Raw genomic sequence first — 57,671 nt, 5'->3', positions numbered from 1 at the left:
CTTTATTTCCACACGCTTAATACCCCCCAAGGCGAGGACAAACTGGTTTTTGGCGGCTCTGTGACACCCCGCCGTTATATTGGAGGATACCTCACCGAAGATGAACGATTCCTAATCATTACCGCGGCGAATACCACGAGTGGTGGAGAACTGTATATCCAGGACTTATCTAAACCGGGAAGTCCGATTTTGACTGTCGTCGATAATTTTGAGAAAAACCATGCCGTAATCGACAATGAGGGGGAGCGGCTGTTTATTTATACTAATCTAAATGCACCCAATGGGAAGATCGTAACCGTGGACGCGAGCAATCCCAAGCCCGAAAATTGGGTAGACCTGATTCCGGAGACCGAAAATGTACTCAATCCCGGCACGGGGGGCGGCAAAATATTTGCCAACTACCTCAAAGATGCGACCTCGATGGTGCAACAGTACGACCGCAACGGTAGGCTGGAACGTGCCATCGAGCTGCCCGATGTGGGATCAGCGGCGGGCTTTAGTGCCAAAATGGACGATAAAGAGCTGTACTACTCCTTCACATCCTACGTTTATCCCCCTACAATATTTAAATACAACATTGCATCGGGTACCTCGGAGCTATACAAAGCTTCGGGGGTTGATTTCGATCCAATGAAGTATGAATCCAAACAGGTGTTTTATACATCGAAGGACGGTACGAAGATACCGATGATCATCACCCATAAAAAAGGCTTGGAGCTTGATGGTCATAACCCTACCTTGTTGTATGGCTATGGCGGCTTTGATATCAGCCTTACGCCTTCATTCAGTACATCCAACATTATCCTGCTCGAACAGGGCGGCGTGTATGCGGTTGCGAATTTGAGGGGTGGCGGAGAATACGGTGAAAAATGGCATCTGGCAGGCACGAAGCTGCAGAAGCAGCATGTATTCGACGATTTCATCGCTGCCGCGGAGTACCTCATTAGTGAACGTTATACATCACCCGAAAAACTAGGCATTGCGGGCGGGTCCAACGGAGGCCTATTAGTAGGTGCAACCATGACGCAACGCCCGGAGCTGTTCAAAGTGGCGTTACCGGCTGTGGGGGTGTTGGATATGTTGCGTTACCATAAATTTACGGCAGGCGCCGGCTGGGCGTACGATTACGGCACTGCCGACGATAATGAGGAGATGTTTAATTACCTGTACGCCTATTCCCCTTACCATGCACTCAAACCGGGAACGGTATACCCAGCAACCATGGTCACCACGGCCGATCATGATGATCGTGTTGTGCCCGCGCATTCCTTTAAGTTTGCAGCGCGTTTGCAAGAATATCATAAGGGATCGAACCCGGTGTTGATACGTATTGAAACAAAAGCAGGGCATGGGGCGGGTAAGCCGACGGCTATGGTGATCGCTGAGCAAACTGACAAATGGGCGTTTTTGTTCCAGAACACCGGAACCTCCTATGTTGAATGACAGACAAGCCTATAATGCAATGATAAAAACGATGACGATGAAAATCCAACGAGACGACAACGGTAAAAAAGGGCAGTTCAGTGTCCTGGTCAATGAGGAAGAGGCGGGTCTGATGACCTATACGTGGGCGGGCGATCACAAGTTCATTATCGATCATACCGAGGTAAACCCTGACTTTTCGGGTAAGGGCATTGGTAAGCAGTTGGTGATGGCCGCTGTGGAGTTTGCCCGAGAGAACGACCTCAAGATCTTACCCTTGTGCCCGTACGCGAAAAGCGTATTTGAGCGAACGCCAGAAATTAGGGATGTGCTGTTTTAATCCCAACGCCAATCGCCGCCGATACGCAACGCTTCTTCCAAGTTGTTGTCAAGCATCAATTGCTTGATATCGGTATCCGATAAGCGTTTTATGGGGATTTCAGGGGCATTTGCTAATCCATAGATCAGCATGCTGCTGAACCGTACGGTGTTTTTCATTTCCTGTTCATTGACCAGCTCTAAATTGTCGCAGTCTGCATGATAACAGTTCAGCGCTTCCCGGCTCAGCGTGCCGTCATTGGCACCGCCTGTGGGGATACCTTGCAGCATGAAAGGCTGGTGGTCGCTGTATAACCCCACCTGCGCCGTAAAATTGTTCTTAAACGTAGTGTCTATGGTGGATACGACATGACCGATTTTTTCAAACAGTCCCTTGCTATCCACCAAGTTGGCGTAGAAGCTCTTCGGGTCATTGGTCATGTCAAAATTAAGCATGAAACGGATTTGGTCTATGCTGCCATCGGCCAATGCTTGACGCACATACGTTTTTGAACCCAGCAACCCCTGTTCTTCTCCCATAAACAGTACAAATTCAATCGTCCGTTTGGGCGCGATGCCCAGCGCTTTGAATGTGCGTGCCATGTCGACGATCGAAAAGGCCCCCAACCCATTATCAACAGCACCCTGGGCAAGGTCCCAACTATCCAAGTGCCCGCCTACTACAATTTTTTCGTTTGGCAGTTCACTTCCGGCAATACGTGCGATGACATTCCGGGCATTCATTGTGCCTGTTTTGTTCCTCATTGCGATCGTTGCTTGCTGGCCACCCATGGCAATACGTTCTTTTAATCGATGCCCATCTTCCAATCCGACGCAAACAGCTGGAATGGGTAGCAATTCGCCGGTGATGGATGCTGTGCCAGTGAGCAGTGTGCCGCCGCTCACGCTGTTGAATAAGATAACGCCTTTTGCTCCGTATTTCATTGCCAATGCAGCTTTAGCAGACCGGTGGAGGTTTTTAGTGCCCGGAGGTGTATTGGGAAGCAAGTTCAATGCCGCGAGGACAATTTTGCCTCGGGCTATTTCCGAATTTGCTAGGTAGTCGCTTTCCAGGCCATTTCCTAGGTCTACCAATTCGGCTGTTACATTGGCCGAAGCCGGCGTGCTAGCCAGCGCAACGGCGCTCAACGGTTGCATGCTCCCCGGTGTGCCTACTTGAAGATTGAGGTATTCGCGCGCCCATCCGTTTGTTGAAAAAGGCTGGAAAGAAACATCCGAAAACCCATAAGATTTCAATAAATCATATACATATTGCTCAGCTTTTTCCCCATTGGGAGAGCCGGTGAGTCGATGACCAATCTGCTCAATGGATTCGTCAAGTCGTGCATAAGCTTCTGAATGGTCCAATACTTCCACATTGATCCGCCCGAATACCGTTTCCCATTCGTGCTGTTCCTGCGCCAATAGGTAAGGAGTCGGGATCCCGAGGAGCAAAGCGGACAAGGAAACTATGAAGGGTTTCAGGAATTGGATCATATACTGGTTTCTTCTTTCTTCGGAAAAACGAGCGATGCAATTACACTGAGGGCTAATATGGACACGATTACGATGAGTGAATGTGATGTTGTAAAACCCCAGGCTGTTAGCCAATCGTGCAGCAACATCTTCGATCCGATGAATACCAGCAGGAATGAAAGCCCGGTTTTTAGGTAATGGAATTTATGGATGATATTGACCAATAAGAAGAACATCGAACGTAATCCGAGAATGGCAAAGATGTTGGAGAAAAATACGATGTAAGGATCTTTCGTCACAGCAAAGATGGCCGGAATGGAATCCACGGCAAATATCAGGTCGGTAAATTCGATGACCAACAACACCAGAAACAAGGGTGTAACATATTTCTTCCCAAGTTCTGCGTGAAAAAACTTGCCTTTTACGAATGTCGGATAGACGGAGAAATATTTCGAAGCAAACTTCACTACGGTATGATTCTGCGGATCAATTTCTTCTTCCTGGTTGCGATGGATAAACATCATGATGCCCGTATATACCAGAAAAATCCCGAAAATGTAGAGTATCCATCCAAACTGGCTGATCAGTGCCGCACCCAAAAAGATAAAGAGGAAGCGCAGCACGATGGCACCGATAATACCCCATACCAATACTTTATGGTAATATTGTGTGGGTACGCCGAATGAGCTGAATACCAGTACCATGACGAATATGTTGTCTACGGATAGCGCATACTCCACCACGTAACCGGTAATGTATTCGAGTGCCAGATTCTGTTTATACAGGCTTAAACTCGCTATAAAATCATCAGGTATCAGTCGGATGTTATGGAGGTGTTTTTTTGTGACTTCCTCCAATCGAGCAAAATCTTGAATATCATGAAGTTCGTGCCCCCAAACACGTAAAACTACGTAAAAGCCCAAGGCGAAGGCCACCCAAACGGCGCTCATTATGGCCGCCTGTTTGAAGCTTACAGCGGTATTACTTTTGCTGAAAAGGCCTAAATCGATGGCCAACATGAGTATAATAAAAAGTAAAAAGCCACCAAAGAATAAAAGTTCGTTACTCATATTTATTTGTTCCGTTCAGTTGTATATTTTACCAATTGTTCCAACCCATGCCGGTGCTCACCGGCTGGGAAGTGGGTAAGGATATCGAATGCTTCCTGTTGATAGGCCAGCATCTGCGACGTGGCGTATTCCATCCCCCCATTTGCCTTTACAAAGGCGATTACTTCGTTTACTTTGTGGTGGTCTTCGTTATGATTTTTCACCAAATTGATGATGCGCCTTTTTTCGGATTTGCTAACTTGCTTCAATGCATGGATCAATGGCAGGGTCAGTTTTTTTTCCTTGATGTCGTTCCCTAAGGGTTTTCCCACGTCATCGATGCCAAAATCGAACAAATCGTCTTTGATCTGGAAGGCTATGCCTACTTTTTCGCCAAATCGGTGCATCTGATTGATGGTTGCTTCGTCGGCTCCAGCTGAAGCTGCTCCGCATGCACAGCACGAAGCGATGAGGGAAGCCGTTTTCTGCCGGATGACCTCAAAATAAACGGATTCTTCAATGTCCATGCGCCTGGCTTTTTCGAGCTGTAGCAATTCGCCTTCGATGATTTGTTGCACCGCATCACTAACAATTCTTAGCATCACAAAGTCATCGTTTTTCAAAGATAACTGCATCCCCTTTGCGAGTAAGAAGTCACCAACAAGTACGGCAATCTTATTTTTCCAAAGTGCATTCACCGAAAAGAAACCACGCCGTACATTGGCATTGTCTACCACATCATCGTGCACCAACGTAGCCGTATGCAAAAGCTCTACAAGCGCTGCGCCCCGATGCGTAGCATCGTTGATGGTGCCACATAAGCCTGCCGAGAAGAAGACAAACATGGGGCGCATTTGTTTGCCTTTGCGTTTAACGATGTAATGGGTAATGCGGTCGAGCAGCGGAACCGAGCTTCGCATCGATTCCTTGAATTTATCTTCAAAAGTTGTCAGCTCCCCTTCAATGGGCCTCTGTATTTCGCTTAGTTTGAGCATGTGAAACGGTCGGCAGCCACGAGTGTAATTTGTCTGTTAAAATCGGCGCAAGATACTAAGATAATTTCCAATAACCTATAGTAATGCCACGGATTCTTCCAGCTCGCCATACCATTCTTGGCCATATTTCCGGATGAGCGGCTCCTTTAAAAATGCATATACCGGCACCTTGAGTTCGCGGCCGAAGGAACAGGCCGAATGGCAGATATGCCAACGATCATAGTGTAACGCGTCAAAGTCGGGATATGCGGTAATGCGGATGGGGTAAAGGTGGCAAGAGATGGGTTTTTTCCAATTGATTTCTCCGTTTTCATATGCCTTTTCAATGGCACATTTGGTGATGCCGTTTTCCCAGGTCACGTATGCACATTCTTTATGGCCATCTACGCAGGGTGTGGTCAGATCGCCGTCGGCATCGGTTACGTGGGTACCATATTCCTCCACGGCGGCGATACCCTTTTCGGTCATGTAGGGCTTTACTTGGGGATAGATAGATGCCAGAACCGCTAGTTCGTCTTGTTGCAGTGGTGCACCGGCATCGCCCTCCACACAGCAAGCACCCCGGCATTTGCCAAGATTACATACAAATTCCTCTTTAATCAGTTCTTCGCTTACTAATACAGAACCTACTTCAATCATCATGGTCGGTTGTTTTATGCCATCATTTCGCCTTTTCGCCAAGGGCGTATTTTAAGCCTTTGGCATCGGTCAGTTCTAGGGTTACGGAGCCAACCAAAATCTCTACCTGTGCCTTCACTGGTATGCGGTTGCCATCATTGGTTACCCATAAGTATAAACGGCTGTCTTTTTTAAAAATCCGCCCCGGTTTTATTTCGGGGCTGAATTTCAGGCATTCTAAGGTGCCCAAATTGGTTTTGATGGTTTCTACGCCAACGTATTCGATCCCCAATGTCGCAATTTCATCATTAAGGAAATAAGTGAGTTCGAAAGATTGTCCTTTCTTCACTTGCGACAAATCCAAGTTGCGCGCAAAATAATAAGCCGAAAGGAGATCAAAAGTTTGTGTTGATTTGCTTTTGAAGGTGCCTTTATTACCCTGCACGGTTTTCGTCCGATGGTCAAATCGGACGATGTCTGTACGTCGGTAGTTTCCTTCCCTAATATTTTCGGTATAGTAATGAGGCAGGAAGGTGCGGGAATCAATGTACGAATCGTACCGGTTGTCAACGGTGAAAAAAATGCTGAAAGCGCTGGATGTCCGCCCGCGGGCGGAGAGGTGAAAACTGTGTGGACTACTGAATTTTATTTTTGAATCTTCCACTTTCAGCGTGCCCGTGGCCGCAGAGATCATCCCATAGCGGAGTCGATAGCTCAACTCTTCGCCGGCTTGGAATGCCGGTTCTTTCAGGTAGGGAAGTGGCTGACCATGGGCAAGCAGCGCCACGCTCAGCGAAATCCATATCAAGGCGAGCGTTTTTTTCATGCCCTATGCCATACAAATAAAATGCCGATTTTACCCATATCCTATCCCTTGCGCTTGAAAACAGGAACTGTAGAGCAGGGTTCTCCATACATGATGCTTTTGGCTACTTTGCTCAGCATGGATGTGAATTTGACAAAGGCTGATTCGGGGATGTCAATATCACCACAGCCCTTCACCACCACACGCTGGTCGCGGTAAGTTTCCATATCCAATGTGGCCAAAACCCGCTCAAAGAGCACGGTCTCCAGTGTGGCTGGGTCGCCGAAAACGATATCCTTAGCATAAGGCTCCAAACGATTTGCCAGCAACATATATGCCCATGTAGGGACAATGGCGTCGGCCGTACACGTGATGGCCACGTATTTTCCAAGGTATTGTTGCCAGTCGTGTGCCTTTACAAAATCTCTGAAGTCTTTTTCTCTCAATATCAAACCGTGAAACAGGTTGTCTTTGATATCATATACGACCCGCTCGCCTTGGGGGGCAAACTGGGCAAGGTCTACCGTCACCAAGCCGCTTTGCGCAACTTTATTGACAATGGTTTCTTGTATTTCCATAACAATAAAAATCCGGATAGCAATCGTAGCTACCCGGATACAAAGGTACAAAAATAAAGTTTAGCTTCCGGCTGCTAAAAGAATCGTGCGCGGTTGTCTACGACGTCAGCCTTATCCTGTAAAGCACGGAAAGCCAGGGACCAGGTACGTTGCGATAACGACTGGCTGATCTGTTGCTTCTGGGCGCTCAGGTCGGTCGGTGCCGCGGGATTTACAAAACTGGCAACTTCCACAATATATACGCCCTGTGAACCTCGTATTGGCTTAGAAGGCTGTTTGGGCTGCAACCCGAATACCGTGCCCACCACGGCATTTTCTTGAGCCACCCCCGGTATTACTGGATTGGCAAATACAATATTCTCGGCTAGTGAAGCAGTTTTATTCAGCTTTTGGCCAATTTGTGCAATACTGGTGGCACCGTTAGCGGCTTCGGTAGCCTGGGTTATTAGGTTTTTGGCCTTCACCCTGTTGCGTACCGCGCTTTCCATGTCACTTTTTACAACGTCCAGCGGAAGCTGGCCCTTTTCGCGTATACCGGTTAGCCGGGCAACGATGTAATTGGTTTCCGACTCGTAGATTTTGTCGGTAATATCACCCTTATCGGCATCAAAGGCCCACCTCACAAGTTCACGGGGCACTTCGACGCCCGTTAGCGTGGTTTCCATCGCCGTGATGTCGTCCGCCTTGCGTACAGATAAGCCTTGTTGTGTAGCCGATTCCTGGAAATTAGCTGCGTCTAATTCGCCAAAAAACTGGGTTGCCTTGCTGTAAGCCGAATCCAAAGTCTCCCGACCGCTGTTAACCGGTTTGTCGATGACGGCGGCTTTTACTACCCGTGAAGAACCGATTTGATCATTCACTTTGATGATGTGGATACCAAACTGCGAGGTCGCTATCACAACTTCGCCTTCCTTTGCGTCAAAGGCTGCGTTCTCGAAGGCAGGTACCATCATGCCACGAGCGAATGTGCCCAGTTCGCCACCGTTGATTTTGCTGCCTTCGTCTACGCTAAACTGTACCGCCAATGCAGCGAAACTCTCACCTTTTTCAATCAGCCCTTTGATGGAATCGGCTTTCGCCTTTGCTTTGTCCATTCCGCCCTCGGTAGCCGGGTTGAGTAGGATGTGACTCGCTTTTACCGAATCAGGACCGACTTTGGTATCTACTACTTTGGCGATCTCAAACCTTCCGTTTGCCAGTACCGGTCCTACGGTGGTACCTACTGGCACACCGAATAGGAGGGTATCTAGTGCTGGGCCGAATTCGCCCTGCTTGCGGAAGACGTATGGATATTTGGTATCTGAATTGACCGCTGCGAACAATGAATCCGTTGTCGATTCCGTCAATTGCGCCTTTAGTTCTTCAATGGTAGTCCGTACCCGTGCTGTGTCTTGCGCAGTGGGGCTGGCATCGAAAACGATGTATTCCAAACTGCGGGTTTCTTCGGGATTTTTGAATACACCTTTGTTTTCGTTATAGTATTCCTTATAATCCTGTTCCGAAAGGGTCACCGCGCTATCAGGTACGGAATTATAATCCAATAATACGTATTCGAAATTGGCTAGCTTGTTGCGTTGATTATACTCTTCGGTTGCCTCCAATGACGTTACGTAAACACTGTTATTGATGAGATTGGTGTACTTGGTGCTTGTCCGCTCATCGATGACATTTTGAAGCAGTGCCTCCCATTGTCCGTGTGCCTCATGACCTTGGGGTAGTGCTCCCACTTGCGAAATGAAATTATTAAGTTGATCGCGATCGAACTGTCCGGTCTGCGGGTTGCGGAATGCCTGTTGGATCTGCATGGACGGATTATCCCCCTGAACGAGTTCATTTAGCTCCGCTTTCCCGACGGAAAGACCGATACGTTCAACCTCGCTTTTTAGCAATTCCCGGTTGAGGTATTGGTTCCATACCTGCTGTACGGCGTAGGATTTCATCTGCGGGTTTAGTGTACCGCCCATCTGCTGGCGAAACATCTCGGTGGTTTGGTCTACCTGGGCGTTGAATTCATTGATGTCAATGGCTTCGCCATTGATGCTACCGACTTGGTTTTGATGGCGTGCCCAAAAGGGCGTACCGTAGTTGATGATGTCCCCTAATAAAAACGCAACAATCGCGAAACCGATAAAACCGACGATAACTACACCCGCCCGGTTGCGCAAATAATTCATGAATCCCATAGCCTGTATAAACCTGTTTTTTTAAGCTGTTATTTTTTGTGTCAAATTCTTGTTTTCAGGTGGTTGTCTCCACTTTTTTTAAACGAGGCGCAAGATACGACTTTTATCAAAAAAAGCGCAAAAACTTAAATAAATTGCGATTCATCTATCGGAAAGCCGGCCCTTCGCCATCTTCGAAGATATACAATCCCGTAGAATTCTGCACTTCAATGTTTTCGAAGCTTGCGTCTGACGTAAAGGAAGATCCCATGAAATTGCCCCTGCCGTCTTTGAAGTAGGCTTCGATGGGCACATGATTGTAAAATGTATTGGCTTTTTGGTCGTAGATAAGCTCCTCCGTTTTGATGATAGACCCATCGGCACGTGTGATCACTACATTTCCCCTGAATTCGGTTAACTCTTCTGTCTCCTTTTGGATGGCGTAATCTGAGGTGATGCGCTGTGTTTCCGCGCCGATGTCATCAAAGAAGATAATGGTCACGCCCTTTTGAAACTCGTAGTACGGCTTCTCCACATTGTAGTGCCGCATTTCGGGAGCGGTCATCTGGGCTTTCACCAGCGCGGAATCGCTGTAAACGACGGTTACCCCCTGGGATATATCCACCGGTTCCTCCGCTTGGATGGCAGCAATGCGATCCACTTCTTTCAGGTCTGTTTCACAGGAGGCAAGTAGAATTACACCAAGCGATGCAGGTAGTGTCATGCGGAAAATCTTGCCAACTACGTTCATGACTTATCGTATAAGCGTTCTCTTCCTAATCGTAAGTTGTACGTCTAAACCAACGGTCATTGAGCGTAAACCCTAAATTGAAATTGATGTAGCGTTCACGTACTAAGCTGTTGGAAAGCGTGCCCATTTGGCCGAATTCGGTGGAGAAATTGATTTTGTAAAATGATGTCCCAAATAGGGAAGGCAGCGGAAAACCGAAGCCTACGGTCAAAGCCATTTGGTTAATGTCTTGATTGTCGATATTGATATAGGACTTGTTGTATTTGAATCCAAGGCGGTAATCCACTACGTTCAGGTAATTTACGGATGTAACGTCGGGAGTGATTTGCCCACCCACAGCAAAACCGTAGCTATCAGTCAATTGCGGGTTATGTTCGCCGATCCGGTAACTGCTCCATTTGGCATAGTTCACGTCGCCGCCTACCATCCAGTTGTTGCCTTTGGCTACGCTGAAACCTACACTGTGTTTCATGGGCATGGTGATCCGTTGCTTTGCACCTTCGTAGGTGCCTATGGTATCTACGGGCAGGTTCTCGTAATCGTCTTCCACGCTGGTGGGCGTACGGGTGATTACGCGGGATGCCTTCGTGTTGAGCGGGGTACCGGCGGTGCCCGAATAACCGATGGTCAAACTGACGTTGTTGCCCAACGGTTGGAAGTATTGCGCACCATAATCAAAGCTAAATCCATTAACATATTGGCTGCTGTCTGTCCGCACATTCAATGCGCCCACATCGCCGGGGAATTCCACCGAGTTGATGCTTTCCAGCGTGCCGAATATATAGGAAACATTAGTTCCTACGCTGAAATTCTTATTAATTTGGATTCCATAGCCCAGGTAGGCCTTGGTTGTGCCACCGGCTCCGGCATATACCGTGCGGATATCAGTGGTGTCGATTTTGCCAGGAATAGCGTAACTAAAGCCGACATCCGAAAAAGGCATGATCCCAAAGCTGATGCCGCCCGGGCGGCCTAGTGGAATCCCGAAATTGATATGGCTAAGTGAAAAATTATAGGAGTTTTCTGAAAGTTGGTTTTTGCTGAGTTGTGTAATGTTGCCAAACACACCGACATCAATGGTAGTGAGTGCCAATGCGGAGTAAGATGCCGGGTTTCCTACGTTGATATTGCCATATCCGCTCAGGTAGCGTATACCGGTCGAGATTCCCCCCATGGCACGGCTTTGCGGGAGGAGATCGCCGCGGATCTCCCCCAATCCATACCGTGAATACGGTGAACTGGTCGTTGAGCGCTGCGCTTGCGCCGCTGTTGTAAATAGTAAGAGTGTAACTAGTGCGAAGAAAACGCTGGGAGTGACGTGCATAATGCTATAAGGGAGCTTCGGTATGCGGTGCTGCATGTGCTGATTTAAAACGGGACGACGATGTCGATGAATACTTGTTGATGACAATCAGTTAAAATAATCTAAAAAATGTATGCAAAGCTATCTAATTTTTAGTTGCCGCGGGACATCCTTTTTGTTAAAAAAGGTTAAAACACTGCTTATAAATCAATTAGAAAAATTGGAAATAAAGGATGGTGAGCAATAAAACGGCAAAAACACTTTCGTAAAACCATCGTTTTGCTGCATAAATGAAGTAATAAGTCATGTATATCGCTATGGGAGGGACCGCCAATAGGAAGTGGTTAACGGACCAGTCGGCGTTGAGGTAGAACGAGATGGCCGCCAATGCAAACATGCAAAACAGCAGTTGGAATGACTTGCGGATATGCACAACACTTTTGAAGAGGTTTTGCCGGAGTGTGAAGAAAAACAGCACCAGGATGACGACAACGGGCAACAATACCAGGTAGTCATAAATTTCGATGCGGATAGACGTAGGAAACGGGTAACTAAGCGGGAGCCATATTTCATAAAACGCATCCATACGGTCGAACCAAAAGTATACCACACCCAATAGAAAATATACCGTAGCGAAACCTATGGGTATTGCCAGCCATTCGCGCCAATCAAAAGGGCGGAAGATAATCAGGCTACACCACAGAAGCAGCAACATGATGATGAACGGAAAATAAACCAGGCTGCCCAGGGCGACGATCATACCCAGATCAAACATGAGTGACTTAATTTCGGTGCGCCGGTAGATGCTAAGTAGCTTATCGAGCATCCAGATGGTGAGGAAATTGCAAATCAGTATGGGAGATAATACGAGGAATGGTAGCATCAGGCTCGCCAACGTCATATACATCAATGCAGCCAGAAAGCTCGATCGCCCTACGAGGTTGAAGCGATTAATCACGGTATTGATCAGTAGCGCCTGGACGATGGTGAGCACGAGCGTGATTAGCACATTCGCTTGGGGAGAGATATTCTCTGGCGAGAGCTTACCTGTGAAATTGCTGATAGCCGGCTCGAAGAAAACGGGCATGAGGTTGTCCGGCAGGTGGGTAAATACACCGAGACATAGCACAAGCCCTACGGCAGATAACAACAGAATATTTAAAGGGGTGTATTTCCGAAACTGATCTATCATATTGCATGCCCCACATTGGCGCTACAATTATAGTGGTTAATTTTAAATTTTTTAACCTACCGGCTCCGATTTCAGTAAATCAAGCAGTCTCCTGATGTCGAGTTTGTTGCTAAGGTCGTCATTTTCGGAAACATCCGGCTCTTGGTCGACCGTTGAATAGTCCGCTGCCTGATAGCGGTATATCTGCCAAGCTCCGCGGTGAAATTCCAGCGCAGTCAGGTTCTCCACCCAATCACCCGAGTTGAGGTACGTAACGGTACCCTTTTCGGTTTCTATTGTCCGGATTTCGGGTTGGTGGATGTGACCGCAAATCACATAGTGGTACCCTTTTTCAATGGCTAATGTGGCCGCTGCGATTTCGAAATCATTGATGAATTTTACAGCGTTTTTGATGCTGTTTTTGATTCTTTTGGAAAGACTCATTTTCTCCCTGCCCAGTTTGATGAGCATCCAGTTGACTACACTATTTAATAGAATAAGGCTGTCATATCCGATGGCTCCCAGTCGGGCAAGCCATTTGGCGTGCTGCATCGTTACATCAAAGATGTCACCATGAAAAACCCAAGCGCGTTTTTTTCCAACGCGCAGCGAGAGTTTGTCTGTCAAGGTAAGCGAACCAAGCCTGAAGTCCGTAAATTTACGGAGCATCTCGTCGTGATTACCAGTGAGGTAGATTACGGGTATGCCATCGGCGACGAATTTAAGGATTTTCCTGACCACCTTCATGTGCGATTCAGGCCAGTACCGTTTGCTGAACTGCCAGATATCAATGATATCGCCATTGAGAAGGATCTGTTTTGGCTTGATGCTTTTGAGGTAGCGAAGGAGTTCCTTTGCGTGGCAGCCGTAAGTGCCAAGGTGTATGTCAGAAAGGACTACAAGGTCTACATCCCGTTTGTTCATAGGCGGTGGAGGTTAGTAATCTTCCTCATCATCAAATCGCACATCCACGTATTTGATAAATAAATAAGAACATCCGATCAACGTGAGCACTATTGCGCAAATGGTTATTTCCAGTAGGTATACCATATTGCACAAAGGTGGAGGCGCGAGATTACCTGAATATTAGCAACGCATTAACTTTTCATCATTTTTGCTAAGGCGGCTAGCTTTGGACTCATTCCGATATCTTACCGTCGGTGACGCACCCAGCGGATGCCGACGATACCAACTGTGTATATTTATAGAGTACACCCTGTGTGAATTTCGGTGCAGGCTTTACCCATCGGGCCATTCGCAACCTTAGTTCCTCTTCATTCGCATTTACCGCTATCCGGTTATTGCGCACATCTATGGTAAGGATATCGCCGTCCCTTAATAGGGCAATCGGGCCACCATCGAAGGCTTCGGGCGCAATGTGGCCTACCACGAAGCCATGGGTTCCACCCGAAAAGCGTCCGTCGGTAATCAGTGCCACCGCTTTGCCCAGACCAGCACCCATTATTGCCGCGGTCACCTTCAGCATTTCCGGCATGCCGGGTCCGCCTTTTGGGCCCACATAGCGGATGACGATGACATCTCCTGCTTTGATGAGGCCTTTCTTCACGGCGTCTACGGTTTCATCTTCGCTGTCGAACACCTTCGCCGTACCTTCAAAGAATTCGCCTTCCTTGCCAGTTATTTTGGCCACGGCACCATCAGGCGCTACATTTCCGTACATGATTTGCAGGTGTCCGGTAGGTTTCAATGGCTTATCGATGGGTGTTAGGAGATTCAATTCATTGTTCCAGGGTTTGATGTTCTCAAGATTTTGACGGAGTGTTTTACCCGTCACCGTGAGGCAGTCACCATCAAGTAACCCGCCCTCCAGGAGGATTTTTAAAACAGCGGGTGTACCACCGCTGTCGTGCACATCCTCCATCATGTATTTACCACTGGGTTTCAAATCGGCAATCAATGGCGTGTGATTGCTGATGTACTGGAAATCGTCTAATGCGAGGGGAAGGCCAAATGCCTGTGCAATGGCCAGGTAGTGTAAGACAGCGTTGGTGGAACCGCCTAATGCCATGACGACAACCAAGGCGTTTTCGAGTGATCTTCGGGTCACGATATCGCGCGGTTTAAGGTCCAGTTCGAGCAAGTGTTTAATGGCTGCCGCCGCTGTAACACATTCCTGTTTCTTTTCGTCGCTGGTGGCTGGATTGGACGAGCTGTAGGGCAGCGACAAGCCGAGTGCCTCGATGGAAGAAGACATCGTATTGGCCGTATACATACCGCCGCATGCCCCTGCACCTGGGCATGCATTGCGGATGATCTGACCAAGTTCTTCTTCGTCGATAAGACCCGCTACCTTAGCCCCATAGGCTTCAAAAGTGGAAAGCACATTGATTTTCTTTCCTTTGTGACGACCGGAATGGATGCTTCCGCCATAGATCATCAATGCAGGGCGGTTGAGCCGGCCCATGGCAATCGCCGCGCCAGGCAAGTTTTTGTCGCACCCCATGACGGTTACCAATCCGTCATACCATTGCCCACCCATTACGGTCTCGATGCAATCGGCGATGAGATCACGTGAAGGCAGCGAGAAGTTCATGCCAAACGTACCCATGCTGATGGCATCGCTTACGCCGATTGTATTGAATGTTAATCCGGTTAACTCAACTGTTTTCATCGCGTCTGCCACGATCGCAGCGAGATCGTTGAGGTGCATGTTGCAGGGATTGCCTGCGTAACCCGCACTTGCAATCCCTATTTGGGGTAGTTTGATGGTACGCTCATCTAATCCGATGGCGTGCAACATAGCCCTTGATCCTGGTTGATCCTCATTTTCAGTCAGTTTACGGCTAAATTTATTTAATGGGGTATTCATTAAGTGAGTTGATGTGTTATTAGTAATCAATTAATTGACTTAGTCTGGAATCGTAGTGCCACCGCTGTCGTTCGATAAATAAGCGGCCTCAACTAGGCGCATGGTGTCATAAGCGTGTTTCACTGAAGTGATGTGGGCCGCGGCCGGATTTTCGATGGCGCATAGCAAATCTGCCATGGTAGCCGTGAACGCATCCGGGTACCAAGCACCGGGAATCGTTTCTTCATGCCACGCATTGGATTGATCTTCCGATAGGAAATATTCAAAGTGATCAGCTTCTCCTTCCGGGAAATTGATATTCTTGCCAAGCGTAGCTTTGATGGCTCCCTTTGTTCCTTCCCACTTGACAAATGAATCTTGGTGCTTCAGTCCGAAATCATGGCCATGGTTGGTGTTTACAAATGCACGTACGGGCCGCTCGTAGTCGAAAACGATGATTGAACGGGTAGAGGCCAACTGCATCTGTTTGGGGTGCTGGAAGGTCTTGGCATAAACTTGTTTGGGCATTCCCAAAAAGTATTTGATCATATCCATATAATGGATACTATGGTATAGCATTTCCATTCGTGGTATGCCGAAAAGAAATTCCCAGAGTTCCCAAGGATGGTAAATGTTCATTCGTATTTCCATGTCATGCAGATCGCCGATAGCTCCTTGGTCGATTAGATTTTTTGCTGCGATGATCGAGGGAATGAGTTTCATCTGAAAATTGACGCTGGCCGTAAACTGCTTGGATTCACAAATACGGAGAATTTCCCTGGCTTCATCGAGCGTTTCCCCCATCGGTTTTTGCATCATCACATGGGCACCGAGCGGCAATTGCTTCAGGATATCGATCAATCGGGAAGCTGGTATCGCGATGTCAAACACTGCATCCGAAGGCGCGTTGCGAATAAGTTCATCTAGAGACTCGTACACTGCTGGAATTTCAAATAGCGACGCCACCCGCCGTGCTTTTTCCGGCTGAAGGTCGTATATGCCGAGAATCGGCCAATTGGCTTTTCGGTAGGCGGGGAGGTGGGCTTCTTCCATAATGCCTCCCGCACCGATTATCAGAATGGGGTGCGCGGTAGATGGCCGTCTAAAATCAGTGGTTAGCGTATACCTGTTCATGCGTATTCTTCGATTTGATAGAAGTCCAGCGCATTTTGATAAAACACGTGATCAAGGTCGTCGGGGGCAAGTTTATGGCACAATTGCAGTGCCGTGTCAAACCAACGTCCATAGCTTGATGCGAGTGTTACTACTGGCCAATCACTGCCGAAAGCGATGCGTTTTGGGCCAAAAAACTCCAGTATAAGATCGACATAGCGTTGCAAATCGGCGATTGTCCAACGGTTCCAGTCTGCTTCCGTAACCAAGCCGGAAAGCTTGCAATAGACTTGGGGATTTTTGGCAAGTTCCATCATGTGGTGTTTCCATTGCGTGAACGCTTGGGTGCGGATCGCTGGTTTGCCAAAATGATCCAACATATAGCGAACATCGGGTGCGGCTTGCACGAGTTTCACGGCAGCCGGTAGCTGATTGGCTTTCACACCTAGGTCAAAACTTAGCTTATATTGGTGCAACAAGCCCATATTGGATACGAAAAGCGGATTGCTATACAAAGAGGTGAAATCCTCTTCCAGCCTACGGATGCCTTTGACCAATTTGTTGGCTATAAGTACCTGCAATTTTTCGGCCGCATCAGCGGCCTCCAACGGATAGTATGCGACGATCCCGCTGATGCGGCGGTCGTGCGTAGCGAGCTGTGTTATATAATCTACCTCGGTTTGGTACTCACTAGGTAGGCACTCGCATTGAAGAAATATAATGTTCGATACGGCTATCCCCTCCGTCGCTGTTTCATAATCTGGTAGCCCGAGAGACTTTTTGATAGCCGGTACTTCATCTAGCCACGGATAACTCATCTTCGAAAGATCCCAGAAATGTACATGGGCATCTGTGATTCGGCGATTGGTATAGCTGGTGTTCAATGTAATCATAAAAATTTTTTAAAGGTATAAGTAAAATGAGGTCGGCAATGATATCGGATTAACCAGTATCAATACGAATTTGATTTAATGACGGATTGTTAATCTATTTGTATTACTTTCGGTATTTAATTGATTGGAAAGTAATAAAAGTAGTAAATTATCCATCAATATAATATATAAATAATAGCGATCCATAAACTCATACGTCATCATGAAGCCCATTTATGCCAAACCTCCGTTAGGTAGCCGCGCGGCTTTCCAAGTTAGGAAAGATTATTTTGATATGCTTGATACAAAGTGGCATTACCATACGGAGTATGAATTAGCCTACATAAACTACCCGCATGGCAAGCGGATTGCGGGTAACAGTATCGCAACCTTTGAGGGCGGTGATTTGGTATTCTATGGTCCCAACCTTCCCCATGCATGGTTGCATGAACCGATGGTTGGCACGGAAGAGGGAGCGGCTTACAACGCGGGGCTTTCGCACAGTGCTATTGTTGTACATTTCAGTGAATCTTGCCTAGGTGAATCTTTTTTTGCCATTCCGGAAATGAGTGCAATCCAGGCCATACTCAAGAAAAGCACGCGTGGCTTGGTGATCTATGGTGAAGCAAGGAAGCGTATTTCGCAATGGATGACCAAGCTGGCGGACGATACCGGATCGAGGCGAGTCATTCTGTTACTTCAAATTCTGGAGGAATTATCTACCACCAAGGAGCATGACTTGCTTTCATCGGCTGGATACTGGGATAACCTCAATGACCATGATGCGATGCGTATGAGTAGTATCTATGAGTACATTCTCCAGAATTTCACAAAGGAGATCGCACTAGACGATATGGCGATGCAGGCTCATATCTCCCCTTCTGCTTTCTGTCGGTATTTCAAGGCACGGACCAAGCGTACACTAAAGGAGTTCATCAATGACCTCCGCATCAATTATGCCTGTCAATTATTGGAAGAAAATCGGCATAGCATCACACAAATCTGTTTTGAAGTAGGATTTAATAATATATCCAATTTTAACCGTCGATTCAAAGAGATAAAAGGGATTACTCCGCAACAATACCGCATTAATATCGTGGGTGTACACCATAACAATATTAAATAGCCATCTTATCGGTTAATCCAGTCCTAACCTTAGTCAAAAGCGTATTGATAGTGGCCAAATCCGTACTGGTCTGCTTGGTTGCTTCTACCTTTCTTTGTGTTTAAATTATAACCCTGATTAATCGATGAAGTATGTAGAGCCAGAGGCGGCAATTCGCACCAGATCATCTGTTACCTTGTTTGAGCGTTGTGGTTTTTACCCTGAATCATTGCCATTTGCTGCTTGTAAATCGATAGGTGAACCAAACGAATAAATTAACCTTTTATGAAGAAAATACGTATGTTTAAATCTTTACTCTTAGCTGTGCTCTGTGGATTAACGTTCAGTTTTTCCCTTTATGCACAGGTCGTGGTCACCGGTACGGTGACCAGCGAAGACAACAGTCCGATTTCGGGTGTTTCGGTACAAGTTGTAGGAACAACGGGCGGCACCACTACCAGCGATAATGGAACGTATACCATTTCCGTACCCGATGCAAACGCGGTTCTTGCTTTTTCGTTTGTCGGGTATTCATCACAGGAAATTACCGTGGGTACACAACGCGTTATTAACGTCACCTTACTGGGGTCGGCCACTGAACTGGAGGAGGCCGTCATCGTAGGGTATGGTACGCAAAAGAAGGCGAGTGTAGTGGCAGCGATTTCCACCATGGATGCCGCGGGATTAAGACAGACACCGGCTTCTAACATTGGTATCGCGCTTGCGGGCCGTTTGCCGGGGTTGACTGCCATCCAACGCTCCGGAGTTCCCGGTGGCGAGATGATGGAGTTTTATATCCGTGGCCGAAGTACCGTCAATGGCCAGCAACCCCTCATCCTCGTAGATGGTGTGCCGAGAGATTTCACGGCGCTTGATCCACGAGAGGTCGCAACCATTTCTGTCTTAAAGGATGCATCGGCTACGGCCGTGTACGGTGTGCGGGGGGCAAATGGTGTTATTCTCATCACAACGCGCCGTGGGCATTCGGGCAAACCGATTATTGATCTAACGGCGGAGCAGACCTGGCAGGCGCCCACCCGTATGCCCCAGATGGCCAACGCGTATGATTACGCGTTGTTGCGAAATCAGGTCGAGGAACAGAATGGACGGCAGTCGATTTACGATGATGTTGCTTTGGAACACTATCGGTTGGGTAATAGCCCCGACTTATATCCTGTACGCGACTATGTAGGTGATTTCATGAAAGAAGGATTTCCCATGCGGAGGTTGAACGTCAATGTGAGTGGGGGTAATGACCGGATGCGTTACTTCACCACCGTTGGATACCTCTTTCAGGAGGGGATTTTCAAAACAGAAAAGTTTGACGAGTACGACTACGACCCCACGTCCAAGGCCAATCGGGTCAACTTCCGTTCAAATTTCGACATCGATATCAATAAATCGTTGAGCATGTTCCTGAATGTAAGCGGATACATGCAAAAGAAAAATGACCCCGTAGTGGTGCCAAATAATGGTGCCTACTTAGACGATGTCAATGCATATTCCGTGGTGATCGGTTCGTTGCTCCAGACACCGAGCAACTATCACAACGACCTGACTCCGGATGGGGAAGTGTTGTCCACTCCACTGAAAGGTGGGAATATCAATAATGTGCCTTACGGCATGCTTAATAGGTCTGGCTTCCGCAATACATTGACCAACCAGGTCACCGCGAGTTTGGGTGCAGAGCAGAAGCTTGATTTCATAACCGATGGATTATCTGCAAAAGTGGTGGTGTCCTATGATGCGACCTCCATCAACCAACAGGTCAGGCAGCGGACCTATCAGCTCTACGAGGCAAGGCCGGATCCCGACGACCCCACTGGTGTAATCTACCAGCCGACAGGAACCAATACAAACAGCAGTTTGTCCGACAGCCAAAATCAATCGCAGTGGAACATGACGAATATCGATGCGTCGTTCAATTACAGCCGCACGTTCGGTGCGCACGATGTGACTGGGTTGCTCTTATTCAATCGGTATCAACGGGTAATTAATATTGAACTTCCTTACAATTATGTGGGATATGTAGGTCGTGCCACCTATGGCTATGACAACAGGTACCTCGCGGAAGTTAATTTCGGGTATAACGGATCAGAGCAATTTGCGCCTGGCCATAAAATGGGCTTTTTCCCGTCCGTTTCCGCTGGATGGGTTGCATCGGAAGAGGATTTTATCAAAGATGGGCTTCCTTGGCTTTCGTATGCTAAACTGCGTGCTTCCTATGGTCAAGTGGGTAATGATAACATGAACGGCGCCCGCTTTGCTTTCCTTACGCTGTGGAACGGTAGTTACGAATCGCAGATTGGAAATAACGAATTGGCATGGGAGAAAGCAAATAAGTCCAACATCGGATTGGAAATGCGCTTCTTCAACAATTTCAGTTTGGAGGCGGATGTTTTCTATGAGAAACGCGACAATATTTTGATTTCGGCAACGGGGCTTGTGCCGACGGGTATGTTTGGTACTGGAGGCGTATTCGTCTCCGGTATCCTCCCTCGGGTGAATGCCGGTAAGATTGAGAATAGGGGGTTTGAATTGGTCGGTGGTTATCAAAAATCCTTCAATGCCGATACACGCCTCGATGTGCGAGTGAATGGCGCGTTCAACCGCAACAAAGTGCTTTACCTGAGTGAGGTGACGCTCCCTGAAGAGTATGCGTACAACCTTCGGAGTACCGGCTACCCACTGGGACAACAATGGGGATATAAAACAGCCGGTTTTTTTAATTCGCAGGCCGAAATCGACAACTGGTATGATCAGTCGCCCGTTGGCGCTAACCCAAAGGTAGGCGACTTGAAATATATGGATATTAATGGCGACGGTGTGGTGAGCGAATTTGATATGGCGCCAATTGGCGCTCCCGAGATGCCCGAATGGACATTCGGTGCGGCATTTAGTTTCCAGACCAAGGGGTTCGATATCAGTATGATGTGGCAAGGCGTAGCCAATCGGAGTTATTTTCTGGCAGGGCAGCGGATTTGGGAAACCTACAATTTCAACGAATGGCACAAGGAGGCATGGAGCCAGGAACGCTATGACGCAGGATTACCCATTACATATCCTCGTCTTGATCCCGGAAGCAACGCCAGCAAGCTGCCTTCAGACTTTTGGTACAGGGATGGAAGCTACATCCGGCTGAAGAACGCGGAAGTGGGGTATACGCTTCCAGAAGGACTATCGAAAAGGATAGGAGCCACATCGGTACGGCTTTATGCCAACGGACTTAACCTATTGACTTTCGATCGGTATCCCGTAAAATATCAGGACCCTGAACAAAATAACGAGTTAATGTATCCTGTGTTCAAAGCTTATAACTTCGGACTGAACGTAACTTTCTAAAATAACGAAATCATGAGACAAGGAATTTCAATTTTCATTATAGCGCTGGTGACTTTTTCCCAGTATGGTTGCGAAAAAGTGCTGGAGAAAACGCCCGATGGTCAGACAACGATCGATCAGGTATTGAACAATTACAACCGTAGCAAGGGGCTCATCGATGCCGCCTATGGTGAAATCTATCAGGCGAGAGACCAGATCTCTTTCGTGATGAACCCCATAGAAACCTTGACGGACAATGCATTTTGGGCAGCCACCTTTAACGCGTATGAGTGGCACAATGGCTCACTGTCACTTTCCAATCCGGTCATCAATTGGCCTTGGGCTTCTCCGAGCGAGCAGCTATGGCCCGATTTCTGGCGGGGTATCCGGTTAGCGAACAATGCAATAAAATATTTGCCGCAATCAACGGTGATTACCGAGCAGGAGCGAAGAACATGGATAGCGGAAGCAAGGGTGCTACGCTGTTGGTATTACTTGAACCTGTTGGAATTCTACGGGCCGATGCCCTGGATAACGGAGCCTTTCGAACCGACTTACATGGGGTGGAACGAACTCACGAGGCCAACTTACGATGAGATCGCCTCACAAATCGAAGCAGAATTACTCGATGTGATTAATTCGGGGATTTTGCCTGAACGCCAACCATCACAAGATGCGCGTAAGGTTGATAACGGCATCGCTTATTCAATCCGTGCACGTGTGTTGCTCTACAATGCGAGTCCGCTCAACAATCCGGACAATAATCAAACCAAATGGCAGCGTGCGGCCGATGCGGCAACCGATGTAATTAACTTACCCAGCTACAGCTTGGTGAGCATGGAAAATTACAAAAGGCTATTTATCGGCGCTCATGCCACGCCAGTGACCGAAATCATTTGGCGGGCATGGTCCGATAATTCCCATATCAACAATGCCAATGGCGTTGATGTGGGAAGTTATCCCTACGCCAGCATCAACCATTTGTGGAATTGCGGCGAATCTCCCACTCAGGAATTAGTGGATGCCTTTGAAATGACCAATGGCGCATTGCCCGTCACCTACGACGATGAAACGCATACCCGGGTGTCGGTTACGCCCGGCGCAGCCGAACTGGGATATAGTGAAGCAACAGGCGGTGACCCCTATGCTAACCGCGATGCCCGTTTTTATATCAATATCGTCCACAATATGATGAATTATGGTGTGCCGTATAATTGTACCGAACCCTATATCATTGAAACGTTTGTAGGAGGACGCAACGGTTTCAATGACGTAATCTCTCAGGAAACGCAACGGTCGTGTACCGGCTACTATAGTGGTAAAGACAAACAGGTTAAATTCTGGGGGCCGGGTGGCAGCCAAGGCCATGAGCCTACGCATTGGGTGTTTTTCCGCCTAGCGGAATTCTACCTGCAAAAGGCCGAAGCCCTTTGCGAACTTGGCGACCTGGAAGGCGCCATGGCCGCACTGAATATCATCAGGGAGCGTGCTTTGCAACCGAGGATCCAAGATGTACCCGGTTTTACCAATTCGCAGGATTTTGTCCGCCAGCGTATCCGCAATGAGCGACGCGTAGAGTATTGCCTCGAAGGGCAGTACCGATTTAATGATCAGCGTCGTTGGAAGGTTCTAAACGAAACCAACCGTTTTGTTACTGGAATGCGGATTACCAAAGGTGAAGATGGCGAATTCAGTTACGAACGGAAGAAAATCCGTGATTACCAGTCATATACCGACAAATATCTGGTGATGCCAATTCCGCTGGAAGATGCCAAGAAGATGGCAGGATTGATCCAGCCTGCGGCATGGCAATAAATGTAAAGCAGGGCCGAGGTCAACGAAAGATAAACAATTAGCGATTTTTACATGCAGCAGAAGAGTACGCTAGCGAGTCGGAAAGAAACCTATTTTTTTCCGCTAGTCATGGTTACCACCTTATTTTTTATGTGGGGCCTGGCTATTAGTATGCTTGACGTGCTGAATAAGCATTTTCAGGATGTATTGGCGGTATCGAAGGGTCAATCGGGGCTCGTGCAGTTTGCGGTTTATGGTGCTTATTTTCTGATGGCCTTACCAGCTGGCTATTTTATGCGGCGTTTCGGTTATCAGCGGGGGATATTGCTAGGGCTTTCGTTATACGCGCTTGGGGCTTTCTTGTTTTACCCGGCAGCCCAAGTGGCAACGTTCGGCTTTTTCCTCACCGCCTTATTTGTAATTGGGTGCGGATTGGCTATTATCGAAACAGCCGCGAATCCCTATGTGACCGTATTGGGAAACCCCAACGGAGCGGTATTCAGGCTTAACCTTGCCCAATCTTTTAACGGCCTAGGTGTGGTCTTGGGGCCACTCATCGGTGGGCTGGTATTGTTTACAGCGGGTAGCGCCGACGAAGGATTGACATCCGTACAACAACCATATTTAATTATAGGTTGTGTGGTACTAGCCTTGTTTGTTGTTTTTTCGTTGGTAAAACTACCGGAGATTACCGCAACGGAGGAAACCGCCGTGGAACAATCGGCGGACGCCTCGAAAAAGTTATTCCAACACCGGCACTTTGTGTTTGGATTAGTTGCACAGTTTTTTTACATCGGGGCTCAAGCTGGTGTGTGGGGCTTTTTCATTAACTATGTGGCGGATGAAGTACCCGGAATGACCAACAAGACAGGCGCTTTCTACCTCACTGCCGCAATGGCACTATATACGGCAGGTCGATTTCTGGGTACTGCACTGTTGCGGTATGTATCACCTACAAAGCTATTGGCAGGCTACGCATTGATCGCTGCGCTATCCATGGTTACCGTGATGCTTAATTTGGGTTTGATATCCATCTATGCACTGATGCTTAGCTGTTTTTGTATGAGCATCATGTTTCCCACTATTTTTGCATTAGGACTGAAAGGGCTGGGAAAGGAAACCAAACAGGCGGGCTCTTACATGATCATGAGTATCGTAGGTGGGGCATTGATTCCGCCCATTATGGGCTTGCTTGCCGATGCCGCGATGACGTCAATGGCTTTTGTGTTGCCCTGTTTCAGTTTTATGGTAGTATTTTGGTACGCGCGTTGGGGTCATAGAATTTCTGCAGGGTAACTAATAATGTACGGACGGTTGTAATTGAGCGATATGAAGCGAATAAAAGAGGTGAGACTGTTAGTCTTGTCCATTGTGGTTTTGGTAGCGACGGTATACCAGGCATGGGGCACTGCGAATCTGAGATTGACAAATCTGAAAGTGGAATATGCCGATCATCCCATTGGGTTAATGGTAGAAAACCCCCAGTTCAGTTGGGAGTTTGATAGTGATCGGCGGAATGTCAAGCAGCAAGCCTATCGGGTTTTGGTAGCCGATTCGCCCGAGAAATTGGCGCGTTCCGAAGGCAACATTTGGGATAGCGGAGTGGTGCAATCGAATCGGTCCGTGGGTGTGCGATACGATGGAAGTGCATTGCAAAGTAGTCATACCTACTACTGGAAAGTGAAGATATGGGAAGCGCATGACAATGATTCGATCGAGAGCGATGTGGCGGTATTCGAGACTGCGCTGATGGGTCAGTCGGATTGGCAGGCCGATTGGACTGGATTTCCTTTTGGCTGGGTTGGCAAAGTGCTTTACTTCCGCCATGTGTTTCATTGCCCCATCGCGGTGACGTCTGCCAAGGTATATCTTGCCGGAATCGGCTATCATGAGTTATCAATCAACGGAAAGAAAGTCGGGAAGAACGTGCTTGATCCAGCAACGAGCGACTATGCCAGGCGGGTCTATTATACCACGTTTGACGTGTCAGATTTTCTAGCGCAGGATAATGTATTGCTCATTTCCGTTGCACCAGGTTGGTATGGTATGCCGAAATTGAGGATGCAGATGGAGCTCACGTTTGCTGACGGAACGACAAGACGCATTACCTCAAGTGATATCCGGCATGTAACGACGGGCCCTACCGTGCGGTCTGGGATTTTGGATGGCGAATACTATGACGCCCGTTTGGAGCAGGAAAACTGGTTACTGCCAACGGATACCATTATCAAAGGCCTACCGAATGAAACTTGGGGGTATGCGCCCTTTGTTGAGCCGCCCGGGGGTAAAATGGTGTCGCAGCACCTTGAACCCATTCAGGTCGTGGAGGAATTCCATCCGGTGCGTATGGAAGAAACCTCCCCGGGAGTGTATGTGCTCGATGTTGGCCAAAATATGGCGGGTTGGATGCATTTAAATGTATTGGGCAAACGGGGTGATGTAATTACTATGAAATTTGCAGAGACCGTTTATCCTGACGGGACGGTAAATCAAGAAAACCTGCGGACTGCCGAAGCCACCGACACCTACGTGTTGAAAGGCGACCCCGCTGGCGAAGAATGGGAACCGTCGTTTACCTATCATGGATTCAGGTATGTTCAGGTAGAAGGCTACCCGACCCAGCCAACATTGTCTGATTTTACAATTAAGCGCGTGCGTTCCGCCGTTGCCGATGCGGGTCAATTTAACAGCAGCAACGAACTGCTGAATTCGATTTGGCTGATGGTTAAACGTACCGAAGCCAGTAACCTGCATAGCATCCCCACGGATTGTCCGCAACGCGATGAGCGCATGGGCTGGATGAATGACATGACGGTGCGTATTGAACAAGCGATCTATAATTATGATATGTCTCGGTTTTATCCGAAATACCTGGTGGATGTGGCCGATACGCAGGATGAATTCGGAAGAATTACTTGCACAGCTCCTTACCGATACGGCGCGAGGCCGGCAGATCCGGTGTCAGCGAGTTACTTATTATTGGCGTTGAAGAGTTACGAGTATTACGGCAATAAGGATGTGCTCGATCAACATTACGACGGGCTGAAAGCCTGGGTGGATTATTTGAACTCTCGCACCAATGCAGGTATTCTTGAATATAGTTACTATGGCGATTGGTCGCCGCCGGCTGAGTTTGGTGTGGCCGGTGCGGGGTATGGGGCAATCTCGAAAAGCACGCCGGGGGCATTGGTCTCTACAGGCTTTTTATACCACTCGGCAGACATGCTAGCAAAGATTGCATCCATTCTGGGAAAACAACAGGATGCAGCGGCCTATCAAACGTTGGCATTGAAAACGGGCGAAGCGTTCAACAGTCGGTTTTGGGATGAGGAAGCAGGTGGGTACGGTACGAACAATCAAGCCTGTAATTCGTTGGCCCTGTCTTTTGGGCTGGCGCAAAACGAGCGAAAGGCGCGGACGCTGGAGAGCCTCGTCAATGACGTTAAAAAACAGGGCTATCATTTGACCACCGGAAATATTTGTACCAAATACCTTCTGGAGGTGCTTACTGAAAACGGATACGTCGACGTGGCCTATAAAATCGCTACGCAAACCACCTATCCAAGCTGGGGCTACATGATTGAGAACGGGGCAACTACGCTATGGGAACGCTGGGAATACGAGACAGGCGGCTCCATGAATTCCCACAATCATCCGATGATGGGATCGGTAGGTTCGTGGTTATACAAATATTTGTTAGGCATCATTCCGATGATCGATAAGCCGGGGTTTGAAGCGTTTATCATCAAACCTTATATCCCGTCAGGTCTGCAAACCAGTGAGGGGACATATCAAAGCATTCGGGGTGAAGTAAAAAGTGCCTGGCACAAAACTGGGAATAGGCTGCAGTTTGAAGTTAAAATTCCTGGTAATAGCGTAGCGACGGTTTACGTCCCGACGACAAAAGAGCAGGACTTACTGGTTGATGGTAAACCTTTCCGTAAACACGAATATGTAAACTATCAAAGGCAAGAAGGTGATTTCGCCGTGTTTTCAGTTCCATCTGGCGATTATCGCTTTGAATCAACTTGGACCAATTGAATCCGAAAGAAAAAATAGGTTACGATGAAAGTCTGTTTATCCAGTTTGGTGTTTTTGGTTTGGTTATCATCCGGTACGGTGTTTGGCCAGGCAGATAGTTTGAATGGGCAGTACACCCTACGCAGAACGGTTGGTATCGATCGGTTTGGCAGGGCGTTTACCCCCTTTTCGGGCGAGCGGCCGGGCAAAGAAGTAGGGATGTTCTTTTGGCTCTGGATGGGGCAGCCTTATGCGAGTGGCGTCTATGATGCCACCGAAATTCTCAAGATGCCAGATGGTAAAGCGTTGCTTTTCGATTTCGACCACCTCAACGATACGATAAGTCCAGACCGCCAGGCGCATTTTTGGGGTAAACCTTTGTGGGGATATTACAATTCGGAAGATGAATGGGTAATGCGTAAGCAGGTACAGTTGCTTATACAAGCTGGTGTTGATTACATCGTATTCGATGCAACTAATGTCGTTACGTACAAACCCGTTTACCTCAAATTGATGGCGGTTATCAGCGAATACCTCGCTGAAGGCTGGCCGGCACCCAAGACGGTGTTTTATACCCACTCCAGATCCATGCAGACGACGAAGCAGCTGTACGACGAATTATATTGTCAGCAACGCTACCCAGAGACGTGGTATCGTATAGACGGGAAACCGTTGATCATCGCTTATCAACAGGTGGCTGATGACCATGCCGAAGCGCTAAGCCGAGGTGATACGGCATATCGTGCAACGGATTACGACGATGAGATTAAGCAATTTTTCCACTTTAGGAAGCCGCAATGGCCTTTTGATCCGTTTTATGCGGATGGATTCCCGTGGATTGAATGGTCATTTCCGCCGCCGGTGCATACCGATGTGGTGAATGTAACAGTGGCCAGCCACCCCAGTGTACCGATGTCCTTTTCGCTCACCCGCGATTCCATCAATTGGGGAAGGGGATGGGACCCCTTTTTGAAGAAAAACATTGCCGACAACGTTGATAAGGGAACGTTTTTCCAACATCAGTGGGACCACGCATTGAATGTAGACCCTTCACATGTATTCGTGGGCGGGTGGAATGAGTGGATTGCGTACAAGCAGCCATGGGGTGGGGAGTATATGCTCTGTGATGCCGTGGATAAAGAGTATTCCCGTGATATTGAACCGATGTCTGGTGGCTATGGAGATGCATTTTATATGCAGCTGATTCGGAATATCCGCCGATATAAAACGATACCCTGCGCCAATGATGCATTTCAACAACAAAAAAAAACCATTAATATTGACGCCGGCATAGGCCAATGGGAATCGGTGAAGGCCGAATACCGGATGATTGGAAAAAAGCAGCCACCGCGCGATGCCTATGGGGTGACCCAAACACTTCGGTATACGCAGGCGGCCCCAGAAAACAACCTACAGGGTATTAAGGTATGTCACGATGACGAGCACATTTACATGCTAATCAGCACCAGAGACGCTATTACGTCCTATAGTGGTCATGACAATTGGATGAATCTATTTATCGGTGTCGACCAGCCATCCCTCAAAGGATGGGAAGGATATGAATTTTTAATCCAGCATGCGCCTACGGGCAATGGATTACAGGTTGTAAAACTGAATGCCGACTTTTCCAAAACCATCGTGGGAGCTGCCGATGTCAGCGTTTTTGGAAATAGCTTGCAAATCGCGATTTCCAAACAGACTTTGGATGTTGATGAAGATACGAAATCATTTTATTTTAAAGTGGCTGATGGTGTCAATCATCCGGAAGATATTATGGATTACTATGTGTCAGGAAGCGCCATGCCCATGGGGCGATTGAGTTATCTTTACACATTTTAGCTCATCACATTTAGCGGAATATCGTATTGAATCTTATTTAGAAATGAAACGTCTCTTAAGTATTTTCATCGCCGGACAAATTGGCTTTTTAGCGCTGGGGCAGGATAAAGATAGCCCCGCGACCCTAAAGCATCGCTATTCCGTAATGAACCTTTCTGCTACGGATGCGTTGGGCAGACGCATCGAAACTGCACGGCAAGTGCAGGGCCAAGAGCGGTACGTCGGTGTGTTTTATTCGGTTTGGCTCGGGCAGCACCAGGCGATGCAGCGCGAGGTGTATGACATCCAACGGATGCTCGATACGAATCCTACGGCACTCAACGATCCTAAGGGTAACCCCGAAAGCCCGTTACATGAATTTCATTTCTGGGGCGAACCACTGTACGGCTACTATAGCATGAGTGACCCGTGGATTGTCGCCCGCCATATCGAATTGCTTACCAACGCGTCGATAGACTACCTGTGTATCGACGCGACCAACAATGTAGTGTATGAATCGTCTACCCGGAATCTGCTAGACGCCTTATTGAATTTCCAACAACAGGGGTTTCAGGTTCCGAAAGTCGTGTTTTACACCAATTCGCACTCGGGAGTTACGGTAGATGCCTTGTATGAAAAGTTTTATAAATCAGGCATGTATGAAGAAGTCTGGTTTAAACCGAACGGGAAGCCGATGATTGTTGGAATTACCGAAGAAAATGGCAAGGCCTCCGATCAAACCCGATTTGAAGATGATTTGCATCCACCCGACGGGTTTAAAGCGTTTGTAACTCCAGCCATGAAGGCGTACTTTGACGTCCGTGAATCTCAATGGCCAAATGGAGAATACAATCCGAATTCCATCCCCTGGATGAGCTGGCAATCGCCGCAATGGAATCATAACGGCACGGTAGCGGTGCCCGTTGCGCAGCATAGTCATTCGGTTATTTATGCCAGCAGCAGGCATCCGGAATGCAATCGCGGCTACAATAACGCCACTAAACAAGTGAATCCCGACTGGACAGCGGGGACAAGTTTCCAGACCATGTGGGATGCCGTTTTTGCGAGTAAGCAAGCGGTGAACAATGTATTGGTTACGTCGTTCAACGAATGGATGGCCATCAAATACGTGCGTGATTCGACCGACGTATTTTTTGTAGATGTATACAACGCAGCGTTTTCTAGGGATATCGAAATGATGAAAGGGGGGTATAACGATAATTTCTATTTACAGTTGGCCCAGAATGTCCGTAAGTTTAAGTTTGCAGAAAATAAAGATCATGATCAGCAGTGGGAGCGGGGTGAAGCTACCTATGTCGATTTTGCGGGCGATGCGATACCCCGGGATTTTGAAAACGCTGCGGGCACAGGAAGGTATACCGATCAAAGCAACCGGAATGATATCGTTGAGGTGAAGGTTGCCCACGACAGGAAAAAGCTCTATTTCAGGATAAAAACGCTTGCAGCTATTACCCCTTATAATGGGACCGATTTGAATTGGATGAACATATTGATCCGTTCTACCGGAGATACGCATTTTGAAGGATATCACTACATTATCAACCGGAAGCCGGAATCGGCGCGTACCACCGTGGAGCGATCGATAGGCGGATATGATTGGGAAAAAAGCGGCGAAGCAGAATACGTGGTCAGGGGAAACGTCATGCAAGTGGCGATTCCGTTGGAACAACTGGGCTTAACGCCAGAAAACTGTGGCATCGAGTTTAAGGTTGCCGATCATGTTACGCGTTACGATGACATCATGGATTACTACGTTACAGGCGATAGCGCTCCCATTGGACGGTTAAATTTCAGTTACGGTAAATAGGCAATTTATTAAAGTCTATGCTATGAATGTGCGCATCTGGTTTGTAAGCGTTATATCGTTACTGCCGGTTTTTTTATTGGCCGGTCGAATAGTGGATTACGACGATGTTTTGACCGGTAATGGGTTTATTGGTCCCTGGCCACTTCAATTTCATAAGGCACAATCAACCGACATCGAATGGACCGAGCAGACGGGCTATTTCTCTTTTAAGGCAACCGGAGCCACTCCAACTTTATATACGCTCCCGCTTATCGGTGGACTTCCTGAAGAATATAACGTTCTGAGCTTTGAGTATTTTGCTACCGATTACCTGGATAAACTGACGATTGCACTATTGGATACGGGCGGTAATGAACGACAGTTGGATACCTCGCTTGGAATCAGGGAAGGATGGTCATTACACTCGATTTCGTTGGCTCAAATTAAAGATAGTTGGGGGAAAGCAGGTGACTACCTTCGGATATCGCTAGGCGATAAAAGGGGATATGTGTTAAATATCCGGAATCTGCATTTGCGTGCCCCTACTGCTATCGAAAAAAAGCGTAATAAGGAGAAGGCGAAAAATCAGGCCTCGGAGCGACGCTTGCTGGCACTTATGAACAGTTATCTGTCTGCTTCTTTTGGGTCGCAGGTAACACGTGTGGAAGTGGGTAAGGATGTACTGACAATCAACGGGCAAGCGGGAAATCGGGATTCCCTTTTTTTAGCCGAAATTCCGTTGTGGATGGATGCGTATGCGCTCGACGATATCACACACATTGTACCGCTTGGTTCTGGTGAAGCGTTTGAGCGGAAGGTCGAGCGTTTTAATCCTTTGGGCGATGACCGTGCTCTTTCACGGTGGATGATTACTAAGAAGGTTGGAGGTCGACTTTCCGCACAAAGCCATATCCGGTATCCAGATAGTATCTACACTGCAAATCAGTATGCTGAGGAAAGGCCGTCAAACAGAAAAGGGTTGGCCGATTTCGACGCGTCAAGGCCGAAAATGATCGAAGACCTTGATTCTCTGGGTATAACTAGCGTTAATGTCAATTTCTGGTCGCGGGAAATACTCCGGTCGAAACGAAATAGCGCTACCTTGGCTCATGTATACAACGGCCGTACATTTTATATCAATGCCGACTGGTTGGGAAAGATGGACGCGACCATCATGGAAGCAACGAAAAGAAACATTATCGTGTCAGCGATTATTCTAATAGATCATCCTTCAGTTACTCCTGACAAGGAAATCGCGTCAGTGCTTCCCCATCCTGACCACGATCCATCGGGAATATATACGATGCCCGATTTGACCACAAAAGAAGGTGTGATACATTATGCCGCGATGCTCGACTTTTTGGCCAGCCGGTATGGCCGGGTAGATAAAAAATACGGGAGGATACATCACTGGATAGCGCACAATGAAATCAGCGCAGGCTGGGTTTGGACGAATATAGGAGAAAAGCATCCCAGACGTTATATGGATGTTTACCATAAATCCATGCGTGCTATCTATTGTATCGCACGGCAGTATAATCCCCACGCTAAGGTATTTATATCATTGGACCACCATTGGGACCAAGTGTCTGATCCGCAGTTTTATCCAGCAACCGTGTTGTTAGCTACGCTGTTGGAATTTTCCCGAAAAGAGGGTGATTTTGAATGGGGCATTGCTTACCATCCGTTTCCTGAATCCTTGTTTGAACCTAAGAGCTGGCTTGATAAACGTGTTGACTATACGTATCGGAGTCCCCTGATTACCTTTAAGAACATCGAGGTGTTGGACGCTTGGACAAAGCAGCCCGCAACGTTTTTCAGGGGTATTAAGCGCCGAACGATACATTTTTCAGAACAAGGGCCCAATTCCAGGACTTATTCACCGGGCGACCTCGCCGAACAGGCTGCCAGTCTGGCTTACGTTTGGAAAAAGATGAAAGCGTTGGATGGTATAGAAACTTTTCAGTATCATTTTTGGCGGGATTTTCGGGGTGAAGGAGGCTTACAGTTAGGCTTAAGACGTTTTCCTGACGATGAAGATCCCTCTGGCAGGAAGCCGATATGGTACCTTTATCAATCATTGGATACGCCAAAAGAGGATGAAGCCTGCGCCTTTGCAAGGCCAATTATCGGAGTAAAAAACTGGGAGGAAGCGATTTATAAGGGGGATGTGTTGGAATGATAATCGTCTGTTCAAAAAAGCGAAGCAATATGATAAGATTAAAAACTTGGATGGTCGCGATTGCCTGTATGTCCTTCGGGCTGTTATTTTCGCAACAAGTCAGCGGTATTCCGCAGGTAGAAAGCTCAGTGGAGTCGCAGGTAGAAGAGTATCCCACAGAAAATGGTATCGTATATCGTGTGGTCGTTAAAAACCTCGATACCGCTAACTACGCAGTGTACAATGTGTTCATACCTACCGGTGTGGATACTGTCCGGGGTGCGTTTATTCACCAGCACGGATGTGGCATGGAGGGGCGTGGTGTAGCCACGGCTTACGATGTGCAATATCAAGCATTTGCCAAGAAGTGGCGATTGGCGGTCGTTGGCCCCGATTTGTATTATGAATCGGGATGCCATGATTGGAAAAATCCCGAATCCGGATCTGGCCCCTCGCTATTGAAAGCTTTAGAACAAGTAGGGAAAGCTTCCAACTACCCTGAATTGAGGGACGCCCCTTGGCTTTTATGGGGGCATTCCGGCGGCGGACATTGGGTGCTAGGAATGATGAAAGATTATCCCGAAAGGATATTGGCCGCATTTTGTTATTCGCCCGCTTTCGATCCACAGTGGGCGTACCCAGACGAAGCGTTGAAAATACCCGTGATGATTCGCCATGCGGGCGCGAATGATAGCAATTCACCGGATGGAAAATGCTGGGAAACAGCAGTCAATACATTTCATAAGCTCAGGTCAGCGGGAGGGCTCGCCAGCATTGCACACACGCCTTACCAAAACCATAATTATAGCTTCGTTCGCTATATGGCTATTCCCTTTTATTCGTCGGTACTCGCCAAACGGCTTCCTATGGGAAAATCCGTTTCCTTTACCGCTATGAGGGATATCGATGAGACAACGGGTTGGCTAGGTGATACGCTATTGACGAATACTTATAAGTATGCGGAATACACCTCAACACCGATGGCGTTGTCTTGGTTGCCAGACTCAATGGTCGCCGCCAAATGGAAAGAGTATGTCATCACCGGAACGGTAGTTGACCGAACTCCGCCACCGGCCCCTTATGGATTAACTCATAAGCGCTTACACAACGTTGCCGTAGAATTGAGTTGGCAAGCCACTGCTGATGTCGAGTCGGGCATCAAGCAGTTCAATATCTATAACGGTAACCAGTTGATTGCACGATTTCCGGAACATGGCGTTTATCAGCGCTTCGATACCAATGGCGATGAGGCGATACCGATGTCGGGGTTGCCAGAACTGAAAACGGTGGTGATGGTGCCGGCGGGTGCAGGTGCAAACGTGAGTATCAGTACTGTCAATCATTTCGATATGGAGTCTCCAAGAACCGTATTTACTAGAGTTGATTGATATCTTATGGTTAGTGAATCAGGTCAATAATTTGCATTAGTCCACCAAGTATTGTTATGATGAAGTATCACATATTTTGCACATTATTGATGAGTTCGGCCTGCTTGCTGAATGCACAAATCGCGAATGCTGCCTTCCCTGTAGCACAGCCTACCTCCGTACTGTATAATAGGACCATCACCGAAAAAGGAAACTATCAAGAACTGGTAATGGAAGGTGTTAATGTCCAATTTACCGAAATGGGATTGCGTATCGCGGGAAATGGTGGCGTTGTGAAGTTAAACCATTACTATGCTTTGGCCGAGCGGCTGGTGCGTTATCACGTCCGATTTTCAGGTGACTGCAGAGCGGTTTTCCATAGCGATAAAGGGGATTTTAAAGCCTATGTGGATATCGCCAATAAGCGGATAGCAATTGGCACGGATCCCATTACAGAAAAAACGGTAAGTTTTTTGGACGCCAGCCATGACTATATTGTGGAAGTTCATCGCGATTATCAAACATCGAAAATCAAGATTATTGATTTGTATTCTGGTTATTCTGACGAGGTCTCCGCCACGATGGATGGTACAGGAGGTGTTGGTAGCGGTGCTGTTGGTACAGGTTTTTTCGTAGGGCGTCAGTATGATTATTATTGTTTTGGTTTGGAAGTAGGGAGCGAAATGTTGGTCAAGCAAATCTGTGTGCTGGCTAAGGAAGCTGACTTAACACTGTTGATATATGGGGATTCCATCACGGAACCGGAAGGATATTTTCCTACCGTGGATTTTCCCAAGTCCTGGCCGCAGCTTATCATGCAAAACATGACCGGCACAGCAATATCTAGTGGTAGAGGAGGTACGACCATCAAGGAATTAATGGAGCGGATAAAAAATGAACTTCCCTTTATAAAAGCAAAATACGTGATGGTTACTATTGGTACCAACGGTGGAAACACCAAGGAAAACCTAAGTGAACTGGTGGAGTATATTCTTTCCCAAGGGTCTATACCGATACTGAACAATATTCCGAGCAACGAAAGCGGCACGCAGATACCGATAAACGCTATCATCGAAAGTGTCCGCCAAAAGTACGGTATAAAAGGGTGTAAATTCGACCTTGCGACATCGTTAAATCACGATGGGCAAGAAGTAGACAAAACCACGATGTATTTTGAAGATTATGATTGGGGTAAGATTTATCACCACCCCAATGTAAAGGGCTCCCTCCAAATGTACACACGGACACTAGTTGATATACCCGAAATATATGAGTAAATAAAGGCTGCGTACCTGTTCCCTCACAGCGTCTTAAAGGTTCTCCCCGATTTTTTGTGTTATGTTTTTGGAATGGCGATTCACGATGCGGGTTGGGATTGATAAACTACGTTACCTCCAACCAGGGTATGCCGGATGTTAATCCCCTCATCAAAAATGACAAGATCCGCATCCTTGCCTATGGTCAGCGATCCTTTCCGGTCCTGCAGGCCCATGATTCGGGCGGGCGTCGTGGTGATCATCTGTATCGCTTCCAGCAGGTTTACTCCGGCCAGCTGCACCATGTTGCGTACCAATCGGTCGGCGGTGGCCACACTACCGGCAAATGAGCTGCGGTCGGGAAGCTTGGCGACGCCATCTTCGATGATGACCTTTAGGCCGGTTTCCTTGTTGCCCAGCACGCTTTCGCCCGCTGGCATGCCCGCGCCACGCATAGCATCGGTAATCAGGGCTGTTCGGTGGGCGCCTTTGAATTTGTGCACCATTTTCAACAACGGTGTGGGCAAATGCACGCCATCAGCAATGATTTCCACGTCCATTTCATCAATCAGGTATGCCGCCTCGATGACCCCGGCGTACCGGAAACACGCGCGTCGGGTTACGCCCGACATGCTGGAGTATAGGTGCGTAGCCAGCGAATAGCCATTTTCCACGGCGGCTACCACATCTTCATACACTGCGTCGGTGTGCGCGACAGCCGCAAGCACGCCTTCCGAGCGCAGGTAACGGCCAAATGCCATGGCACCTGGTAGCTCAGGAGCTGCGCTCCACCGGCGTATGTGCGGAGAACTTGCTAAGATCTCTTGGTACTCCGCCGGATCGGGGTTTCTGATATATTTGGGATCCTGGGCACCACGTTGGCTCACGGCAAAATAAGGGCCTTCCAAATGCAAGCCGATAAACTGCGCCCCATTTTGGTTTTGTCGATTGGCCTCTTCATAAATGGACAGTGTTTTGAGTAGATCCTCTTTTTCGGCGGTCAGTGTGGTCGGGCACATGGAAGTGGTACCGAAACGCGCATGGCATTCCGCAATGGCAAGGTAAGCTTCCACCGTGTTGTCCATGAAATCATGGCCACCACCGCCGTGGATGTGCAGGTCAATAAACCCCGGCCCCACGAATTGTCCCTGGGCATCGATCACTAGAGTGCCCGGTACATCGATGTTTCCAGTGCCGATATCGAGTATTTTTCCGTCGCTCAATACGATACAGCACTCCTTGATCATACGTTGGGGCGTAATCGCCGTTGCATTCACAATCTTGATTGGCTTGTTATGTTCCATTGGCACTAATCGTTTATTCTTAGGCCCACCTGCGCAGGCGATAGCCTTTAAAAGCATAAAATATCAGGTAAAGGTAACACGGAATCAACACCCAATACCCATCGCGGAGCGAAATGTTATCGGCGAGGTAGCCATAAAGCAGTGGAAGCAGGGCGTTTCCGCATAAGCCCATGATCATAATTGATCCGCCCAGTTTGGTGAACCGGCCTAAGCCGTCCAGCGCAAGCGGCCATATTCCTGCCCATACGAGCGAATTGGCCAGGCCGAGCAGCACAACGAACCAGATGGAGATATCCGCTTCGTGCCCCAGTAGCCGGACATTGCCGGAAAGTAATAATATGCCTATGGAAAAAGTCAATCCCAGCAGTGTGCAAACCCGCAACGCCGTCAGCTGGCTGAAGAGCCGAGGTGTGCAGGAAATACCGATTAGATAGCCGACAATTGTTGCCGTCAGTGTATACGAGGGGAACGACTTGGCTTGTAGCAGGTCCATGCCCATCGAGCCAGCATAACCGATGATGGTGTCAATGGCGATTACCTGCGTACCTACATGCAGGAAGATGGCCAGCGCACCGAGGATGAGGTGGGGGAACTGGAAAATACTGGTTTTGCCTTCGTTGCGCGAGGCAACTTCGGCGGACTCATGCTCGGTATCGATCTCCGGTAAGGGGGAGTAGCGGACTGCCAAACCCAAAGTAAACAGCACCGCACTTACACACGTGTATGGAACAATCACGCGGCGGATCAGCGCATCCAGTGCCTGTGCGCGTGTATGCTCATCCATTAGCGGAATCTGGGCGAACAATTCGCTGTCCGTGGGCCGAAGTATCGCAGCCGCAAATGCCAGCGGCGCGAGGATGCCAGCCCCCTTGTTGCAGATACCCATGATGCTGATGCGCTGTGTGGCTCGTTCCTTGGGGCCCAATACGGTGATGTAGGGATTGGCGGCCGTCTGCAGGATAGCCAAACCACCACCCAGCGTGAAGAGCCCCAATAGGAATAGCTCATACATCCTTGCCAAGGCCGCCGGTACGAAGATGGCCGCTCCCACCGCCATCAGCCAAAAGCCTACCATCATGCCTTTCTTGAAACCGACCCGCTTTAGTAAATAGGCCGAGGGCACGGACACCACAAAATAAGCGATATAGAACGCGAATGCAACGAGGTAGGATTGGAAATGGTTGAGCTCACAGGCAATCTTGAAATAGGGAATCAGGATCGCATTGACCCACGATACGAATCCGAAAATGAAAAATAGCATCCCGATGATAACGATCGAGATCGCTGTTTGCCTTTTAGTGAGTGATTCCGCAGCGGTTAGTAATGTCATACGCTGCTTGTGGAAAGTAATTTTGCGGATTCCTTATCCAAATAGAAGCTACAGCTGGCGTGTTGTTGGAGGATGCTGGCGGGGAATTGGTTGCTTACTTCCTGTTCCAGGCTGTTTTTCACCGCCTGTGCCTTGCGCGCATCCGGTACGGAGCAAATGATGTGGCGTGATTTCATAATTTGTTGGACGGACATGCTGATCGCTTGTAAAGGTACGTCTTCGACCGAATCAAACCAACCTTCATTAAATTGCTGGGCTCGGCATGGACCATCTAGATTAACCACGAGGTAGGGTTTTTCCGTTTCAAAATCAGCTGGGGGGTCATTGAAGGCCAGGTGCCCGTTTTCACCAATGCCCACGAGGGCCACATCGATTGGATGCTGGCTGATTAGTTTGCCCAAGCGGTCTGCTTCTGCCTGCGGGTCGCCCTCCCCGTTGATGAGATAGGAGGCGTTTAACGAAGGAACTAGGTCCAGAAAGCGTTCACGTAGGTACTTCCGGAAACTTGCATGATGGCTTTCAGGCAGCCCAATATATTCGTCTAGGTGAAACATGGTTACTTTCGACCAATCAATGCCCGTTTCGCTGACTAATTGTTTAAGTGTTTCAAACTGGCTTGCCCCAGTGGCCAGGATTACGTTTGCTGCGTTTTTATCAGCTATTGCCATTTTAATGTGTGCCGCGGCTTCTTTGCCAGCTGCTATGCCTAGTTCATGTGGACTTGCTAAAATCTGAATGTTCATTAGTGTGAGTAAAAATAGTTTATGTAAAAATTATCCAAGATTAACGGTTGTAGTTCCGCCCTTTTCCAGGGAGATATCCACGGGTTGATTGGCTTTCCAGGCCCCGTTGGTGAAGTCGGGGATATCGATCGGCGCACTGCGGTTTGCCACAGACCATTCGCTGAGCGGTCCGATGACACTCCACAGCGCTGCATCATACACATCCATGTCTACGGGTAGCCCATTACGCAAGCAATCGATCAAGCGCCAGTCCATCAGGAAATCCATGCCACCGTGGCCACCAACTTGTTTGGCGAGCTCACCGACTTTTTTGACAATGGCTGGCGTATATTTTGCTTCGAGTTCCGCAAAAGCCTGCTCGTCTAACCAACCTTCATGTCCTGTGGCAATGCGGGCCGGTAGTGGATACTTCTGGGCCGTTGCCTTGGTGCCGCTCAGTAGGTGGATACGCGAATACGGCCGGGGTGACGAAACATCGTGTTGAAGCATGATGGTCTTGCCTTTAGCCGTACGAATAGCGCTTGTATTCATGTTGCCCCGAGAAGTCGGGCCGACGTGCTTCCTAAGTTCAGTAGTTTCTTTAGCGGCCTCTTCCACTAGTGAGCTAAGCATAAAATCGTTGGAAGCCATGGAAGTCATGTATTCGAGGCGGTCGCCCCGGTTGATATCCAACGCCTGGCATATTGGTCCGAGTCCATGGGTAGGGTATAGGTTACCGTTACGTTTGGTATTTTCTTCCAACCGCCAAAAGTCGTAACGCTTTTCGGGATCGACCAAGCTGTGAAGAATATCGTGGATGTACGCGCCTTCTGCATGGACCAATTCGCCGAAGAAACCCTGGCGCACCAAATTAAGCGTGAGCAACTCAAAGAAATCATAGCAGCAGTTTTCGAGGATAACGCAGTGTTTCTTCATTTTCTCGGAAGCTTCGACGAGTTTCCAACAGTCTTCCACGGTGGTTGCTGCGGGTATCTCTACTGCTACATGTTTACCTTGCTCCATTGCATAAAGCGCGATTGGGGTATGCATTTTCCAATGAGTTGCAATGTACACCAGATCGATATCATCCCGATCACAGACCGTTTTCCAGGATTCGTCACTTTCCGTATACAAAGTCGCTTCATGCCCTGTACTTTTAATGCGCTGTTTAGTTGCTTCCGCTTTCGCTGGTCGCACATCACAGATTGCGTTGATTGCTACACCCTGTATGTAACTCATCCGTTCTACCGCCGCTGATCCCCGGTTGCCTACACCGACAAACCCGATGCGAACCGTCTCGATTGCAGGTGCGGCATAACCGCACATGTTGAATTGCTGTATATGCGATTGGCTTGCCTGCTGGCGGATGTGAGCCAGGGAGTCGTCCCCGGCCTTGACATTTTCTGCGCAGGCTGTCCCGAGCAATGAAGTGCCCAGTAACCCAGCGCCTGCGAGACCGGATTGTTTTAAAAATGTTCTTCTGTTGGTTGTCATGCGCTGTAGTTTATGGCGTTGTCTCAATGAAACGTACCGTCGTCGATAGACCGGCCTGTCTCGCGATGTTTTCAATTTCCTGTTGGTAAACCAACTGCTCATGATGGCTCAATGGCCTGCCAGATAGCGTCCGGACGCCATCGAGTGCTAATTGGGCCCGACTCATGGCCAGTAGTTGCGATACATCTCCCCATTGCAGGATGCGTGGTACGTGTACGGCCATCGAATAATGTTCGATGCCTACACGGCTGTCGAAAAGGTAGCTGTATGGAAAATCTACCGCCCGGAATTCAACGTTGGGGGCTTCTGAAAGCGCTAAAGCGTAGGCGGTGGCCAATGCGGCATCTCGATAAGCTTCCATGTGGATACCTTTGGCCTCCAGCCGGTCGGTACAGAGTTGCAGGAGTAGTTGTATTTCCGCAGCCCATATTCCCATAATTGGTCTCCCGAGCCATAGCGCCGAGCGGGCCAGTGTATGAAATGGCGGCTGCGCACCGTCTATCCGCAGAGCCTCTGCCGAAGCTTGTTCGCCTGTGCCCCACAGGTCGGCCAATATCACGCCATAGCCCTGGTTGAGGAGTTGCTGGATACGCGTATTGGGGATGCTGTCTTTGCCGCTGCTATGTAGTAGCAGTGCATAACGGCCCCCCTGGGCCGGGGGGCTATATAAAATCGGGATAATGCTCCCTGCATTGGTTTCCACCGACATCCGTATCCATCCGTCTTTCGGGGAATAATTGTTTACCTGCACAGCCGTGAGCGGTTGGAGCTGCAATAACTGCTGCAGCGAGTCTCGCAATACGGTCAGTGAGGGTAACTGGGCGTTCGCTTGTTCAGTTTTGAGCCGGTTGCCTTCCAATTGGCAATACCTTTCGGTAGTCACGACCGCGCCATCACGGTTGCCCTTGGGATACGTGGCGAGGAGCGATGACTCGACGAGTGATATGGGGGGCGTTTCCCTCGGAGTACCGTTTCCGTCACCTTTCAGGTGCATATCGAACCAACCAAGGAGGTGTTCGCGCATTTCGGTGCTGTAATCATGGCCTCCGGCGGCAATGTGATAGGCGATGTGGTCCGTGGCACCGAGTATGTGGTACATCGTCTTGGCCTGTTGGAAAGAAATAAGCATTTGCTGGGGCATGAAGCTGGGGTTCCGCTCCTCCACGGCATTGATGATTTTCAGGGCACGTGGAGCCACTAATGCTAACACACCCGCCTCTTCAGTGTAGGTAAGTCCGCTGGGCAGCAGTTCGCATACGCAATTGCTATTCATGATATACGATTGAAAGGTGCCGACGCTCACTACCGGCATAGCTGCTTTTATGCGTTCATCCATGGCGGCGAGCCACATCGCTTGGTTGCCGCCACCACTGGCTCCCGTGGCACCGATTCGCGTGCTGTCTACATAGGGTAATGAAGCCAATAAATCAACAGCTCGCATATTATCGGCAAGCTGTAAGCCCATGAGGGTGTGCCCCACATTCATCAGCGATGCGCCGAGGTTGGCACCGTGGTATTCCTGTTGGCCAGGCAATGTGCCTCGTTCGCCGGCCCCCCAGGCATCGATGTTGAGACATACATACCCATTGCGTACCAGTGTTTGCGCTACTGCTTGGAAAAGAGGGGCCCGGCGCCCATCGGGCCAGTGGCCGTGGGTGATGACTACGGCCGGGAAAGGGCCTTTGCCGTCCGGCACGTATAGGTTGGCTGTAGCCAGTACGTCGGGCTGGGTTTGGAAACTGATGTTACGGATGGTAAAGCCCTCGCCTTGCACCATCCCTGTTTCGCGCATATCCAATGACAAATTGTGTTGATAAGGTAGTGCCAAATCGTGTGCAATCCGAGCTTTCAACCGCTTGGCAAGGGTTTTCCAATCTGCAGCGGTTTGGGGCAGCTGTTGCCGTTGTGCAACTTTAGCGGCACCTAACCTGAGTTGCATGGCCGGGTAGTCTATGGGCTCCACCTCATGTACACGCGGCAATAAAGATTCCTGCCCGCACACGGAAAACGGCAGATGGCCCGTTAGGATGACCCATATTAATCTTTTCATATCTATTTAGTTACTCGTTTACGTCCCACCAGAGGCGTGTCGCTGCGTTGTCGGGGCCGCCAAGGAGTGCCCGCCCTTTAGCCAGTTCCGCTGCATTATTGTTCTCCTCTACAATAGGAAACGGCAAGCGGTTGATAAAAGTGCCCGATGGCAAATCTGCATTGCCCGATTCTACCACGGGATACATTTTCGGGAATCCGGTGCGGCGGAATTCCGCCCAGGCTTCCATCCCGTCGGGAAATAAAGCCAGCCATTTTTGTACGCCAATTTGTTCGCGTTGTGTCGATTCATCGGATGCCCATTCAATTGGCGTAGTGGCCACGGCTGGCGAATTTTCGGTGTCGCCGGGTGAAGCAGGCAGCTCGGCAGACGTTAGATAGGTACTGATTGCCGCTTGGTCTGCTCCCCATTGTGCGAGGCTGGTGGTAATCCCCTGTTCGTAGCATTCACGGGCTGCCGCACCCATGTTCCACCCATTGATGGCGCCCTCCGCCCGGAGGAACCACGCTTCAGCGGCGCTCATCACATGAAACCTGGCTTCGAGGTTGGGTGTCCAAGCTCCAGAAGCGGCAGACCAATTGACCCAATAGGTGCCCACATTGGAGTTTTGTGCGCTGTTGTTGCGGGGGTTATTGAGCGCTGAAGGCGGGAGCCCGTTGCGCAAGCTGTTAAATTGTCCGTTGGTCACATCGCGCTGGAAATATTTGCCAAGGCGCGGGTCGCTATAACCTTTAAGGTATGAAGCGATGGTCGAGCTCATGGCAAATTCGTTCCATGCTGCGGTCTGGGCCAGGCCGTGGGTATCATTGCCTTTCAGCGATTTGGCCAACGACGCGTTTTGACCGTTGTCTGTCAATACACCGGCGGCTACTGCGGCTTCCGCTTCCTGTTGTGCTCTATCGGGGCTGATCCCTGCAATGCGTAACGCCAATCGTAAACGTAGCGTGTTGGCAAATAAGATCCAGCTGTTTACATCACCATTATACATCAGGTCGAAACCCTGAAAAATCGTTGCGTCCGAACCAAGTGCCTTGAGATCCGTAACGGCTTGGTCCAGTCGCTTGAAAAAGTCATCGTAAATGGCCTCTTGGCTATCATAGGGGATTTGTTCTACGGGGTCTGCAGCTTGGAAGTAAGGCACAGGACCAAATTGATCGGTAAGCCGATGGAATGCGTACACCCACAAGATGTTTGCAAGCGCCTGTTCGCCAGAGGCAGAAGCTGAATTTTCCATGATGGCTTTGAGTTGCGGGGCCGTGTTGGCATATACAACCGTCCAAAAACGACGTTGCCAGTCGGCAGTGAGCACGTATCGGTCCGTTTGGAAAGACGTTACGGAAAGTGCAAAGTACTGCGCATAGAGGTCAGGCCCCAGGTTCTGTACGGTTTGGTAGAAACTCCGGTCCATCGCTGCGGCGGATTGTGCCCGCGAAAACATAAAAGGCATTTCCCGGGGCCCGGCTTCGGTGAGCTTGCTAGGGTCGGTATTCAATTCCGTAAAGTTATCCGTACACGACAGGGTCAGTGATGCAGCGAATGTAATTAAAAGCAAATTCTTCATGACTGTATGGATTAGAAAGACAGTTTAACATTAAGACCGAAACTACGCACGGGAGGAAGTAACCCGGCTTCTACCCCTTGATAATTGTTGATGCCGAGTGCCGCTTCCGGATCGATGGGGATGGTACGGCGTTGCATACCTGGAATATCCAACGTGGATTTGCCGCGGTATAAGAAAAACAGGTTGCGTCCGGTTACGGACACTTGTGCCCGCTTGAACGCACTTCCGTTGAGTGGGAATTCGTAGCCGAGCGATGCTTCGCGCAGCCTGAAATTGGTCGTCGAATAGGTGAAGAACTCACCCCAGGCATCGCGGCCGTTCTGCGACACGGCTGTCCAGAAAGTCTGGGCATCGACGGCGGTGGTGTTGGGCGTTCCATCGGCTTTTACACCTGGCAGCACCAATCCGCCGTCGCGGTATTGTGCAGTGTAGTCGCCCAGACCATAGGCGCCGAGAAAGGAATCCGTTCCAGAGACCATTTCGCCACCCACACGGCCGTCGATGAGGAATGATAATGAAAATTGCCCATAATTGAGGGTATTACCCCAGCCCAATAGGAAGTCGGGGTTGAAGTTGCCGATTTTAGTATTGGCTTTTACGATTGGTAGTCCTGCATCGTTTACGAGGTGGTTGCCATTGGCATCTTTTTCCCACGCATACCCATACAAGTCGCCGTAAGAACCCCCTTCAACCGCTACGACACTGGCTAGGCGGGTGCTGGTAGATAGGTCTGCCCGGCTGGATTGATCGGCGAGTTTAAGGATTTTGTTTACGTTGTGTGAAAAGTTAATATAGGTGTTCCAGCTGAACTGCTCACTGCGGACAGGCGTGCCATTTAGTTGCAATTCGACTCCTTTATTTTCGATGTCGCCGGCATTGATGTATTGGTTACTGTACCCGCTGGCCAGCGGTAATCCGATGAACAGTAGCTGATTGATGGTGTTGGTCTTGTAAAACGTTGCTTCAACTCCGAGGCGATCATTGAGGAACCGCCAGTCGAGCCCCACTTCATACGCTTGCGTATTTTCGGGCCTGAGGTTGTTGATGGCGCGTGTGAGGTTTCTGCTCACGAAGCCCTGCCCTGCGCCCAGTGAGAAGTTATATAGTTGGTTCAGCAGGTAAGGTGCCGCATCGTTGCCCACTTCGGTATAGGAGGCTCTTACCTTGCCAAACGATACCCAGTTCGGTAATGATAATGCGTCTGAAAGTATAGCAGATAGTCCGATGGATGGATAAAAGTAACTGTGCGGTGCGGGAAGTGTGGATGACCAATCGTTACGTGCCGATAAATCCAGATAGAGGTAATCCTTAAAGTTTACCTGTGCGCTTCCATACACAGACTGCAGTTCCCGGTCAATGATGGAAACATTGTTGAATGCTGGTGTGGTAGCAAATGCGAGGTTGAACTGGTTAGGGATACTCAAACCGTTGGCCATGTTCTGCAGACCCCGGCTTTTCCGGTTTAGGAGGCTGCCGCCCACGTTGTAGGTGAGGGAGAAATCGGTAGACAATTGATGATCGCCAGAGAATAACACGTCGATGTTGCGCTCACTGCGCACAATGCTGTTTTCAAAGTATTGACCTCCCGGCTGCACGTTGCCCAACGATACGGTGCCGTTGTAATACCGTCCGGTTTCCCAATCGTCATACCGGTCGAAGCTGTATCGTGCCAACACGCGTAGCCACTCTGTTGCCTGATAGGTGGCGGAACCGAGTAGGGTGATGCGATTGCGCTCCTCGTTGACTGAAGTGCGGTTCAGGTCCCAGTAGGGATTGTCAAAAATGGATGATGTTGTCCAGTATTTACGTGTTGGTTCGCCGGTGACGGGATCGGTTCCTTCAAAGTCCCGCAGTTCACTTTCACTCATATCGCGCGGCATGATGTAGATGCCCATCGGTGTTCCGGTATCCCCAAGTCGGGGTTTATTACTGATTTTCTGGTTCAAGTAAGTGATTTTCGCATCGGTATTCAACTTGGAGAAGAAGGTGTTGTTGACGCGAAGATTGAGCGTGTTTCTGTCCAGGTCATTACCCGGTAAAATACCGGAGTTGTGGTTATTGGTATAGGATGCGTAGCCCTGCATATTTTCCGTGCCACCGGAAATGTTTATTGCATTGTTGACGGTCGTTGCCGTGCGAAATACACTTTGTACGTTGTCGGGATAGGTGGTGGTGGGCGCTCCCCAGCTTTCACCGGCAGTAGCACCGGCTTCCCCGCCGTTGCCGCGGCCATAAGTGTTCTGGAAATCCATCAATAGGTTGGGTTGGTCTATGCTGACACCGCCGTTGTAGTCGATCGCGAGCTTGCCTTCCTTGCCGCGTTTAGTGGTAACGACGATGGCCCCGTTTGCGGCCCGGCTTCCATACAGGGCAGCGGCCGTCGCACCTTTCAGTATATTCACGGATTCGATATCGTCTGGATTGAGGTTGGCGGCACCGTCGCTACCGCCGTAAGAGTTGAATGTACTGTTGGCCTGTGTATTGGCGGAGTTGTCTATGGGCACGCCGTCCACCACAATGAGCGCATTGTTATTGCCGCTGATAGAGCGGTTGCCGCGTAAGACGATGCGAGCAGCACCACCCGGACCGGTTGCCGCCGGAGTGATAACAGCGCCAGCAACCTTACCTGACAGACTGTTCATCAGGTTGCCACTGTTATCCCGTACTTCGTTCAACTGGTCTGCAGATAGCCGCTGCGTTGCGTAGCTCAACGATCGTGTCTGCCGTTCGATACCAAGTGCCGTGACTACCACCTCACCGAGTTCTTCAGACTCAGCAGGCTGGAGATTAACGGTATAGGTGGATGACGTTCCAATCGATACCTCCTGCGTGACATATCCCAAGTAAGAAAAGACGAGTACGTCGCCCTGCGCAGCTTGCAGAACAAAGCGCCCCGTTTCGTCGGTTGCTGTCGCTTGGCTCTTGCCCGTTACGCGCACGCTTACACCGGTAAGCGTTGCACCTGTAGCCGCGTCTTTCACTGTTCCACCGATTTCACGGTTCTGCTGTGCATGCAGTCGGAACGTACTCCACATAGTCAAACAGACCATCATCAGCGAGTAGTAAATGGAAGTTCTTATTTTCATAATTCATCTATTTTGTTTTTTCAAACATTAATTGTTTCTAAGTTTGGCCATGCATTCTTCCGATGCGATGACGCTCCCTTGCCCTCGTTTCAATGGGGGTTTTACAAATTGGTACGTCCAAAAGTATCATGTCAGATCAGTGAACGCAATGATTTGCCCAGTTATATTAGCGAGAACGTTACCGAAATAGGGGGGTAGCGGCTGTAATTTCATCCGTTATTTGCATAAATTTGCGTTTCAAGCGTCAGTAGGTTGAATAACGTTAGCTATGCCAGAACACATTACGATCAAGGACATTGCCAGGATTCTGAATATCTCTGTTTCCACGGTGTCACGTGCATTACGCGATGCTTATGATGTCAACCCGGAAACGCGGGAGAAAGTGCTACATCTGGCAAAAGAACTGGACTATAAGCCGAATTTCAATGCGTCCGGATTGGCAGGAGGCGGAACGCGCAACATCGGGATTATCCTGCCTTTTATTACCAACTACTATTTTTCGATGGTGATTACCGGTATTCAGGAGGTAGCCTATGCCAAGGGATACAATATCGTATTGTATGTCACCAATGATTCGCCTGAGCGGGAAATGGATGTCGTGAGGAACCTGAACACGCAAAACCTGGACGGCGTATTGGTGTCTGTATGTTCGGATTCCGCAGCCAACAATTACTTTGAACAGATCATTGCCGAGGGCACTCCGGTTGTTTTTTTCGATCGGGTATTGGGAAGTGTGGATGCGTCTAAGGTCGTGCAGGATGATTACAATGGCGCGTTTGAGGCTGTTGAACATCTTGTCAAACAGGGTTTTTCCCGTATTGCACACATCGCAGGCCCTGCCGGTCTGGATTTTACAAAGCATCGGCTGGCGGGATACCTGGATGCATTGGAACGCTACGGTCTGCCGGTTGAACCAGCATGGATTGTCCATTCGGGATTTTCGCAAGCAGACGGTGAGGCCGATTTGGAGGTGCTTTGGGAGGGAAAGGAAAGACCGGATGCAGTTTTTGCCGTAAACGATCGAAAGGCCATCGGCGTGATACTGCAATTAAAGAAACGTGGCATTCGTGTCGGACCGGATTTTGGTGTGATCGGTTTTACGGACGACCCGATGTCGGCCATCATATCGCCCAGTTTATCGACCGTGGCGGAGCCAGCTTATGAGGTGGGGAAGCAAAGTTGCGAGTTGCTGTTACAGCATATTGTCCGTAAGAATAACTTCCAGGTTCGGGAGATCACGCTTCCCGGCGTTTTAATTGCACGAGAATCTACCCGCCGAAGCTAGCTATCGCATCTGTGTGCTGCTATCGGCAACGTTTGCATAACTTTACTTGGTCATTTTTTTCATTTATTGGTAGTAAGCGGCGTATTATTGCTGGATGGAATCATTGAACAAGGAAATCGCGCCCGCAACAGTTTATCCCGAAAAGGTACTTCAGTTTGGAACGGGGGTATTGCTCCGCGGCCTCCCCGATTATTTTATTGAGAAAGCCAACCGGCAGGGAATTTTCGGTGGTAGCATACTGGTTGTCAAGTCTACTGCAAGTGGTGGCACCGATCCTTTCATTGATCAGGACAATCGCTATACTGTCCATATCAATGGGTTGGACAAGGGCCAAGAGGTGTCCGAAACACTGGTGGTCTCCGCTATAAGCCGGGTGGTGTCAGCGCAGCGCGACTGGGCAGAGGTGTTGGAAGCAGCGACCAATCCAGCACTGCAGATCGTGATATCCAATACGACCGAAGTGGGTATCGTGCTTGATGAGCAGGATAACCTATCAGCCGAGCCACCGCAAACCTTTCCGGGTAAACTCACGGCATTTCTCTACCGGCGCTACCAAGCGTTTGAAGGAGATGCAACTAAGGGGCTGGTTATTCTGCCTACCGAACTTATTGACCGGAACGGGCAGCGACTGAAGGACATTGTCCTCCAATTGGCACGGCTGAATGGTTTACCATCGGATTTCGTGGAATGGGTTACTACATTCAATACGTTTTGCAATACGCTGGTTGACCGCATCGTTCCCGGAAAACTTCCACAAGCTCAGCGGTTGCGTGCGGAGGCCGATTTGGGTTATCGCGATTCCCTGGCGATTATGGCAGAACCCTTTCGCTTGTGGGCCATCGAAACTGCGGATGAGCGGGTAAAGGCCATTCTTTCCTTTGCGGTGGTCGACCCAGGCGTGGTGCTTGCACCCGATATCACTAAATTCAAGGAGTTGAAATTACGCTTGTTGAATGGCACGCATACGTTCTCTTGCGCGTTGGCTATGCTGGGTGGATGGTCAACGGTAAAAGAAGCGATGCAAGACGAGTTGTTTTCCCGATTCGTTACGAACCTGATGACCCTAGAAATCATTCCGTCGTTATCGGCCGTCGCTATCGGGGAAGTGGAAGCACGTGCGTTTGCCGATTCGGTAGTCGACCGTTTTGGCAATCCGTTCCTCGACCATCAATGGAAAAGTATTAGCCTGAATTATACTGCCAAGATGGAAATGCGCAACGTAGCAACGATCCAACGTTATGTCCAAGTGAAGTTGGAGACACCGACGTATATGGCGTTGGGATTCGCGGCCTATCTGCTGCTGATGCGGGATGCGCAGTTGGATGATCCAAATGCAGGCGAAATAAAACAAGCCTGGAAGCAGTCTGATATCAATGCCGTTGTGGATGCTGCGCTTGGGCAAAGCGCGGTATGGAAGACTGATTTGCGTACGTATGAGGCCTTTGCCCGGTCTGTCAAACAACAATTGGCGCATCTCCTAGAAAATGGCGTACAGGATACCATAAAATCAACTGTTGAAGCGTAATGAGTGATCAAATTACACGCGTGCTGAAAATACACCCGTTGGATAATGTATTGGTAGCATTGCAGGAACTGCGGCAGGGTGAATCGATATCTTACAATGGCGAGGTGTATGTTCTTGCAGAAGCTATTCCTGCTAAACACAAATTTTTTACGCACAGCCTCGTACGAGGAGAAGAAGTGATCATGTACGGCACGTTGGTTGGAAAAGCAGAAATACCCATCGGTGTCGGCGAGCGGATGACCACCAAAAATGTGAAACACGCGGCAGCACCTTACGGTTACCGTCGGGTATCCTACCAATGGACACCGCCGGATGTATCGAAATTTGAAGGGCGCACATTCATGGGCTATCACCGAAAAGACGGTCGCGTGGGAACCGCTAATTATTGGCTGTTCATCCCTACCGTGTTTTGCGAAAACCGCAACTTGGATGTGATCCGCGAGGCGCTCCACAACGAGCTTGGCTATGCGGTTACGGATAAATACAAGGCCAAAACACGTTTATTGCGCGATTGGTATCTGCGTGGGCTGGATGTGTCAGCGCTTGATCTGCGGCTGGAGGAAAGTGTTGTACCGGTCGACCGATTGTTCAAACAGGTAGATGGTATCAAATTTCTTAACCACGAAGGCGGGTGTGGCGGAATACGCCAGGACGCGGCGGTACTCAGCAAACTGCTGGCCGCCTACGCCGACCATCCCAATGTTGCCGGGGTGACGGTATTAAGCCTGGGGTGCCAAAACCTTCAACTATGCGATTTCAGAAACGATTTGCTTGCATTGAACCCGAATTTCGACAAGCCGCTATTGATCTTCGAACAGCAACAGTCTGAAAGTGAGGAACAGCTGATTACCGATGCGATCCGACAGACCTTTCTTGGGCTTATCGAAGCCAACAAAGCAACTCGTCAACCCGCACCGTTAGAAAAGCTGACCTTGGGTGTGAAGTGCGGCGGGAGTGACGGTTTCAGTGGTATATCGGCCAATCCAGCTGTCGGCTATTGTGCAGACCTGCTGGTGGCCCTGGGAGGCAAGGTATTATTGGCGGAGTTTCCGGAACTCTGCGGTGCCGAGCAGTCCTTAATCGACCGGACGGTAGATGAAGAGGCTGCTCATAAATTTATCCGATTGATGACGGCCTACAGCGAATCCGCCGAGCGGGCAGGGTCCGGTTTCCACATGAATCCCTCACCTGGAAATATCAAAGACGGATTGATTACGGATGCCATCAAAAGTAACGGAGCTGCAAAGAAAGGTGGGACCTCGCCGGTGATAGACGTACTAGACTATACCGAGCCTGCTACCAAGGCAGGCCTTAGCCTTGTTTGCACGCCGGGGAATGATGTGGAGGCAACTACTGGAAAGGCAGCGAGCGGAGCCACGCTCATCCTATTTACCACGGGGTTAGGCACACCTACTGGAAATCCCATATGTCCGGTCATTAAAGTCGCCACCAACAGCAAGCTGGCAAAACGCATGGCCGACATTATTGACATTGATTGCGGGCCGGTGATAGACGGAATGAAATCCATTGAAGAAATGGGCGAAGATATCCTGTCGTATTGCATACAGGCGGCTTCCGGTGAGGTAGTTCCACACGCCGTCCGGTTGGGCCAGGATGATTTCATTCCATGGAAGCGGGGCGTATCGTTATAAGGCACCTGAAAAATAATACTACAAATACAAATAAATGTAATAGCCCCCAAACGCCCATCAACCTACCTTTGTTTACTAATTCTTTGTAGCTGAAATTAGGAAAAAGTAGACATGAGCAAACAAAAGATCGTACATCCACAAAGGGATGCCAATTTCGTGACTGGAGCTTATTCGGATGGGGTTATTGCAGGAGGATTCCTGTTCATCAGCGGGCAGGCCTCTGTAGATTTTAAGACCTCCCAATTCGTGTTGGGCACCATTGAAGAAGAGACCGCCCGAACACTTGATAATATCAAGGCGATTATAGAAGCCGCTGGTGCCACCATGGAAGATGTGGTAAAAAGCACCGTCCACCTGAAAGAAATCGACGAATTCGACCGTTTCAATACCGTATATGCCAATTATTTTGCCGGCACACGACCGGCCCGTACCACCGTTCAGTCGGTGCTCGGCGAAGGCATCCGCGTAGAGATCGATTGCATCGTGAAACTTCCGTAGGGTTGTATGGGTAATATCGACATCAAATCTACAACGGTAGGTGTAGTGGGTTTAGGCCTAATGGGAAGTAGTATCGTGATATCTTTGTTGGCCTCCGGTCATCGGGTGGTTGCGTTGGCGCCGATACCCGGCGAAAAGGAACGGGCAGCAGGTCATATCGCGGACTTGCTCCGTCACGCTGATTCCGCAGGTATTTTACAATACGGTATCGCTCCGTGTGTTAATAGGATGAAGTTGGTAGAAGATTACAGGCAGTTAGCACCATGCCGTGTCGTACTGGAGTGCGTGATGGAGGACAAGGCCATCAAGAAGTCCGTTTATGACCAAATAGCGGCATCAGTAGTTGATGAGACCATTATCGCGTCCAATACATCGGCCATACCCATCAGCGAACTGCAAGTTTTGGTGCCCCACCCTCAACGGTTTTTAGGAATGCATTGGGCCGAGCCCGCTTATATGACCCGTTTTTTGGAGGTGACTTGCGGCAAGCAGACTGATCCACGAATCGCTGATTACATCATGCAGCTGGGTATCGAGTGGGGTAAAGAACCCACGCTCCTCAAAAAAGATATCCGCGGTTTCATTACCAATCGGCTGATGTATGCGGTATTCCGTGAGGCACTTTGCTTGGCAGAGGCAGGTCATATTACCTTGAGCGATAGCGACAAGGCTTTCCGTTATGATATGGGATCTTGGGTTACGCTGATGGGTATTTTCAGGAGAATGGACTTTATGGGCACCACTGACTATATAAAAGGATTCGGTCAGCTATTCGCAATGCTGAGCAACTCGACCGAGGTCCCCGTGTTGATGCAACAGATTGTTGAACAACGCGGCAGGGGTGTTCATAACATGAATGGACTCTATGAATACACACAGGAGGAAGCTAAAACATGGGACCGCGCATTTGCGCGGTTCAATCGTGATATCTATGAGCTGGCGGAAAAGTACCCCGAGCAGGGGTAGTAGCCAGTGACAGAAAAAATATAACCAATGACAAGGAGAAGTTATAAAGAATCAGCCCGGATGCTAGCACGCGCTAAGCGGGTCTTGGCGAGTGGAGTCTCGTCCGAATTTAGAAAATACAATCATCCTCACGCTATTTCTTATACCCATGGTAAGGGTAATCGTATTTACGATGTCGATGGCAATGAATACCTCGATTTTACGTTAAGCCAAGGGCCACTGATTGTCGGACATTCCCATCCTGCTGTTTTGAATGCCATTACCGAATACTCCACGCAAGGTCAGTTGTTCGCCGGCCAGCACCTTAAGGAAATCGAATTGGCGGAGAAACTCCATCAGCTCATCCCATCAGCAGAGCTGATGCGATTTTGCTTGGACGGTTCAGAAGCGGTGCAAACCGCCTTTCGCGTGGCACGTTCCAAAACCGGCAAGCAAAAGTTCCTTCGGTTTGAAGGGCACTACCACGGCTGGTTGGATAATGTGGCTTGGGGCATCAGCACGCCATCGGTCGCTGCATTAGGTAATCGGGACGAGCCTACAGCGCATGCATGGTCGGGCGGATTGGCTGACAGAAGCCGCGAAGAGTTCATCATCATCCCTTGGAATGACCTCAACCTGGTACGTCAAACGGTGGCCCAGCATCAACATGAGCTCGCCGCGATCATTACCGAGCCGGTGATGTGTAACAACGGATGCATCGCCCCGCAAGAAGGTTTTTTAAAAGGGCTGCGGGAGATCTGTGATGAGTATGGTATCGCGCTGATTTTTGATGAAGTAATCACCGGCTTCCGATTGGGACTGGGTGGTGCACAGCGGTATTTTGGCATTACGCCTGATCTTTCGATTTTTGCCAAGGCTATCGCAAGCGGTTATCCCATCAGTGCCATCGTAGGCAAGCGGGAGTGGATGGAAGAGATTGAATCGGCACGGGTCATTCATGCCGGCACAATGAATGCCAGCAATGCGACCGTTGCAGCTGCCTTGGCTACGATTACGGTCTTAGAACAAGATCAAGAAACCTATCCGCGTTTATTCCGTTTGGGCAACCGACTAATGGACGGATTGCGTGACGTTGCTCAAGCCGCTGGTCACCAATTACTGGTGCAGGGAATGGGACCTATGTTCAATACCGCTTTCACACATCTAGATCGAATCGTGGATTATCGCGACACGCTCGCTACGGATAAAGCGAAGTTAAACGCGTTTATCGCCGGCCTGCATGACTTAGGTATACGTGTTATCGGCAGAGGCCTGTGGTATATCAGTGCGGTACATACCGAAGACGATATTGAGCACGCTATAGCCAAAGCAAAGGACGTATTGAAAGCAATGTAAATTCGATTGGCTCAATTAACGCATGACACGAAATAAATCAGTAGCTAATTCAGTGTTGGTTGTCGGCGATGACAAACTAGCCTATAGTATAGCCACCAATATACTTGCCGCGGGCCAGCGGGTCACTATATTTGCCGCAGATTCCACTGCGGCGCATTTGGCAGTGCAACGTGATAGTCCACAAACAATTCACCAATTAGACTTATTGACGGAGCTTCCGGATACCATTCCATGTCAACTGGTCGTTGCTGTCATTGCGGAGTCTTTGGCAGAAAAGAAACATGCAATTCGCCAATTGGAGTGCCGTATCGCGGACGATACCATTATTGCAATCAATACAGACAGCATCTCGCTGGATCAGTTACAAGAAGGAAGCGATGTGCCCGCACGGATACTCGGACTCAACTGGACTTATCCGGCACACCAGACATACTTTGCAGAAATCATTTGCAATGCTGTTTCAGATAGTCGGCAAGTTGATTGGCTAGAGAAGCTGGCGAAAGAAAAATGGGGGAAGGACCCTTACACGGTACGGACCGGATTCAGTGTGCGTGCCCGGTTATTTGCGGCCATGGTGCGCGAGGCCGGATATTTGGTTGCGCATGGCTATGCTACGGTCGAAAGTGTAGATCGAGCATGCCGAAATGATGCCGGCTACTACCTGCCATTTGCGGGCAATTTCCGCTACATGGATTTGATGGGTACCTATGCCTATGGGATGGTCATGAAAGACCTCAACCCTGACTTATCCAACGCTACCCAAGTGCCTCCATTTATGAAGCGGTTGGTAGAGACAGGTGAAACGGGTATGGCATCGGGAAAAGGCTTTTACACCTATTCCGATGACGGAGTAGATTATTGGGAAAAAATCTATCGAGTTTTTAGCAAGGAGATTTTTGAATTGATGAGAAAATACAATCATGAAGAAGCGATTGATCTTTGATGCCCATTTGGACTTGGCAATGAATGCCATAGAGTGGAATCGGGACATATCGCGTCCATTGGCGGAGATTCGGCAGTGCGAACGGAACTTGGAAGACAAGCCCGATCGGGGCAAAGGGACCGTTTGTTTGCCCGAACTGCGCAAGGGAAATGTAGGCCTTGTGGTCGCTACGCAGTTGGCGCGGGTTAATGAGTCCAGTTATGGCCCTACTACGTGGAATTCTGCGCAGCAGGCTTGGGCAATGACCCAAGCGCAGCTTGCGTGGTATCGAGAAATGGAGGCTATGGGCGAAATGGTCCAAATCACAGATCTTTCCGGATTAGACAAACATCTTGCGTTATGGAATGATGAAGAAATCGCTGAAGGAGAGAAGCCAATCGGTTACATATTGAGTTTGGAAGGTGCTGATTCACTTGTCAATATTGACTATCTATATCGGGCATACGAATATGGATTAAGAGCGTTGGGGTTGTCACATTTTGGTCCCGGCCGGTATGCTGATGGTACAAAAACGGCTGGGCGGATTCATCCGCAAGGGTTGGAGTTGATGAAGGTGATGGGTGAGCTGAATATGATTTTGGACGTCACCCATTTGACGGATGGCGGGTTCAACCAGGCGTTGGATATGTATGAAGGACCTCTATGGGCTAGCCATCATAATGTTCGCCAGCTAGTGCCGAATCAGCGGCAACTGACCGATGAGCAAATCAAGAAATTGGTGGGCCGTGGTGCTGTCATCGGCGGCATGTTGGATTGTTGGGCCTTGGATATCCGGTTTATCGATATGGTATCCGATCCATGGCAATTGGATATCCGGTTGGAGCAGTTGGTCGATCATTGGGATCACATTTGCCAAATTGCTGGAAATACTAACCATATTGGTATAGGCAGTGATCTGGATGGTATTTTCGGTACCGAGCAAAGCCCTTGGGATTTGGATTCTATCGTTGATTTGCAGAAGTTTGAGGATGTCTTGCGGCGACGGAGGTATTCGGAAGCAGATATTGATAATATCTTTCACGGAAACTGGCTTCGATTTTTGCGGAATGCGTGGAAGAAAGTATAAAGATGCAAAATCATAGGTTCAAAGCCGGAGCAGCTCAAATAGACATTACTCCGCCATTGGGTACAGTCATTAACGGCGAGTTTACATCCCGGTACGCTACAAAGGTTGCGGATCCGTTGTATGCCAAAGCATTGGTTTTGCAGGCGGGTGCTTGTAGCCTCGTTATTGTGATGGTAGATATTTGCGCCATGCAGCGTGATTTTCTTGAAGATGTGAAGCGAGTTATAGCCCGTGAGGTCGGTATCCCACGGCAATGCCAACTCATTGCCAGTACTCACACGCATTCCGCGGGTTCGGTAACGGACTTGTTGATGGGCCACGTTGATTGGGCTTATCGACAGCGATTGCCTGCATTAATTGTTCAGGGGGTTAAAGCGGCATATTCTTCATTGCGGCCGGCTAGAATTGGCTGGGGTAGTGTAGATCAGCCTCAGCACCTAATGTGCCGACGCTACCGAATGGAAGCGGAATACCAAGCGGTCAATCCTGTCACTGGCGAAAGGGACATCGTTAAAACCAACCCATTTGGCGATGAGCATTACATCGAAGGCCCGATGAGCGTTCCCGATCCAAACTTACGCTACTTGGCCGTGCAAAATATGGATGGTCAATGGATCAGCCTGTTGGCCAATTATTCGTTACACTATGTAGGTGATTGTGACCGCAGTACCATTAGTGCCGATTATTTCGGATCGTTCGCACGTTCATTGTCAACGAAGCTGGGTGTTGGCTGCGACTTTGTCGGTATGATGAGCAACGGCAC

At 49.0% G+C, this 57,671-nt stretch carries 42 protein-coding genes (2 of these 42 running past the window's edge); 21 read left to right on the top strand and 21 right to left on the bottom strand.

Going from position 1 to position 57,671, the window contains the following annotated elements; genetic code table 11:
* Both IEV98_RS00680 and IEV98_RS00675 read left to right on the top strand, forming a co-directional pair.
* Window positions 1-1,443, top strand: partial view of a prolyl oligopeptidase family serine peptidase gene (locus IEV98_RS00680; protein ID WP_188504021.1) — the 3' portion only. 699 nt of this gene lie to the left of the window's left edge; the window shows 1,443 of its 2,142 coding nt (coding positions 700-2,142); its start codon lies beyond the left edge, outside the window; the stop codon is at window positions 1,441-1,443.
* A gap of 37 nt (window positions 1,444-1,480) precedes the next feature.
* On the top strand, window positions 1,481-1,762 hold the full coding sequence (locus tag IEV98_RS00675) for a GNAT family N-acetyltransferase (protein WP_188504020.1): 282 nt from the start codon (window positions 1,481-1,483) through the stop codon (window positions 1,760-1,762).
* On the opposite strand, the gene IEV98_RS00670 is transcribed toward IEV98_RS00675, so the two are convergent.
* The 14 genes from IEV98_RS00670 to IEV98_RS00605 form a co-directional block, all read right to left on the bottom strand.
* Complete coding sequence (locus IEV98_RS00670; protein ID WP_188504019.1) at window positions 1,759-3,237, bottom strand: M28 family peptidase; 1,479 nt, start codon at window positions 3,235-3,237, stop codon at window positions 1,759-1,761. The genes IEV98_RS00675 and IEV98_RS00670 overlap by 4 nt on opposite strands.
* Window positions 3,234-4,286, bottom strand: a complete 1,053-nt coding sequence (locus tag IEV98_RS00665) for a TerC/Alx family metal homeostasis membrane protein (RefSeq protein WP_188504018.1) — start codon at window positions 4,284-4,286, stop codon at window positions 3,234-3,236. The genes IEV98_RS00670 and IEV98_RS00665 overlap by 4 nt, the downstream gene beginning before the upstream one ends.
* A 2-nt stretch (window positions 4,287-4,288) precedes the next feature.
* Window positions 4,289-5,260 (bottom strand): polyprenyl synthetase family protein, encoded by a 972-nt coding sequence (locus IEV98_RS00660; RefSeq protein WP_188504017.1) that lies wholly within the window; start codon window positions 5,258-5,260, stop codon window positions 4,289-4,291.
* 75 nt (window positions 5,261-5,335) lie between these two features.
* Window positions 5,336-5,899 (bottom strand): DUF3109 family protein, encoded by a 564-nt coding sequence (locus IEV98_RS00655; RefSeq protein WP_188506050.1) that lies wholly within the window; start codon window positions 5,897-5,899, stop codon window positions 5,336-5,338.
* 22 nt (window positions 5,900-5,921) lie between these two features.
* Window positions 5,922-6,704 (bottom strand): DUF3108 domain-containing protein, encoded by a 783-nt coding sequence (locus IEV98_RS00650; protein ID WP_188504016.1) that lies wholly within the window; start codon window positions 6,702-6,704, stop codon window positions 5,922-5,924.
* Window positions 6,705-6,745: 41 nt separating this feature from the next.
* Entirely contained in the window at window positions 6,746-7,261 is a 516-nt protein-coding gene (locus IEV98_RS00645) for a DUF2480 family protein (RefSeq protein ID WP_188504015.1), read from the bottom strand.
* 74 nt (window positions 7,262-7,335) lie between these two features.
* Complete coding sequence (locus tag IEV98_RS00640) at window positions 7,336-9,444, bottom strand: peptidylprolyl isomerase (RefSeq protein WP_188504014.1); 2,109 nt, start codon at window positions 9,442-9,444, stop codon at window positions 7,336-7,338.
* A 145-nt stretch (window positions 9,445-9,589) separates the two neighbouring features.
* Window positions 9,590-10,174, bottom strand: a complete 585-nt coding sequence (lptC, locus tag IEV98_RS00635; protein ID WP_188504013.1) for an LPS export ABC transporter periplasmic protein LptC — start codon at window positions 10,172-10,174, stop codon at window positions 9,590-9,592.
* A 25-nt stretch (window positions 10,175-10,199) separates the two neighbouring features.
* Window positions 10,200-11,534: a BamG family beta-barrel-assembly machinery protein gene (gene bamG, locus IEV98_RS00630; protein WP_188504012.1), complete on the bottom strand. Its 1,335-nt coding sequence runs from the start codon at window positions 11,532-11,534 to the stop codon at window positions 10,200-10,202.
* A gap of 154 nt (window positions 11,535-11,688) precedes the next feature.
* Window positions 11,689-12,669 carry a DUF6427 family protein gene (locus tag IEV98_RS00625; RefSeq protein WP_188504011.1) on the bottom strand — a complete coding sequence of 327 codons (981 nt, stop codon included), beginning with the start codon at window positions 12,667-12,669 and terminating at the stop codon, window positions 11,689-11,691.
* 51 nt (window positions 12,670-12,720) lie between these two features.
* On the bottom strand, window positions 12,721-13,572 hold the full coding sequence (locus IEV98_RS00620; RefSeq protein WP_188504010.1) for a UDP-2,3-diacylglucosamine diphosphatase: 852 nt from the start codon (window positions 13,570-13,572) through the stop codon (window positions 12,721-12,723).
* Between the two features lie 214 nt (window positions 13,573-13,786).
* A complete protein-coding gene (gene ilvD, locus IEV98_RS00615) occupies window positions 13,787-15,478 on the bottom strand; it encodes a dihydroxy-acid dehydratase (RefSeq protein ID WP_188504009.1) in 1,692 nt (563 codons plus the stop codon).
* 39 nt (window positions 15,479-15,517) lie between these two features.
* On the bottom strand, window positions 15,518-16,591 hold the full coding sequence (locus IEV98_RS00610; protein WP_188504008.1) for a Gfo/Idh/MocA family protein: 1,074 nt from the start codon (window positions 16,589-16,591) through the stop codon (window positions 15,518-15,520).
* A complete protein-coding gene (locus tag IEV98_RS00605) occupies window positions 16,588-17,463 on the bottom strand; it encodes an amidohydrolase family protein (RefSeq protein ID WP_188504007.1) in 876 nt (291 codons plus the stop codon). The genes IEV98_RS00610 and IEV98_RS00605 overlap by 4 nt, the downstream gene beginning before the upstream one ends.
* Before the next feature lie 202 nt (window positions 17,464-17,665).
* Here IEV98_RS00605 and IEV98_RS00600 point away from each other — a divergent pair, with 202 nt between their 5' ends.
* The 10 genes from IEV98_RS00600 (at window position 17,666) to IEV98_RS00555 (ending at window position 36,112) form a co-directional block, all read left to right on the top strand.
* Window positions 17,666-18,568 (top strand): AraC family transcriptional regulator, encoded by a 903-nt coding sequence (locus tag IEV98_RS00600; protein WP_188504006.1) that lies wholly within the window; start codon window positions 17,666-17,668, stop codon window positions 18,566-18,568.
* A 264-nt stretch (window positions 18,569-18,832) separates the two neighbouring features.
* Entirely contained in the window at window positions 18,833-21,889 is a 3,057-nt protein-coding gene (locus tag IEV98_RS00595) for a SusC/RagA family TonB-linked outer membrane protein (RefSeq protein WP_229738493.1), read from the top strand.
* Window positions 21,890-21,901: 12 nt separating this feature from the next.
* A complete protein-coding gene (locus tag IEV98_RS00590) occupies window positions 21,902-23,683 on the top strand; it encodes a RagB/SusD family nutrient uptake outer membrane protein (RefSeq protein WP_188504005.1) in 1,782 nt (593 codons plus the stop codon).
* 51 nt (window positions 23,684-23,734) lie between these two features.
* Window positions 23,735-24,958, top strand: coding sequence for a sugar MFS transporter (locus IEV98_RS00585; RefSeq protein ID WP_188504004.1), 1,224 nt, complete (start codon window positions 23,735-23,737; stop codon window positions 24,956-24,958).
* 33 nt (window positions 24,959-24,991) lie between these two features.
* Entirely contained in the window at window positions 24,992-27,703 is a 2,712-nt protein-coding gene (locus IEV98_RS00580) for an alpha-L-rhamnosidase (RefSeq protein WP_188504003.1), read from the top strand.
* A gap of 24 nt (window positions 27,704-27,727) precedes the next feature.
* Entirely contained in the window at window positions 27,728-29,521 is a 1,794-nt protein-coding gene (locus tag IEV98_RS00575) for a glycoside hydrolase family 71/99 protein (RefSeq protein ID WP_229738492.1), read from the top strand.
* A 43-nt stretch (window positions 29,522-29,564) separates the two neighbouring features.
* Window positions 29,565-31,328: a hypothetical protein gene (locus IEV98_RS00570; RefSeq protein WP_188504002.1), complete on the top strand. Its 1,764-nt coding sequence runs from the start codon at window positions 29,565-29,567 to the stop codon at window positions 31,326-31,328.
* A 22-nt stretch (window positions 31,329-31,350) separates the two neighbouring features.
* Window positions 31,351-33,489: a DUF5722 domain-containing protein gene (locus IEV98_RS00565; protein WP_188504001.1), complete on the top strand. Its 2,139-nt coding sequence runs from the start codon at window positions 31,351-31,353 to the stop codon at window positions 33,487-33,489.
* Between the two features lie 29 nt (window positions 33,490-33,518).
* Window positions 33,519-34,856, top strand: a complete 1,338-nt coding sequence (locus IEV98_RS00560; protein ID WP_188504000.1) for an alpha/beta hydrolase family protein — start codon at window positions 33,519-33,521, stop codon at window positions 34,854-34,856.
* Between the two features lie 89 nt (window positions 34,857-34,945).
* On the top strand, window positions 34,946-36,112 hold the full coding sequence (locus IEV98_RS00555; protein ID WP_229738491.1) for an SGNH/GDSL hydrolase family protein: 1,167 nt from the start codon (window positions 34,946-34,948) through the stop codon (window positions 36,110-36,112).
* Between the two features lie 80 nt (window positions 36,113-36,192).
* Here IEV98_RS00555 and nagA read toward each other — a convergent pair whose 3' ends face one another.
* The 7 genes from nagA to IEV98_RS00520 are packed head-to-tail and all read right to left on the bottom strand — an operon-like array spanning window position 36,193 to window position 47,638.
* Window positions 36,193-37,395 carry an N-acetylglucosamine-6-phosphate deacetylase gene (nagA, locus tag IEV98_RS00550; protein WP_188503999.1) on the bottom strand — a complete coding sequence of 401 codons (1,203 nt, stop codon included), beginning with the start codon at window positions 37,393-37,395 and terminating at the stop codon, window positions 36,193-36,195.
* Between the two features lie 19 nt (window positions 37,396-37,414).
* Window positions 37,415-38,725 (bottom strand): sugar MFS transporter, encoded by a 1,311-nt coding sequence (locus IEV98_RS00545; protein ID WP_188503998.1) that lies wholly within the window; start codon window positions 38,723-38,725, stop codon window positions 37,415-37,417.
* A complete protein-coding gene (locus tag IEV98_RS00540) occupies window positions 38,722-39,468 on the bottom strand; it encodes a glucosamine-6-phosphate deaminase (RefSeq protein ID WP_188503997.1) in 747 nt (248 codons plus the stop codon). Before IEV98_RS00540 ends, IEV98_RS00545 begins: the two co-directional genes overlap by 4 nt.
* Window positions 39,469-39,498: 30 nt before the next feature.
* Window positions 39,499-40,941: a Gfo/Idh/MocA family protein gene (locus IEV98_RS00535; RefSeq protein ID WP_188503996.1), complete on the bottom strand. Its 1,443-nt coding sequence runs from the start codon at window positions 40,939-40,941 to the stop codon at window positions 39,499-39,501.
* A 10-nt stretch (window positions 40,942-40,951) separates the two neighbouring features.
* Window positions 40,952-42,991 carry an alpha/beta hydrolase family protein gene (locus tag IEV98_RS00530; RefSeq protein ID WP_188503995.1) on the bottom strand — a complete coding sequence of 680 codons (2,040 nt, stop codon included), beginning with the start codon at window positions 42,989-42,991 and terminating at the stop codon, window positions 40,952-40,954.
* A 10-nt stretch (window positions 42,992-43,001) separates the two neighbouring features.
* A complete protein-coding gene (locus tag IEV98_RS00525; protein WP_188503994.1) occupies window positions 43,002-44,552 on the bottom strand; it encodes a SusD/RagB family nutrient-binding outer membrane lipoprotein in 1,551 nt (516 codons plus the stop codon).
* Window positions 44,553-44,563: 11 nt separating this feature from the next.
* Window positions 44,564-47,638: a SusC/RagA family TonB-linked outer membrane protein gene (locus IEV98_RS00520; protein ID WP_229738490.1), complete on the bottom strand. Its 3,075-nt coding sequence runs from the start codon at window positions 47,636-47,638 to the stop codon at window positions 44,564-44,566.
* A gap of 268 nt (window positions 47,639-47,906) precedes the next feature.
* Here IEV98_RS00520 and IEV98_RS00515 point away from each other — a divergent pair, with 268 nt between their 5' ends.
* The 9 genes from IEV98_RS00515 to IEV98_RS00475 all read left to right on the top strand — a co-directional run.
* Window positions 47,907-48,923, top strand: coding sequence for a LacI family DNA-binding transcriptional regulator (locus IEV98_RS00515; protein ID WP_188503993.1), 1,017 nt, complete (start codon window positions 47,907-47,909; stop codon window positions 48,921-48,923).
* A 94-nt stretch (window positions 48,924-49,017) separates the two neighbouring features.
* On the top strand, window positions 49,018-50,448 hold the full coding sequence (locus IEV98_RS00510) for a tagaturonate reductase (RefSeq protein WP_188503992.1): 1,431 nt from the start codon (window positions 49,018-49,020) through the stop codon (window positions 50,446-50,448).
* Entirely contained in the window at window positions 50,448-52,100 is a 1,653-nt protein-coding gene (locus IEV98_RS00505; protein ID WP_188503991.1) for a UxaA family hydrolase, read from the top strand. Before IEV98_RS00510 ends, IEV98_RS00505 begins: the two co-directional genes overlap by 1 nt.
* A 111-nt stretch (window positions 52,101-52,211) precedes the next feature.
* Entirely contained in the window at window positions 52,212-52,598 is a 387-nt protein-coding gene (locus tag IEV98_RS00500) for a RidA family protein (RefSeq protein WP_188503990.1), read from the top strand.
* A gap of 6 nt (window positions 52,599-52,604) precedes the next feature.
* Window positions 52,605-53,564 (top strand): 3-hydroxyacyl-CoA dehydrogenase family protein, encoded by a 960-nt coding sequence (locus IEV98_RS00495; protein WP_188503989.1) that lies wholly within the window; start codon window positions 52,605-52,607, stop codon window positions 53,562-53,564.
* Between the two features lie 27 nt (window positions 53,565-53,591).
* Complete coding sequence (locus IEV98_RS00490; protein WP_188503988.1) at window positions 53,592-54,899, top strand: aspartate aminotransferase family protein; 1,308 nt, start codon at window positions 53,592-53,594, stop codon at window positions 54,897-54,899.
* Window positions 54,900-54,921: 22 nt separating this feature from the next.
* Window positions 54,922-55,842, top strand: a complete 921-nt coding sequence (locus tag IEV98_RS00485) for a 3-hydroxyacyl-CoA dehydrogenase family protein (protein WP_188503987.1) — start codon at window positions 54,922-54,924, stop codon at window positions 55,840-55,842.
* Window positions 55,820-56,908: a dipeptidase gene (locus IEV98_RS00480; protein ID WP_188503986.1), complete on the top strand. Its 1,089-nt coding sequence runs from the start codon at window positions 55,820-55,822 to the stop codon at window positions 56,906-56,908. The genes IEV98_RS00485 and IEV98_RS00480 overlap by 23 nt, the downstream gene beginning before the upstream one ends.
* A gap of 2 nt (window positions 56,909-56,910) precedes the next feature.
* Window positions 56,911-57,671, top strand: partial view of a hypothetical protein gene (locus IEV98_RS00475; protein ID WP_188503985.1) — the 5' portion only. It continues 616 nt past the right edge of the window; the window shows 761 of its 1,377 coding nt (coding positions 1-761); it begins with the start codon at window positions 56,911-56,913; its stop codon lies off the right edge, out of view.

This window comes from Parapedobacter pyrenivorans, assembly GCF_014636865.1.
In the GTDB taxonomy this organism is placed as follows: Bacteria; Bacteroidota; Bacteroidia; order Sphingobacteriales; family Sphingobacteriaceae; genus Parapedobacter; species Parapedobacter pyrenivorans.
This window is presented reverse-complemented; position numbering and strand designations above follow the sequence as displayed.

Coding starts and splice junctions, on each gene's coding strand:
- ilvD (WP_188504009.1), bottom strand. CDS start 15,478: ATGAATACCCCATTAAATAAATTTAGCCGTAAACTGACTGAAAATGAG.
- IEV98_RS00625 (WP_188504011.1), bottom strand. CDS start 12,669: ATGATAGATCAGTTTCGGAAATACACCCCTTTAAATATTCTGTTGTTA.
- bamG (WP_188504012.1), bottom strand. CDS start 11,534: ATGCAGCACCGCATACCGAAGCTCCCTTATAGCATTATGCACGTCACT.
- IEV98_RS00490 (WP_188503988.1), top strand. CDS start 53,592: ATGACAAGGAGAAGTTATAAAGAATCAGCCCGGATGCTAGCACGCGCT.
- IEV98_RS00600 (WP_188504006.1), top strand. CDS start 17,666: ATGAAGCCCATTTATGCCAAACCTCCGTTAGGTAGCCGCGCGGCTTTC.
- IEV98_RS00535 (WP_188503996.1), bottom strand. CDS start 40,941: ATGACAACCAACAGAAGAACATTTTTAAAACAATCCGGTCTCGCAGGC.
- IEV98_RS00485 (WP_188503987.1), top strand. CDS start 54,922: ATGACACGAAATAAATCAGTAGCTAATTCAGTGTTGGTTGTCGGCGAT.
- IEV98_RS00575 (WP_229738492.1), top strand. CDS start 27,728: ATGAAAGTCTGTTTATCCAGTTTGGTGTTTTTGGTTTGGTTATCATCC.
- IEV98_RS00655 (WP_188506050.1), bottom strand. CDS start 5,899: ATGATTGAAGTAGGTTCTGTATTAGTAAGCGAAGAACTGATTAAAGAG.
- IEV98_RS00595 (WP_229738493.1), top strand. CDS start 18,833: ATGAAGAAAATACGTATGTTTAAATCTTTACTCTTAGCTGTGCTCTGT.
- IEV98_RS00645 (WP_188504015.1), bottom strand. CDS start 7,261: ATGGAAATACAAGAAACCATTGTCAATAAAGTTGCGCAAAGCGGCTTG.
- IEV98_RS00585 (WP_188504004.1), top strand. CDS start 23,735: ATGCAGCAGAAGAGTACGCTAGCGAGTCGGAAAGAAACCTATTTTTTT.
- IEV98_RS00545 (WP_188503998.1), bottom strand. CDS start 38,725: ATGACATTACTAACCGCTGCGGAATCACTCACTAAAAGGCAAACAGCG.
- IEV98_RS00605 (WP_188504007.1), bottom strand. CDS start 17,463: ATGATTACATTGAACACCAGCTATACCAATCGCCGAATCACAGATGCC.
- IEV98_RS00495 (WP_188503989.1), top strand. CDS start 52,605: ATGGGTAATATCGACATCAAATCTACAACGGTAGGTGTAGTGGGTTTA.
- IEV98_RS00650 (WP_188504016.1), bottom strand. CDS start 6,704: ATGAAAAAAACGCTCGCCTTGATATGGATTTCGCTGAGCGTGGCGCTG.
- IEV98_RS00570 (WP_188504002.1), top strand. CDS start 29,565: ATGAAACGTCTCTTAAGTATTTTCATCGCCGGACAAATTGGCTTTTTA.
- IEV98_RS00565 (WP_188504001.1), top strand. CDS start 31,351: ATGAATGTGCGCATCTGGTTTGTAAGCGTTATATCGTTACTGCCGGTT.
- IEV98_RS00500 (WP_188503990.1), top strand. CDS start 52,212: ATGAGCAAACAAAAGATCGTACATCCACAAAGGGATGCCAATTTCGTG.
- IEV98_RS00540 (WP_188503997.1), bottom strand. CDS start 39,468: ATGAACATTCAGATTTTAGCAAGTCCACATGAACTAGGCATAGCAGCT.
- IEV98_RS00670 (WP_188504019.1), bottom strand. CDS start 3,237: ATGATCCAATTCCTGAAACCCTTCATAGTTTCCTTGTCCGCTTTGCTC.
- IEV98_RS00610 (WP_188504008.1), bottom strand. CDS start 16,591: ATGAACAGGTATACGCTAACCACTGATTTTAGACGGCCATCTACCGCG.
- nagA (WP_188503999.1), bottom strand. CDS start 37,395: ATGGAACATAACAAGCCAATCAAGATTGTGAATGCAACGGCGATTACG.
- IEV98_RS00555 (WP_229738491.1), top strand. CDS start 34,946: ATGAGTTCGGCCTGCTTGCTGAATGCACAAATCGCGAATGCTGCCTTC.
- IEV98_RS00515 (WP_188503993.1), top strand. CDS start 47,907: ATGCCAGAACACATTACGATCAAGGACATTGCCAGGATTCTGAATATC.
- IEV98_RS00620 (WP_188504010.1), bottom strand. CDS start 13,572: ATGAACAAACGGGATGTAGACCTTGTAGTCCTTTCTGACATACACCTT.
- IEV98_RS00675 (WP_188504020.1), top strand. CDS start 1,481: ATGAAAATCCAACGAGACGACAACGGTAAAAAAGGGCAGTTCAGTGTC.
- IEV98_RS00480 (WP_188503986.1), top strand. CDS start 55,820: ATGAAGAAGCGATTGATCTTTGATGCCCATTTGGACTTGGCAATGAAT.
- IEV98_RS00505 (WP_188503991.1), top strand. CDS start 50,448: ATGAGTGATCAAATTACACGCGTGCTGAAAATACACCCGTTGGATAAT.
- IEV98_RS00640 (WP_188504014.1), bottom strand. CDS start 9,444: ATGGGATTCATGAATTATTTGCGCAACCGGGCGGGTGTAGTTATCGTC.
- IEV98_RS00510 (WP_188503992.1), top strand. CDS start 49,018: ATGGAATCATTGAACAAGGAAATCGCGCCCGCAACAGTTTATCCCGAA.
- IEV98_RS00665 (WP_188504018.1), bottom strand. CDS start 4,286: ATGAGTAACGAACTTTTATTCTTTGGTGGCTTTTTACTTTTTATTATA.
- IEV98_RS00590 (WP_188504005.1), top strand. CDS start 21,902: ATGAGACAAGGAATTTCAATTTTCATTATAGCGCTGGTGACTTTTTCC.
- IEV98_RS00530 (WP_188503995.1), bottom strand. CDS start 42,991: ATGAAAAGATTAATATGGGTCATCCTAACGGGCCATCTGCCGTTTTCC.
- IEV98_RS00520 (WP_229738490.1), bottom strand. CDS start 47,638: ATGAAAATAAGAACTTCCATTTACTACTCGCTGATGATGGTCTGTTTG.
- IEV98_RS00560 (WP_188504000.1), top strand. CDS start 33,519: ATGATAAGATTAAAAACTTGGATGGTCGCGATTGCCTGTATGTCCTTC.
- lptC (WP_188504013.1), bottom strand. CDS start 10,174: ATGAACGTAGTTGGCAAGATTTTCCGCATGACACTACCTGCATCGCTT.
- IEV98_RS00525 (WP_188503994.1), bottom strand. CDS start 44,552: ATGAAGAATTTGCTTTTAATTACATTCGCTGCATCACTGACCCTGTCG.
- IEV98_RS00660 (WP_188504017.1), bottom strand. CDS start 5,260: ATGCTCAAACTAAGCGAAATACAGAGGCCCATTGAAGGGGAGCTGACA.
- IEV98_RS00580 (WP_188504003.1), top strand. CDS start 24,992: ATGAAGCGAATAAAAGAGGTGAGACTGTTAGTCTTGTCCATTGTGGTT.